The organism is Nonomuraea rubra (assembly GCF_014207985.1).
Classification (GTDB): Bacteria; Actinomycetota; Actinomycetes; order Streptosporangiales; family Streptosporangiaceae; genus Nonomuraea; species Nonomuraea rubra.
In genome coordinates this window covers 2,739,431-2,797,101 of the sequence record NZ_JACHMI010000001.1, presented here as the reverse complement: position 1 = coordinate 2,797,101, position 57,671 = coordinate 2,739,431, and the positions used below count along the sequence as shown (strand labels likewise).

Here is a 57,671-nt window from a genome sequence, read left to right as displayed (position 1 = left end):
CGGCACCGGCCGCTTCCTGGACGAGCACACGATCGGGATCACCGGCGAGGAGGAGAAGAAGGTCACCGCCGACAGGATCGTGATCGCCACGGGCACCTCGCCCGCCCGCCCGTCCAGCGTCGAGTTCGACGACAGGACGGTGATCGACTCTGACGCCATCCTGCATCTCGACAAGGTGCCCGAGACGCTGGTCGTGGTGGGCGCCGGGGTGATCGGCATCGAGTACGCCTCCATGTTCGCCGCGCTCGGCACCAAGGTGACGGTGGTGGAGCGGCGCGAGCGCATGCTGGAGTTCTGCGACCTGGAGATCGTCGAGGCGCTCAAGTACCACCTGCGCGACCTGGCGGTGACGTTCAGGTTCGGCGAGAACGTGGCGGCCGTCGAGCGCCGCCCGCGCGGCGCGCTGACCCTGCTGGAGAGCGGCAAGAAGATCCCGGCCGACTGCGTCATGTACTCGGCGGGCCGCCAGGGCAAGACGGCCGAGCTGAACCTGGAGGCCGCCGGGCTGGCCGCCGACGACCGGGGCCGGATCAAGGTGGACGAGAACTACGCCACCGAGGTGCCGCACATCTACGCCGTGGGCGACGTGATCGGCTTCCCCGCGCTGGCGGCCACGTCCATGGAGCAGGGGCGGCTGGCCGCGCAGCACGCCTGCGGCGAGCCGGCCGGCGACCTGCACGACCTGCCGCCGATCGGGATCTACACCATCCCCGAGATCAGCTTCGTCGGGAAGTCGGAGGACGAGCTGACCCGCGACAAGGTGCCGTTCGAGGTGGGCGTCTCGCGGTACAGGGAGCTCGCCAGGGGGCAGATCATCGGCGACTCGTACGGGATGCTCAAGCTGCTGGTGTCCTCGGAGGACCGGCGGCTGCTGGGCGTGCACGTGTTCGGCACGCAGGCGACGGAGCTGGTGCACATCGGGCAGACGGTCATGGGCTGCGGCGGGACCGTGGACTACCTGGTCAACGCGGTGTTCAACTATCCGACGCTGGCGGAGTCGTACAAGGTGGCGGCGCTGGACGCGATGAACAAGATGCGGACGGTGGCCCGGCTCACCGCGGAGATGTGAGCCGGGCTCCGGCGTCTTACGACAGGGTCCACTTCTGGTTGGCCGCGCCGGTGCAGGTCCACAGCTGCAGCGGGGTGCCGTCGGCGCTGGTGTTGCCGGTGACGTCGGCGCACTTGTCCGCCGCCGGGTTCACCAGGTCGCGGGCCGGGGTGTGGGTCCACTGCTGGTTGGCGGCGCCCGTACAGGACCAGAGCTGGAGGCGGCTGCCGTCGGCGGTGCCGTGGTCGCGGACGTCGAGGCACTTGCCGAGGGCGCGCAGCGTGCCGTCGCCCGGCCTCGTCCACTGCTGGGCGGCGGTGCCGTTGCAGGTGTAGAGCTGGACGGCGGTGCCGTCGGCGCTGCTGCCGCCCGCCACGTCCACGCACTTGCCCGCCAGCCCGGTGATCTGCCCGCCTGAGGACGTCGTTCCCGACCAGGTGAACGTGGCCGTGGTCCGCGCGGGCAGCGAGTAGACGAAGGACTGGCCGCCCCAGTTGACCCTGACGGACTGGGCGGAGGTGCCGCCGTTGTGCGCGATCAGGGCCTTGGAGCCGTCGGGGTTGCGGTAGGCCACGTTCTGGATCGTCGCGTTGGCGGTGGAGTCGATGCGGTACGCGCCGGGCCTGACGAACTTGGTCAGGTGGCCGGTCGTGTAGTACTCGATCGTGTAGTCCACCTGGCCGGCGCGGGAGCCGCCCTCCTGGACGGTGATCAGGCCGGTGCAGGTGCCGCAGCCGCCGTTGTGCGGGCCCATGTGCTGGTTGAGCGCCAGGCTCCACTTGACCAGGCTGCCGCTCCAGTTGCGGGCGTAGGTCACGATGTCGGCCATGTCCTCGTTGTGCTGGTTGGCGATCCAGGTGCCGCCCGAGTGCTCGGTGCTGAACTGCCGTACCGACGGGTACTGGTTGTGCACCTGGGTGCCGACGGCCGGGTCACCCCAGTAGCCGTGCCAGGCGATGCCGCCGAACAGCGGGTCGTTGCGCAGCGCGGCGTCGGCCAGGATGGGCTGGCCGATCTGGGCGTAGTCGCCGTAGTTCCAGTCGTGGACGAGGATCTTGGTGTTGATGCCGGCGGCCCGGAAGGCGGGGTAGACGAAGTTCTTGGTCAGCTCGATGAGGCCGGAGGCGTTCCAGGACATGCCGGGGTAGTTCATGGCGGTAGGGTTGCCCGCCTGGCAGCAGTTGGGCTCGTTCTGGACGGAGAGGTAGTCCACGGGCACGCCGGCGGCCTGGTAGCTCTGGATGTACTTGACCAGGTACTGGGCGTACATGCCGTAGTACTCCCACTTGAGCCAGCCCATCTGGTCCATCCGGCCGTTGTCCTTCATCCAGCCGGGCGCGCTCCACAGCACGCCCTTGACGCGCAGGGCCGGGTTGAGCTGCTTGGCCTGGACGGTGAGCAGGCGCACGTTCGTGTCGTAGCCGTTGGCGCCGAAGTCGTTCAGGTCGCAGCAGGTGTCGTCGAGCGAGACCATGCCGGGGCGCGACAGGTCGGAGGCGCCGATCGGGTTGCGGACGAACGACAGGCCGATCCCGTCGGTGGGGTGGAACAGCTTGCGCATGACCGCGTCGCGCGTGGCCGCGCTGACCGGGCCGCCGCGCAGCAGGTACGCGGTGGTGTCGGTGATCGACGCGCCGCCGCCCTCGAACTGCTGGTACGTGGTGCCCTCGTTGACGTTGATGGTGTGGTTCGCGGTGCCGCCGGCGGGGCCGAAGGCGATGGAGGCCTGCTGGGCGAGGCCGCGGGTGACGGTGCGGCCGCCGGAGTCGGAGGTGGTGGTGAGCCAGACGTTCACCGGCTCGTTCGCGGCGGCGGCCGGCAGGGGCGCGGCGCCCACCAGGGCGAGCGCGCAGGCGAGCGCCAGAAGGATTCTGGACACGGCAGAGGTCCTCTCAGGGCTGGGGGGTGATGCCCTTGAAACAAATGAAACAACGATGAAACACCGCCTTGCTTTGAGCAGCAGAGCATGAGTCAACAGGGCGAGTCAACCGATGTAACAAATGAAACAGTCAGCGCGGAGCCGGGCCCGTGGAGCCGCGGACGATCAGCTCGGTGCCCAGCGAGACGTGCAGCGCCTCCAGCGTGTGCCTGCTGAGCAGCCGCATCAGCAGGGTGACCGCCATCCGGCCCATCTCCTCCAGCGGCTGGCGCACGGTGGTCAGGGCGGGCGAGGCGGCCCGGCTGATGTCGATGTCGTCGAAGCCCGCCACCGACAGGTCGCCGGGCACGCTCAGCCCGCGTTCGGCCGCCGCGCGCAGCGCGCCGACCGCCATCTTGTCGTTGAACGCCACCAGCGCCGTCGGCCGGTCCGGCAGGCCGAGCAGCTCGCGGGCCGCCAGGTAGCCGTGCTCGATGTTCGGCTCCGGCACGTGGCGCAGCAGCTCCGGAGCGGGCAGCACGCCGGCGTCGGCCAGCGAGGCGGTGTAGCCGGCCAGCCTGGCCTCGCTGGGCAGCCACTTCACCGGGCCGCCGATGATCCCGACCCGCCGGTGGCCCAGCTCCACCACGTGCGCCATCATCTTGCGGCCGCCCGCGAAGTGCGCGGCCGACACGGCCACGATGTCCTTCGGCGGCGGCGTGCGCGGGTCGATCACCACGAACGGGAAGCCGCGGTCGCGCAGGCGTACCAGCTCCTCGCCCGGCTCGGGCGGCAGGATGAGGATCGCGCCCGCGACACCCGGCCGCTCCGGCAGGCCCGGCAGCACCGCGGTGCGCTGCGCCGACTCCCCCGGCCCGAGGATCATCTGCCTGCCGTGCAGCTCGATCGTCTCGCCCACCGAGGAGACGATCAGCCCGAAGTAGTCGGTCAGCACGTACGGGCAGCGCACGTACACCGCCCCGCCCTGGGCCCCGCCCTGGGCGCCGGGCGCGGCGCGCGGCCGTGGCGCCTGGTCGCCGAGCCGGCCGACCGCCTCCAGCACCAGCTCGCGGGTGTGCGGGGCGACGTTCGACTGGCCGTTGAGCACCCGGGAGACGGTGGCGATGGACAGGCCCGTCTCGGCCGCGACGTCCCTGACCGTCGCCCGCGCCCTGCCCGTCATCGCTGCCCCCTGCCCGGCTGTGCCGCCAGGATATTCACCGGGTGAAGCTGATCTCCACCCTGCGGTTCTTGGCCCGGCCCTTGGGGTTGTCGCCGCCGTCCGGCAGGGCGTTGGGGGCCACCGGATCGGCCTCGCCGTGCCCGGCGACGGTGAACGTGACGCCGGGGACGAGCTCGCCGAGCGCGTCGCGCACCGCCTGCGCCCGCCGCTGCGACAGCTCCAGGTTGTAGGAGCCGGAGCCCTTGGCGTCGGTGTACCCGTCGATCTTGACCTCCTTCCCCGCCGCCTCCTTCCGGAGCGACTCGGCCGCCTGCCGCAGGCGGCTCCTGGCCTTGCCGGTCAGCGTGGCCTTGTCGAAGGCGAACAGCACGTCGGCGGCGAAGATGATCCTGCGCTGGGTGCCCCTCGTCTCGTCGGTCACCGACTCGTCGAGGTTGGAGATCCGCTCGCCGATGTCCAGGACCTTGCCGTTGGCGTCCAGGACCTTGCCGCTGAGGTCGATGACCGGCGCGGTGACCGGCTCCCCGCCCTCCGGCGGCGGCTGCGTGGGACTGAGGAGACCGAGCAGCGCGGCCGCGGCACTAAGAGATCGGTACATTCGCCAGCGTCCCCACGTTCGGGATGTGCACGTCCACGGAGCCCACGTCGGCGGGCGGGGCGGCGAAGGTGGCCGAGAACACCGCCTTCTGGTCCTGCTTGAGGAACAGCGCCTCGATCCGGCTGCACACGCACCTGCCCTCGCTGTCCAGGGCCACGAGGTGCTTCTTGGCGTTCTTGACGTCCACCAGGAAGACGCCGTCCACGGTCGGGTTCTGCGAGGGGACGGCGGCGAAGGCGTTGTGCACCTGCCAGCCGAGACCGCCGCCGTCCTTGGTCACCGTGGCGGTGAAGGTGAGGTTGACGAAGCGCTCCCTGCGCAGGAGCTGGACGATCTCGACGTTGAACGTGTGCCCCCCGAGCGTGCCCTCCCTGGCGGCGAGGACCTTGTCCGGCGGCACGGTGGCCGGGGGCGCCGTGGTCGTCCCGGCGACCGGCTCGGACCGGGACGGCGCGTCCCTGGCGGCCGGGGCCGGCCCGGCGAACTGGCACCCCGCGGCCAACGCGGCGAGGGTCACGACGGTCAGGGCCTTCGTCAGCGTCATGGGTCGTGAAGTGTAGCGACGGATCGGGGGAAGATCCGGGCATTCGCCCCGATCCGTGCCGGTCTCCTTAGGAGCCTGGTCCGTGCCGGTCTCCTTAGGAGTCGGTCGAGGTGCGGCGCGTGCGGGCCGGCGGCTTCTTGCGGCCCGCCACCAGCGTGTCGCCGGGTGCGGGGCTCGGCGCGGGGTCCTCGTTGCGTTTCTGCTCCGCCTGCCCGCGGGGCCGGGGATGCGGCGCCGTGTCCTCGATGGGCGAGACCTCCTGCTCGGACGCCGCCGGCGGGGGCTGGTCCGGCTCCCTGAGCGAGGCGATGACCCGGTCGGCCTCGGTGTCGGCGGCGAACTCGCTCGCCGCCTCCGATTCCCTCCGCCGGATCACCACCATGTGGTCCACCGAGATGCGGCCCGCGCCGACCACGGCGAGCAGGAGGGAGGCGGCGCCGAGCAGGATGAGCTCGTTCGTGGTGATGGGGTTGAGCGGCGTGGCGACCAGGAAGACCGCCAGGGCCTCGGCGAAGAGGATCAGCCCCGTCGTGGAGACCGCGAGGCCGGCGATGAGCAGCGCGCCGCCGATGAGCTCGGCGAGCATGGTGACGGTGGCCCAGGCGCCGGGCGCGGGGGCGCCCTGCTCCAGGAACTTCGCCCCGGTGATCTTCAGCCCGTCTTCCAGCTTGGTCCACCCGTTGGCGAAGAAGATACCGCCCACAGCGATGCGGGCGACTAATGCGGCAAGGTCACGGAGGGCCTGTTTCACGGTAGTTGTCTGCCCTAATCGGGACATGGCACACCTCAATCACGGCTGAGCAGCATGGCCACCACGACGGCGGTCAGGCTGAGCAGGACGACGCTCACGACCACGGTCGTGTGCAGGGCGTTGACGAAGGCCCACCGGGCGGCGTCGAGCAGCGCGCCGCCCGCGGAGCCGCCGACCTCGTCCGCGACGTGCGCGGCGGCGGCCAGCGACTGCCTGGCCTTGTCCATGCCGCCCTCCGGCACTCCGGGCACGGACGGCAGGCCGGGGGCGTACACGATCGTGGTGATCGTGCCGAGCACGGCCACGCCCAGGCCGGCCCCCAGCTCGTACGCGGTCTCCTCGATGGCCGCGGCCCCGCCCGCCTGGGACTCGGGGGCGGCGGCCATGATCGTGTCGGAGGCGGCGAGCAGCGCCACCTGCACGCCGAACCCGATGCCCACGAAGCACACCGCCAGCATCACCGGATGGCCCTCGACGCCCCAGGTCAGGGTGGGGGTCAGGGCGAGCGCGACGAGGGCCAGGCCGCCGCTCATGGTGGCCCGCATGCCGACCCTGGGCAGGATGTGGGCGGCGGCGAGCCCGCCGGTGATGGCCGACAGGACCAGGGGCAGCATCCGCAGCGCCGCCCGCACGGGGCTGTCGCCGAGGACGAGCTGCAGGTACTGGGCGAGCATGAGCTGCAGGCCCACCAGGGCGAACACGCCGAGCAGCACGCCCGCGACGCCGGTCGTGAACTCCCGCCGCCTGAACAGGCCGATCTCCAGGAACGGCGCGGGCAGCCGGGTCTGCCGCCGTACGAACGCCACCAGCAGCCCGAGCCCGGCCAGGAACACCACGACCGACGCCCAGAACGGCATCAGGCTCCCTGAGCCCGCCTCCTTCAGCCCGAACGCCAGCGCCAGGATGCCGACCACCGACAGGACGGCGCTGGGCGCGTCCCACGGCCGGTGGCGGCGCTCGCGCGACTCGGGCAGCAGGCGCTTCGCGGCGGGCAGCAGCACCAGCAGGATCGGCACGTTGATGAGGAAGACCGCGCCCCACCAGACGCCGACGAGCACGCCGCCGATGAGCGGCCCGACGGCGGCGCCCGCCGCCGCGACGGCGCTCCAGACGCCCAGGGCGATGGCGCGCTCGCGCCGGTCGGTGAAGACCTGGCGGATCAGCGACAGCGTGGCCGGCATGATCATCGCGCCGCCGACGCCGAGCAGGGCCCTGGCCAGGATCAGCGTGAGCGGGGTGGGAGCGAACGCGGCTCCGGCCGAGGCGAGGCCGAACAGCACCATGCCCCAAAGGACCAGCCGCTTGCGGCCGTACTTGTCGCCGAGCGTGCCGAACATGATCAGCAGCGGCGCGACCACCAGCGAGTAGATGTCGATGATCCACAGCAGTTGCACCGCGGACGGTTCGAGCGCGGCCGTGAGCGCGGGCACCGCGATGTGCAGAACGGTGGCGTCGACCGTGATCAGCAGCAGGCTCAGGCAGAGCAGCACCAGAATGGACCAGCGGCGGTCCTGGGGGTCCCGGTCGGCAGCGCGTACGAAGGATGCGGCCTGTGTGACGGTCATGGGCCTCCTCGCAGGCCGATCCGCTTCACAGGGCCCGCACGTGCTGGTGGTCGGCGGCGGCGGAACCGCGGCTCGTCACTCGCTCCTCCCGAGCTCTGCGGCCTGATCCCGGCGCTCCCGGCTTGCGTGGCAGCTTAGGCCATGCCGGGGGGTTGTGATAGCGGTATCGGCCGATCCACGGCCACCGCACACCTCTCTAGAGAGATACAGCCATATGTCGGGATCTATCCAACAATCGCCCGCCAGCCGATCATGGGACGCGTGGGGACCGACGAAAGCGGCAAAACAGGCAACCTTCCCGACCGGTCCTCACGCGAATGGTGCGAGGAGGCCCTGACCAGGCTGAACGCCGGCCGCCCCGAATCCGCGCTGGACGCCGCCCGCCGCGCCGCCGACCTCGATCCCGGCTCCGAGTGGGCGCACCGGCTGATCAGCCTGGCCCACGAGCGGCTGGGCCGCGAGGCCGAGGCCGTGCCCGCCGCCGAGCGGGCCGTGGAGCTGGCCCGCGGCTCGTGGCAGGCCCGGCTGCGCCTGGCCGCGGTGCTGCGCCGCGTGCCGGGACGCTGGGCGGAGGCGGTGGAGCAGGCCGGGCTGGCCAGGAAGTTCGCGCCGGAGGAGCCGGCCCCCGAGGTCATGCTCGGCGACCTCGCCCTGCTGCGCGGCGAGCACGCGCGGGCCGAGCGCTCCTACCGGGCCGCGCTCGCCATCGACCCCGCCGACCCGCAGGCCCGCGTGAACCTGGGGCTGGCGCTGCTGCGCTGGGACCGGCCCCGGCCGCACCACGACCCTGCCTGGCCGGTCGACCCGCGCGAGACGGGCCGGGCCAGGCGCGCGCTGGAGGTCTGGTCCCGCCAGGTGCGCCTGCTGCTCGCCGTGGCCACGCTGGGGATCGCCGCGTGCGCGCTGCTGCTCGACCGGGGCGCCGAGGCCAGGCTCGCCGGTTGCGCGGTGCTCCTGCTGCTGGTCCCGCTCACGGTGCGGCAGGCGCGGCGGGTCGGCGTCTGGCCGTACGCGCGGGCGATGCTCGGGCGGGACCCCTGGCTGGGGGTGTCGGTGGTGTCGGCCGCCCTGTCGGTGGCGGCGTTCGCCGCGTGGCTGCTGCTCGGCGCGGTACGGGTGCTGCCGCCCTCGTTCGATCCCGTCTGGGCGGGGCTGGCGGGCATCGTCGTGCTGGGCTGGCCGGCGCTGGCCGCGGTGCGGGCGCTGGCGGAGTCGTGGCGGGGGCGGCCGCTGCGGGCGCTCGCCGTGACGGAGCCGGCGCGGGAGGGCGAGCGGACCGCCAGGCGCAACGCCGGGGTGGCCCTGTGGATCGTGCTCGGCAGGACCTGGTCGGTGCTGGTGACGCTGGTGGCGGGGGCGCTGGTGGTGGAGCCGCGGGCGGCGGTTGCCGCGGTGGCGGTGCCGTACCCGATGGTGCGGGGTTACCTGCGCGCCCGGCGGCGCGCGCATCACCGGGGGGATCCGTGGCTGGCCACGGCGACCTGGCTGGTGGTGGCGGCGGCCGTGGCCTGCGCGGCGGGCGGGCTGCTGGGGGCGGCTGGATGGGTGGCGGGGTCTACAGCGGGATGGGTGCCGGGGTGGGCGGCGTGGGCGTGGCGGGCCGGGCTCGGGGCGGTGGGCGCGGCGGCGCTGGTGTTCGCGCTGCGAGGGCTGCAGGCGTGGTGGCGTGGCGGGCCTGGGCCGTGGCGCTCGTCGCTGCTCATGTGCGACCTGCCCGTGGGGGCCGGGCCGTCGGTGGCGCTGAATCCCGAGGTGCGCCAGACGTTCTCCTACGCTCGCAGCATCGTGCTGTCGTACGGGGACGCGCTCGGGCCGCGGGTGGCCGGGGCGGTGGCGTCCGTCACCTCCTCGGGCGAGCTGCGGCTGATCGCCGAGACGGCGGCGTGGGCGGCGATCGAGGAGGACCCGAGGGTGGCGGTGTTCGCCACCGATCCGCTGCAGCGGCGGTTCTGGGTCGAGGTGCGCGGCGTCGCCAGGGCCGACTCCGACGTGCTGCGGGTGACGCCCAAGCAGGTGCTGTTCGGCGAGTTCCCCGGACGGCACCAGCGCCGCTGAACATGGCGCGGCGCCTCTGGCGCGGGGCGGCGGCAGCGGGTAGAACTTTGTTCTATGCGAATCCTGCGCACCCCGGACGATCGCTTCGCCGACCTGCCCGGCTTCCCCTACGAGCTCCGTTACGCCGAGGTCGGCGACGGCCTGCGCATGGCCTACGTCGAGGCCGGCCCCGCCGGCGGCGAGCCCGTCGTGCTGCTGCACGGCGAGCCGAGCTGGTCCTTCCTCTACCGGCACGTCATGCCCGAGCTGGCTGCGGCCGGGCTGCGCGCGATCGCGCCGGACCTGATCGGGTTCGGCCGCTCCGACAAGCCCGCCGACCTGGCCGACCACACCTATGCCCGGCACGTCGAGTGGACCCGCGCGCTGCTGCTCGACGCGCTCGGCCTGGACGGCATGACCGTGGTCGGCCAGGACTGGGGCGGGCTGATCGGGCTGCGGGTGGCCGCCGAGCACCCTGAGCGCGTGGCGCGGATCGTGGCCGCCAACACGGGCTTGCCGACGGGTGACATTCCCATGCCCGAGGTGTGGCACCGGTTCAGGAACGCGGTGCTCAAGGCCCCGGTGCTGGACGTCGGCAGGCTCGTCCAGGCCGGGTGCGCGAGCGAGCTGCCGAAGGAGGTGCGGGCGGCCTACGACGCGCCGTTCCCGGATGAGTCGTACAAGGCGGGGCCGCGGGCGATGCCCGGGCTGGTGCCGATCGCGCCCGGCGATCCCGCCGCGCCCGCCAACCGCGCTGCCTGGCAGGTTCTCACCACGCTCGACAGGCCGGTCCTGGTGGCCTTCTCCGACGGGGACCCCATCACGGGGGGCATGGCTCCCATATTGCGCAAATCGCTGCAAGGCGCGGCCGGCCTGCGACATCCTGTGATCAAGGGCGCCGGGCACTTCCTCCAGGAGGACGCGGGGCCGGAACTCGGCCGTCAGATAGCCCTTTTCGTGACCTCCACCTAGCGTGTCAGGACCGCCCAATAGTCGGTCCGGTGCGGTATAACCGGGGGCGGACCGGGGAGGCGTGATGCGTGAGTCCGGCAGGGCCCAGATCGCGGGGCGGGCCGCGGCGCGGGATCTGTTCGAGAAGGTTCGGCTGCGGTATTTCCAGATTCCCCCGGCCGTGCGCCGGGTGATCTACGTGGTCGTGCTCGTGGTCACCATGGGCGTGGGCGCCGCGCTCGGGTGGGACCTGCTCAAGACCTTCCCCCTCGTGCTCCTGCTGCTCGCGTTCGTCGCGCTGACCATGCGCTATCCCAGGGCCGCCGCCACCGCGCTGGTCGTGGCGGGCTGGATGGCTCTGGCGCTGCAGGTGTTCGGGCGGCTGTTCCCCGAGGGCGCCGCCACCGTGCACGTGATGGTCTTCCTCGCCCTGCCCGTCGCCGGAGCGGCGCACCTCATCCGCTGGGTGACGCCGTGGGTGAGCACGCTGATGGCGCTCGCCCCCGCCGGAGTGCTCGCCGCCGCGATCTCCCCCGTCTCCGACGGCACGGCCGTCTGGGTGGCCTGCGCCGCCGCCATGGCCGTGCTCGGCTACCGGTTCGTGCTGGCCAGGAAGGTCCGCGCGGAGAGCGTGGCCGCCGAGGAGCAGCAGGTGCGCGTCAGGGGCCGCGAGGGCAGGCCCGAGGCCCCCCACGACCGGTCGGGCGCGCCGCCGCAGATCTCCGTCGAGGACGCGCTCGCCGAGCTGGAGAGCATGATCGGGCTGGTCCCGGTCAAGGAGCAGGTGCGCTCGATCGCCGCCTCCATCGAGGCGTCACGCCTGCGGGCCGAGGCGGGTTACACCGCCGAGCGGCCCACCAGGCACTTCGTGTTCGTCGGCCCGCCCGGCACCGGCAAGACCAGCGTGGCCCGCGCGCTGGCCAAGATCTTCTACGCGTTCGGCCTGCTGGAGACGCCGTACGTGGTGGAGGCGCAGCGGGCCGACCTGGTGGGCGAGTTCCTGGGCGCGACCGCCATCAAGACCAACGAGCTGGTCGACAGGGCGCTGGGCGGCGTGCTGTTCATCGACGAGGCGTACGGGCTGGTCAACTCCTCCGACGGGCAGCCCGACCGGTTCGGCGCCGAGGCGGTGCAGACGCTGCTCAAGCGGGCCGAGGACGACCGCGACCGGCTGATCATCATCCTGGCCGGCTACGAGCAGGAGATGGGCTCGTTCCTGTCCAGCAACCCCGGGCTGGCCAGCAGGTTCGCCACGCGGGTGCGCTTTCCCGGCTACTCCCCCGCCGAGCTGGTCGAGGTCACCGGGCTGCTGCAGCGGCGCAGGGGCGACCAGATGGACGACGCCACCAAGCGGGTGCTGCTCGGCCTCTACGACGACGTGCACCGCCGCGGCCTGGTCGACGAGCTGGGCAACGCCCGGTTCGCGCGCAGCCTGGTGGAGGCCGCCGCGCAGGCCCGCGACGTACGCGTGGTGGGCGCCGGCGGCACGCCGAGCACGCAGGACCTCGTCACCACGACCACGCCCGACGTGACCAAGGCGTTCGAGGAGCTGACCGCCCGCTTCCGCGGCTACGTGGCCACGCCCACGCTGGAGGAGGCGCTGGCCGACCTCGACAGGATGGCCGGGCTGGCCCCGGTCAAGCGGCAGGTGCACGCGATCGCGGCGCAGCTCCAGGTGTCCAGGATGCGGCAGGAGCGCGGGCTGCCCACGCCGCAGCAGATGCGGCACTTCGTGTTCGTCGGCCCGCCGGGCACCGGCAAGACCACGGTCGCCCGCGTACTGGGCCGCATCTTCGCCGCGCTCGGCCTGCTGGCCAGGCCCGACGTGGTCGAGGCGCACCGGGCCGACCTGGTCGGCCAGCATCTCGGGGCGACCGCGATCAAGACCAACGAGCTGGTCGACAGGGCGCTGGGCGGCGTGCTGTTCATCGACGAGGCCTACAGCCTGGTCAACCCCGGCTACCAGGGCGGCGACGCGTTCGGCGCCGAGGCCGTGCAGACGCTGCTCAAGCGGGCCGAGGACGACCGCGACCGGCTGGTCGTCGTGCTGGCCGGCTACGAGCGCGAGATGGACGCGTTCCTGGCCACCAACCCCGGCCTGGCCAGCCGCTTCAACCAGCGCGTGGCCTTCCCCAGCTACTCCCCGCGCGAGCTGTCGCAGATCGCGGTGCTGCTGGCGGAGAAGTCGGGCGACTCCTTCGACGACGAGGCGCTGCAGCGGCTGGACGAGGTGTTCACCTGGGTGTGCGACGACCGGCTGATCGACGGCCTGGGCAACGGCCGCTTCGCCAGGTCCCTGTTCGAGCGGGCGGCCATGCGGCGCGACGTACGGCTGGCCGCCCACGCCTCGCGCGGCGGCTCGGCCAGCTCGGCCGACCTGACCACGATCACCAGCGAGGACGTGCGCACCGCGGTGGACGAACTCTCCGGACGCTGACCTTCTTCGCATGTTCCGTGCGCCGCGATGCTCACATGGTGTAGCAATGTGACTACGATGAGTCCGGTGGCTCGGTCGTGCGTGCGGGGCGTGCAGGAGGGGGAGCGATGGCGGGGTTCCTGGCCCGCAGGCTGCTCAACTACGCCGTGCTCGTGGTCGTGGCCGCCAGCCTGGCCTACCTTCTGGCGGCGACGGCCCTCGATCCCCGCTCCAACTACGCCGACCGCACCCCCAAGCCGCCGCCCGCCGTGGTCGACGCCCAGCTCACCGCGCTCAACCTCAACGACAGGACACCGCTGCTGCAGCGCTACGCCGTCTGGGCGGGCGGCGTGCTGCGCGGCGACTTCGGCCGCACGGTGGCCGGCGCGCCGGTCAACGAGGACCTCAAGCGCCGCATGGGCGTGACGTTCCGGCTGGTCATCCTGGGGCTGGTGTGCGGCAGCCTGCTCGGCGTGCTCGTGGGCGCGCTGGCGGCGGTCCGGCAGTACGGCTGGTTCGACCGGCTGTCCACCGGGCTGTCGTTCCTGGTGCTGGCGGTGCCGGTGGTGGTGCTGGCCAACATGCTGATCCTGATCGCGGCGTGGGCCAACCAGCACCTGTTCGGCCGCCAGGTGCTGCTGGTCAGCGGCGAGTACAGCGCCGACGTCGAGGGCCTGTGGAACCAGGTGGTGGACCGGCTGCAGCACCTGATCCTGCCGACGGTCTCGCTGTCGGTCGGCCTGATCGCGGTGTTCAGCCGCTACCAGCGCAACATGATGCTCGACGTGCTCGGCGCCGACTTCGTCCGTACGGCCAGGGCCAAGGGGCTGAGCAGGCGCAGGGCGCTGACCCGGCACGCGCTGCGCACCGCGATGATCCCGGTGGCGACCTACTTCGCGTTCACGTTCGGGGCGCTGCTGACGGGCGCCACGTTCACGGAGAAGATCTTCGGCTGGCACGGGCTGGGCGAGCAGCTCATCAACTCGATCTTCAGCAACGACGTCAACACCGTCGCCGCCATCTCGCTGCTGGCGGCCGTCTCCATCCTGTGCGCCTCGCTGGCCTCCGACCTGCTGCACGCCGCGCTCGACCCGAGGGTGCGGGCCTGATGACGCTGTCGCAGGAGGAGCAGGCCGAGGAGCTCGCCGGCGGCGTGCCGACCAGGGCGCCGTCCAGGGCGCGGATGGTCGCCGGGCGGTTCTTCCGCTCCGCGCAGGGGCTGATCGGGTTCGCGGTGCTGGCGCTGATGTTCCTGCTGGCCTTCGTGGGGCCGCTGTTCAGCCCGTGGACCTACACCGACAAGGACTTCACCGCGTTCATGCAGCCGCCGTCGGCACGGCACTGGTTCGGAACGCTCCAAACGGGCTCCGACGTGTTCGCCGTGACGCTGCGCGGCATGCAGAAGTCGCTGGTCGTCGGGCTGCTGGCGGCCCTGGTCTCCACGGCGCTGGCGGCGGTCGTGGGCGCGTTCGCGGGCTACTTCCTGGGCTGGACCGACCGGGTGCTGAGCTGGGTGACCGACCTGCTGCTCGTGCTGCCCGCGTTCCTGATCCTGGCGATCCTGTCGCCGCTGTTCGGGCCGGGGCAGTGGCCGCTGTTCGTGGTCATGCTGGCGCTGTTCCTGTGGATGGTGACCTCGAAGATCGTGCGGGGGATGGCGATCTCGGTGAAGGAGCGCGAGTTCGTCCAGGCGGCCCGCTACATGGGCGTGCCACCGGTGCGGATCATCTTCCGCCACGTGATCCCCAACCTGTCGTCGCTGCTCATCGTGGACGCCACGCTCAACGTCAGCAGCGCGATCCTCACCGAGACGTCGCTGTCGTACTTCGGGTTCGGCATCCAGCCGCCCGACGTGTCGTTCGGCACGCTCATCGCCGACGGCTCCAAGACCGCGGTGTACGCGCCGTGGACGTTCTGGTTCGTGGCCGGGCTGCTGGTGGTCACCGTGCTGGCGGTCAACCTCGTCGGCGACGCGCTGCGTGACGCGTTCGACCCCTCCTCCGGGAGGGCGTGATGGACAAGCCGGTGCTGGAGGTCACCGATCTCAACGTGTCGTTCGGCGACGTGCGGGCCGTGCGCGGGGTGAGCTATGCCGTACGCCCTGGCGAGGTGCTCGGCATCGTGGGCGAGTCGGGCTCGGGCAAGTCGGTCACCTCGGCCGCGGTGATGGGCCTGCTGCCCCCGGGGGCGCGCGTCACCGGCTCGGTACGCCTGCGCGGCAGGGAGCTGATCGGCGCGCCCGAGCGGGCCCTGAACTCCTTGCGCGGCAAATCCATGTCGATGGTCTTCCAGGACCCGCTGTCCGCGCTCACCCCGGTCTACCGGGTGGGCGACCAGATCGCCGAGGCCGTGCGCGTGCACCAGCGGGTCGGCAAGGAGACGGCCCTGGTCAAGGCGATCGAGCTGCTGGAGCTGGTGGGCATCCCGCGGCCGGCCGAGCGGGCGCTGGCCTTCCCGCACGAGTTCTCCGGCGGCATGCGGCAGCGCGTGGTGATCGCGATGGCCATCGCCAACGACCCCGACGTGATCATCTGCGACGAGCCGACCACCGCGCTCGACGTGACCATCCAGGCGCAGGTGCTGGAAGTGCTCAAGCGGGCGCAGGCCAAGACCGGCGCGGCCATCATCATGATCACGCACGATCTGGGGGTGGTGGCCGGGTTCGCCGACCGGGTGCTCGTCATGTACGCCGGGAGGCCCGTCGAGGTGGGCGGCGTGGACGACATCTACTACCGCTCGCGGATGCCGTACACCGCGGGGCTGCTCGGCTCCGTCCCGCGGGTCGACCGGGGCGGGCGGCAGCCGCTGACGCCCATCGAGGGCAATCCGCCCTCGCCGGCCGCGCTGCCGCCAGGCTGCCCGTTCGCGCCGCGCTGCCCGATGCGGATCGCCGCGTGCGACGAGGCGGAGCCGCCGCTGTTCGAGGTGGGCCCGGCGCACCGGGCGGCGTGCATCCGGTGGGAGGAGGCGCATCCGCGCGGCCCGGGCCGGCACGAGGCGCCGGCCGAGGGCCCCCGGCTACGCGTGCGCGGCGAGCGCCCCGTGCTGGAGGTGCACCACCTGGTCAAGGACTACCCCCTGCTCAAGGGCGCGGTGTTCAAGCGCCGGGTGGGCACCGTGCACGCGGTGGCCGGGGTCAGCTTCGACCTCCGGCAGGGCGAGACGCTGGGGCTGGTCGGCGAGTCGGGCAGCGGCAAGACGACCACGCTGACGCAGATCCTGGAGCTCGCCCCGCCCCAGGAGGGCGGCATCACCGTGCTCGGGCACGACATCGCCAGGCTGGGCAGGGCCGAGCGCAGGGAGATCCGGCGCGACATGCAGGTCGTCTTCCAGGACCCGCTGGCCTCGCTCGACCCGCGCATGACCGTGCACGACATCCTGGCCGAGCCGCTGCGTACGCACGGGCGGGGCGACTCTGGGCGGCGGGTGCGCGAGTTGCTCGCCCTGGTCGGCCTCGACCCCTCCCACGCCGCCCGCTACCCGCAGGACTTCTCCGGCGGGCAGCGGCAGCGCATCGGCATCGCCAGGGCGCTGGCGCTGGAGCCCCGGCTGCTGGTGCTCGACGAGCCGGTCTCCGCGCTCGACGTGTCGATCCAGGCCGGCGTGATCAACCTGCTCGGCTCGCTCAGGGCCAGGCTCGGGCTGTCCTACCTGTTCGTGGCGCACGACCTGGCGGTGGTGCGGTACATCGCCGACCGGGTGGCCGTGATGTACCTCGGCAGGATCGCCGAGATCGGCCAGGTGGACGCGGTCTACGACAGTCCGGCCCATCCGTACACCCAGGCGCTGCTCTCGGCGATCCCGCTGCCCGATCCGGCTCGCGAGCGTGCCCGCGAGCGGATCCTGCTCGAAGGCGACCTGCCCAGCCCGGCCAACCCTCCGACGGGCTGTCGATTCCGCACCAGGTGCCCCAAGTTCCGCACGGAGCTCACCGACCAGGAGCGCGAGCTCTGCGTCGGCGTCGAGCCCGAGGTGCGGCCCGTGGGCGAGGACCAGGGTGCGGCCTGCCATTACGCAGAGAGACGCGAAGTCGTCTAGACCTCGCTCGATCCAGGAGGAATTTCCCGCGATGAAAGCATCACGTCTGGTCGTGGCCGTCGCCGTGGCGGTTTCGCTGCTGCCCGCGGGCTGCGGCGGAGGCCAGGGAAGCGGCCCGGGAGGCCAGGACAGCGCCGGGGACGAGCGGACGATCAAGGCTTCCGACCTCAACCCGCAGCCACGCGAGAAGGTCAAGGACGGCGGGACACTGCGCTGGGGCATCAACGAGTTCCCCACCCAGTGGAACCGCAACCACGTCGACGGCAACCTGGCGATGGCGGCCGTGATCAGCAACGCGCTGCTGCCGTCGCCGTTCACGTCCAACGAGAAGGCCGAGATCTCGGTGGACCCCGACTACGTGCTCGACGCCAAGGTGACCGAGCAGCGGCCGAAGCAGGTCGTGACGTACACGCTGAACCCGAAGGCCAGGTGGTCCGACGGGAAGCCGATCACGTGGGCCGACTACCAGGCGCAGTGGCAGGCGCTCAGCGGGCGTGACCCTGCCTTCCACATCGTCTCCTCGACCGGCTACCAGGACATCGAGAAGGTGGCCAGGGGCAAGGACGACCACGAGGTGGTGGTGACGTTCCGCAAGCCGTTCGGTGACTGGCAGGCGCTGTTCGGGCCGCTGCTGCCGGCCGCCACCAACAGCAGCGCGCAGGCGTTCAACAACGCGTGGGTGAACAGGATCCCGGTGACGGCGGGGCCGTTCAAGTTCGGCGGGTTCGACCAGACGGCCAAGACGATCACGATCGTGCGGGACGCCGCGTGGTGGGGCGAGCGGGCCAAGCTGGACAAGATCATCTATCGGGCGTCGGAGCAGGACTCGCTGATCGGGGCGTTCAACAACGGCGAGCTCGACGTCATCGACGTCGGCACGTCCGCGCCGGACTACGCGCGCGCCAAGACCACGGCGGGCGCGCAGGTCCGCCAGGCGGCCGGCCCCGACTTCCGGCATATCACCTTCAACGGCTCCAGCGAGCTGCTCAAGGACCGCAACGTCCGGCAGGCCATCCAGCTCGGCATCAACCGCCAGGCCATCGCCCAGTCGGACCTCCAGGGGCTGGACTGGCCGATCGCGCTGCTCAACAACCACTTCTTCATGAACACCCAGGAGGGTTACCAGGACAACGCGGGAGCGCTGGGCGTCTACAACCCGGCCAGGGCCAAGCAGCTGCTCGACGCGGCCGGATGGAAGCTGAACGGCGCGGTCAGGCAGAAGGACGGCAAGCCCCTCGACCTGCGGTTCGTGGTGCCGTCCGGGGTGCAGATCAGCAAGGCGGAGGGCGAGCTGGTGCAGAGCATGCTCGGCCAGATCGGCGTCAAGATCACGATCAAGGCCGTGCCCAGCGACGACTTCTTCACCAAGTACGTGATCCCGGGGAACTTCGACCTCACCCCGTTCGCCTACATCGGCACCCCGTTCCCCGTCTCCAGCAGCTACGGCATCTACGCCAACGCCACCAACGGGCAGAACTGGAACGCCAACTTCGGCCGCACCGGGTCGCCGGCCATCGACGAGGCCATGAACAGGGCCGCGCAGAGCCTCGACCCCGTACGCGCCCGGGCAGCCACGCAGGCGGCCGACCGCCTCATCTGGCAGGAGGTGAACGTGCTGCCGCTCTACCAGCGACCCCAGATGGTGGCCGTACGGCAGGAGCTGGCGAACATCGGGGCCCGCGGCTTCGACGACCTGCGCTACCAGGACATCGGCTTCACGGACTGAACCTGTCCGCGATCGGGTGTAGAACTTGCCGGGTGAAAGTGACGTGGTCCCAGATCCTGGCCTGGCGGCTGAGCCGGCAGTTCGTGAGCGCGGCCGACGGCGCCGGCGCGGTGGCGGTCGCGCGGCGGCTGTGCGGGGTGCAGGCGCAGGTCGCCTCCTCGGCCCGGCTCGCGGTGGCGGTCAGGAGCGCCCGGCCCGATCCCGGGGAGATCGACCGGGCGCTGTGGAGCGAGCGCACGCTCGTCAAGACGTGGCTCATGCGGGGCGGCACCCTGCACCTGGTGCCGTCGGACCAGCTCGCCGACTACTGCTCGGCGCTGAGCACGCTGCGTTTCTGGGAGAAGGGCGCGTGGCTGCGCGGCCAGGGCGTCACCGCCGGGGAGATCGCGGCCGTCATCGACGCCGTGCCGGCCGCGCTCGGCGAGCGGTGCCTGACCAGGGAGGAGCTGGTCGACGCCGTGGTGGCGCGGACGGGCGACACGCACCTGCGGGAGGCCCTGGCCTCCGGCTGGGGCGCGCTGCTCAAGCCGCTGAGCCGGCTGGGCGAGCTGTGCTACGGGCCGCCGCGCGCGGGCAAGGTGACGTTCACCACGCCCCGGTCCTGGATCGCGGGCTGGCCCGCCTCGCTGCCGCCGCAGGAGGAGGCGGGGGTGCGCCTGGTGCGGGCGTTCCTGGGCGCGCACGGGCCGGCCACGCCGCGGATGTTCGACACGTGGCTGTTCGGGGGGACGGCGCCCAAGGCCGTGCTGAAGGGGTGGTTCCGGGAGCTGGCACCCGAGCTGACGGAGGTGGAGGCCGACGACGGCACCACGCTGCTCGCCCTGACCGAGCACCTAGGCTCGCTCGCCGCCACCGCGCCCTCGTCCGAGGTGCACCTGCTGCCCGGCTTCGACCAGTACATCCTGGGCGCGCCGCGTGACCTCGCGCCGCTGCTGCCGCCGGAGCTCAAGGCCAGGGTGAGCAGGCAGGCCGGCTGGATCTCGCCCGTCGTCGTCCACGAGGGGCGGGTGGCCGGGGTGTGGGAGGCCAAGGGCGGGGACCTCGCTGTCGAGCTCGCCGCCCCTGTGCCCCGGGCGCCGCTGGACGCGGCGGTTTCGCGCATGCGCGAACTGCTCGGCGCGTTCAGCGCCTAGCTTCGTGGTGCAAGGACCGCTCTCAGGCCCCGTCGTCAGGCCGTGGTACCGGCCATGACGCGGTCGACGATGCCCTTGGTGCCCTCCTCACGCGCGCAGTGGGCGCAGCAGTACCAGTGCTCGCCCGACTGCACGCCGTGCCCGATGACCTTGGTGCCGCAGTGCTCGCAGATGGGCGCCATCGCCTCGATCGCGCACTGGAAGCAGTCGAAGGTGTGCACCGATCCCTGCGCGTGCACCTCGAAGGCCATGTCGTAGTCGTTACCACAGGTCTCGCAGACAGCCATGGTGATCCCCTTCGCAGTCGATCCGCCCGGGGGGATACCCGGATCCGTGGTCTCTTTTCCCCAAGAAAGCACCATATTCAGGCTCGTGCACGCTCGAACGCGGCCCGGGCGACGAGGGGCAGGCCCAGCAGGCCCAGCGCGGCCAGGGCGGCGGGCAGCCCGAGCCACCCGCTCAGCCCCGCCACCAGCAGCGGGCTCACCACGAACCCCGTGTACGAGATCGTGGACACCCCCCACACCATCGTCCCGCTGGGGTCGTCGGCCGCGGCCCGGCTGAGCAGGGCGGGCACCACCGGCCCGAGCGCCAGCCCGGTGAGCCCGAACCCGGCCAGCGAGACCAGCGCTCCCCCGCCGAGCCCGGCCAGCGCGATCCCGGCGCCGCCGCCCGCGCCCGCCACCAGGAACAACACGTTCAGCGGCGTCCTGGGCAGCGCCTGGGCGACCAGCCGCCCGGCCGTCAGCGCCGCCATGTAGACCGCGGGCGCGGCGCTGGCGACCAGCGGCGTCGCTCCCCGGTGCTCCTCCAGCAGCAGGACCGACCACTGCTCCACCGAGTTCTCGATGATCAGGACGCAGGCGGCCAGCACCCCCAGGACGACCGCCGCGCCCCACAACCGCCGCCCGTCGCCCCTGCCCGGCTCCGGCAGCCCGCGCCCCAGGGGCAGGGCCAGGAGGGTGAGCGAGGTGGCGGCCACGATCACGGCGATGATCAGGAGCACGGTGGCGACGCCGAGCCCGTACGAGCGGGCCAGGCCGGTGAGCGGGGCCGCGGCGATGACCGCCACCGGGAAGGCGGCGTGCACCGGCTGGAAGAGGCGGCGGCCGGTCTCACGCTCGGCACGTCCCGTGGCCAGGTTCAGCGCGATGTCGAGGGCGCCGCTGGTGGCGCCGACGAGCAGCAGGGCCAGCGCGAGCTGCCAGGCGTCCTGGGCCAGCCCGATGGCGGCCACGGCGAGCGCGAACAGGATCATGGTCGCCGCCAGCGCGCCGCGTTCGCGTCCCCTGGCAAGCCGTCCGGCCAGCGTCATCGCCGGCAGGGCGCCCACCGGTACGGCACTGAGCGCCAGGCCGAGGTCGCCGGCCGTGAGGCCGAGCTCCAGCTTGATGGCGGGCAGCAGGGCCGACCACGACCCCCAGAACACGGCCCACGCCGCGCAGATCGCGATCAACGGCATCTACCAGCACTCCTTGAAATTCCGGTCAAGACACAGTAAAGATCAGCCTTGCCCACATACCCCTTCGAAAGGAAGCTCGTGCTCCTCCGCTCGGTCCTCGCGGCCACCCTCGTCGCCGCCGGCATCGCCGCCGTCCCGTCCTCCGCGTACGCCGCCTCGGCCGCGTACAGCCCCGAGCGCGTCTGCGGCAAGGGCTTCCACCGGGTCAAGGACGGGCACCGCGCGATGCGGACGCGCGACGGGGCCGTGTTCGGCCACGTGTACCTGATGTATAGCAAGCGCAGCGGCAAGAACTGCGTCGCCGCGATCAAGACGGCCTACGCCGGCAGGCGCACGGTCACCGGCGCCTACCTGGAGGTCCGGGGCGGCGGCCGCAGCGAGGACGTGCAGCGCTACAAGTACTACGCCGAGACCGGGCACCTCGAGGGCGCCTGGAAGTGCGTCAGGTACGAGGGCTGGACCCGCGACCCCGGCAACCGCGTCACGGCCTGGGGCGGGCGCAAGAGCTGGGGCAACTGCGACGGCTGATCGGGGGTAGGGGATCCTCTGACGGTCCAGCCGAACCTTTTTCGCCGTAACTGTCACAACGGGACGGGCTGTCCCGTCCTGCTCGTGCGTACGACGAAACCTAGGAGGTTCACATGACCCAGCGGATCAATGTCGCCCAGCATGTCCCCGAGCTCTACCACCACTTCCTGGCGGTCGAGAAGCTGCTGCACGACAGCGAGCTGCCGACCACCACGATCGAGCTGGTCAAGCTGCGTGCCAGCCAGATCAACGGCTGCGGCTACTGCGTGGACATGCACAGCCGTGACATGAAGAAGGCCGGTGAGAGCGACGAGCGGCTGTGGTCGGTGGTGACGTGGCGTGAGGCCACGGTGTTCACCCCGGCGGAGCGGGCCGCGCTGGCGCTGACGGAGGAGGCGACCAGGCTGCCCGACCGGGAGGCCGTGCCGGACGAGGTGTGGCGGCAGGCCGCCGAGCACTACAGCGACAAGCAGCTCGCGCTGCTCATCGCGGCCATCGCGATGATCAACGCCTGGAACCGGATCGGCGTCACCGCGCGCCTGACCCCCGGCCACTGACCGGGAGCCCCCGCTCGTCCGTAGAAATGCATTGAGCGGGCGCGCCTGCCCGGATTAGGTTGGCGCGCATGGCGGGCGTCCAGCGCCCGTCATGCCGCCTCCAAGCGGCGCGGACGCGCTTCGGAAGGGGGAGACCATGAAACGCGTCAGGATCGCCAGGCCCGCGGCCAAGCGGCGCACCTGGCCGGCCGAGCTGGATCTACGCTCGCCGGCGGGTCGCAGGCTTCCCTATTGACGTGCTCCTTACACAGAGCTTACGGGGGTATCGATAGATAACAGAGATAACAGGAACATCACGGGGGGCTCACGATGAAGAGGCTTGTGGTGGTGCCGCCACCCGTCGCGCGGCACAAGATCCGCGACATCCGTTCGGCCGGCCGCCGCAAGCCCCCCGCCGATCCCAAGGTGATCGATCTGCACGCCTACACCGGCAGGAACGTCATCCGCTTCCCCGGGGGGCCCACTCCGGCCGCCTGAGGGCCGGAGCGGGGGTGCGGGCGTCAGCCGTACAGGCGCTTGGCGTAGCTCTCGCCGTAGTAGCTCTCCAGCTGTTCGAGGCTCTCCTCGACCGGCTGCACCTCCTTGACCAGCCTGGCGTGCGACGGCAGCGTGTCGGGGGCCCAGGAGTCGGGCTTCCACAGGGCCGAGCGCAGGAACGCCTTGGCGCAGTGGAAGAAGATCTGCTCGATCTCGACCACGAGCGCGAGGTGCGGGCGGTGGCCCTTCACGATCAGCTCGTCGAAGAACGGGGCCTCGCGGACGAGCCGGGCCCGGCCGTTGATGCGCAGGGTCTCGTTCCTGCGGGGAATCATGAAGATCAACCCCACGTGCGGATTTTTCAGGATGTTGAGAAATCCGTCCGCCCTGCGGTTTCCCGGGCGGTCCGGGATCGCGATCGTGGTGTCGTCGATGACGTGCACGAAACCGGCCGGGTCACCCTTGGGCGAGACGTCGCAGTTGCCCGCCTCGTCCGAGGTGGCGATGAGGCAGAACGGCGAGGCCGCCAGCCACTCGCGGTCGCGCTCGTGCAGGCGCTGCCGTTCCTTGGTCGCGGCCCTCGGCATGACCTCGCCGAGCAGCTCGCGCAGCTCGGCCTCCGACCCGATCTCGGCCCAGCTCATGTGATCTCCCTTCGGGGGTAACACCCCATTTTGTCAGGGAATCGGGTCGAGCATCCGGTGTGGCGTCCGAAGGGCGAGACTGACCTGATCCTTGCGCGTGTCGGCGGCCAGGCCGGGGCCGGGCCGCATCTCGACGTCCTCCAGCTTGACGGTGCCGCCGCAGGTCGGGCAGTACGACGTGGGCTCCAGCCGGCCCCCGCAGATCACGTGGTGGAACACGCGGAGGGGGCCCCGCGTGGCGAGGTTCCGCTCGCCCCACTGGGCCAGCGCCAGCACGGGCAGCCAGAGCTCGTGGCCGACGGGGGTCAGGACGTACTCGTCTCGGGGTGGCGTCTCCTGGTAGCGGCGGCGTTCGAGCACGCCGGCCTCGACGAGTGCGGCCAGCCGCTGCGACAGCACCGCCTTCGGGATGTCGAGGTGGGCCTGGAAGTCGCCGAAGCGGCGCACGCCGTACATGGCGTCGCGGACGATGAGCAGCGTCCAGCGCTCGCCGATCACCTCCAGGGCGCTGGCCAGCGCGCAGCGCTGACCTTCGTAGTTCTTGCCGAGTGCCATGCGGTCCATGCTAGTTCATTCACCGAACCGTGCTAGTCTGCGCGCCATGAGTTCAATCACTGAACCGACTGTGCGCCCGTGGACGCTCGCCGTGGCCTCGTCGGTGCCGCTGCTCGTGCTGACCAACTTCACGCTGCCGATGGCGACGCTGCCGCAGACCGCCGCGTCGCTGGGAGCGGGGCCGACGGGGCCGGTGTGGATCCTGGGCTCGATCGCGCTCGGGCTGGCCTCCCTGTTGCTGGTGGCCGGCGGGCTGGCCGACGACCACGGGCGCAGGCGGGTGCTCGTGGCGGGGACCTCCGTGATGGGCGCCGCCGAGGTCGTGGCCGCGCTCAGCGCGAACGTGCCGGTGTTCGTGCTGGCCAGGCTGGTGCAGGGCGGGGCGGGGGCGGCCATGCTGGCCGCGAGCCTGGGCATCGTGGGGCACACCTACCCGACTGGCGCGCGGCGGGTGCGGGCGACCGCGCGGTACGGGGCCATGATCGGGCTGGGCACGGCCGTGGGGCCGCTGCTGTCCGGGGTCCTGGCCACGGTGGCGAGCTGGCGGTCGGCGTACTGGGTGATGGCGGCCGGCGCGCTGGTGCTGGCGGCCGCGTCGGCGCGGACCCTGGAGGAGTCTCGCTCGGCGGTGCCGCGCAGGTTCGACGTGCCCGGGGTGGTGCTGCTCAGCCTGGGCGTGGCGGCGCTGGTCGCCGGGGTGACCGAGGGGCGGGCCGGGTGGACGCGGCCGGTCGTGCTCGTGGCGTTCGTGCTGGCCGTGGTGCTGGTGGGGGCGTTCGTGGCGGTCGAGCGGCGGCGGGCCGAGCCGCTGCTGGACCTGGAGTTGTTCCGGCGGCCGGTGTTCCTGGTGGCGACCGGCGGGGCGGTGGTCGTGGGGGCGGCGGTGGTCGGGCTGCTCAGCTACCTGCCGACCGTGCTGCAGACGGTCCACGGGCTGACGCCGCTCGACACGGCGCTGCTGTTCTGCGTGTGGTCCGGGCTGTCGGTCGTGGCCTCGCTGATGGGCGGGCTCGTGCCGCTGCGGGCCGCCGGGCGGCTGGCCCTCGGGCTCGGGCTGAGCGCGGCCGGGTTCACCGGGCTGCTGGGGGTGGGCTTCTCGCTCTCGCTGCCGCTGGTCGTCGGCGGGCTGGCGGTGAGCGGGATCGGATCCGGGCTGATCAACTCCTCGATCACGCACCTGGCGATCGAGAGCGTGCCCGCGCATCGGGTGAGCATGGGCTCCGGGGCGAACAACACCGCCAGGTACATCGGGTCGTCGCTGGGGGCCGCCGGGGTCGCGGCGGTCGTCGGGGGCCTCGGGCCCGGGCAGGGGGCCGTGGTCGCGGTGGCCGGGTGCGTGGTGCTGACGGGCGTCACGGCGCTCGCCGCGCTGCTCGTCCGGGCTTGAGTCCCGCTTCTACCGGCCTTCTACCAGCGGCGGGCGCGGGCCATCGCGCCGAGGAGGGCGTCGCGTTCCATGGCGAACCTGCGCGGCTCCACGCCCTGCCGTTCGGCCCGCAGGTGCAGCATGGTCAGCTCGGTGGCCGCCTGCTGGTAATCGCTCATGGCCTGGCCGAGCCCCGCTCCCCTGGCCCACTTGCGGGCCGCCTTGCGCGCGGACAGCGTGGTGAGCATCCGTACGTCGGCGTCGCTGACCAGCCCCGTCTGGCCGTACGCGGGCAGGTAGAAGGCCATCCTGGCGATGAGGTGCCGGCGCTCGACGACCGTCACGACGATGAGCAGCACCAGGGCCGCCATGATGACCAGGTAGGCCACGCCCACCCACTCGAGCGAGCCGGTGGTGGCCGCGCCGTTCCAGAGGCCGTGCAGGAAGACCGCGCCCACGTAGCCGAACGGGATCGCGGCGTACCTGGCGGGGTTGCGGCGGGTCAGCGCGTACGCGACGCCGAGGCCGATCATGGAGGTGTAGATGGGATGGCCGAGCGGGTCGATCAGCCCGCGCAGCACGAAGAGCTGGACGGCCGCCCCCGCGCCGTCCTCGCCGAACGCCAGCAGGTAGTAGCCGACGTTCTCCACGGCGGCGAATCCGAGGCCGGCCATGGAGGCGTACACGATGCCGTCGGTCAGCCCGTCGATCTCGGCCCGCCGGCGCAGGAGCAGCAACAGGGCCGAGCCCTTGAGCGCCTCCTCCACGATCGGGGCGAGCACGACGGCGCCGATGTTCTCCACGGCGGTGGAGGTGTAGCCCGCCCTGACGAAGAACTCCTGGCCGACCAGCGTCAGCGCGATGCCCGCCACGATGGCCACCCCCGCGCCCCAGGCGAAGGCGAAGGCGAGGTGCAGCTTCGGCTCGGGTTCGAGCCTGTCGAGCGAGAGCACGGCCGCGAGCAGCACCGGCAGGGGCGCCACGGCCAGCAGCGCCGACAGGCCGAACCCGACGGGCCCGCCGGAGAACAGCATGATGGCCAGCACGGCCAGCGCGAGGACTCCGGAGACGACCAGGCCGATCAGCAGGGCCTTGCTGGGGCGCTGGGCGAGCGGGGGAGCAGTCATGGTGATGCCTCTCTTCCCGTTGGGTTCGCCCACTATGCGCGCCACGCATCTACAAGCGCTTAACGGTTGCTTGAATCGCGGTAGTAGGGATCCGCCACCACGGGCTCACCATCGGTGTACGCGTACACCTCCCGGCCGTTGATGAACACCTTCAGCGCCCGGCTCATGACGTCCAGCGGGTCACCGGACCAGATGACCACGTCACCGTCGAGCCCGGGCCGCAGCGCACCCACCCGGTCGTCCAGGCCCATGATCCGGGCGGGGTTGACGGTGATCGCGCGCAGCGCCGCCGCCGGGTCGAGCCCCTCCCTGACCGCGAACGTGGCCGAGTGCACCAGGAAGTGGATGGGCACCACGGGGTGGTCGGTGGTGATCGCCACCTCGACGCCCGCCCGGTCGAGGATGCCGGGGTTGCGCAGCGAGCGCTGCCGCAGCTCGACCTTCGACCGGCTGCCGAGCAGCGGGCCGATGATGACCGGCACGTTCCGCTCGGCCAGCGTGTCGGCCAGCAGGTGCCCCTCGGTGCCGTGGTTGATCACCAGGCGGTAGCCGAACTCGTCGGCCAGCCGCAGCGCGGTGGCGATGTCGTCGGCCCGGTGGGTGTGCTGGCACCAGGGCAGCTCGCCGTCCAGCACGCGGGCCAGGATCTCCAGCGTGCCGTCGCGGTCGAACGGCTTGCCCTCCTGCTCGGCGGCGGCCCTCCTGGCCCGGTAGTCCTGCGCCCTCATGAACGCGTCACGGATCACCGCGGCCACGCCCTGCCTGGTGGCGGGCAGCTTCTTCTGGTCGCCGTACACCCTCTTGGGGTTCTCACCGAGCGCGCTCTTGACGCTCACCGGCTCCTTGAGCAGCATCTCGTCCACCGACCTGCCCCAGCACTTGAGCGCCACGGTCTGGCCGCCGATCGGGTTGGCCGAGCCCGGCTTGATCACCGCGGTGGTGACCCCGCCGGCCAGCGCGTCGCCGAAGGCCAGGTCGGCCGGGTTGATGGCGTCGAGCGCGCGCAGCCGGGCGCCGTTGGGGTCGGTCATCTCGTTGGTGTCCTGACCGGCCCAGCCCTCGGCCTCCTCGTGCACGCCGAGATGGCCGTGGGCCTCCACGAAGCCGGGCAGCACCCAGGCGCCGGCGGCGTCCACGACCGGGGTGCCGTCCGGCACGGCCACGTCCAGGCCGACCGCGGCGATCTTCCCGTTCTGGATGAGCACGGTTCCGCCGTCGATGGGGTCGCCGTCGACGGGCACAACATATCCGCTGGTAATAGCAAGATTCATGACTCGTAACCTACCGGTGGATGGGTAGGGGGCCGAGATGATCTCGGATCTGTACAGACGATGGTTGCTCGAGCTCTGGAACGGTGAGTTCGAGCTGGCGTACGAGCTCGTCACCTCCGACTTCACCGGCCACTGGCCGGGCATGACGGTGTCGGGCCCCGACGGTCTGGTCGAGGCGCTGCGGCAGGGGCACGCGCCGTTCGACGACGTCAAGGTCACGCTGGACGTGGGGCCGATCGTGGACGGGGATCTGGTGTCGGCCAGGTGGACGTTCGCGGGCGCGTACCGGGGCGGGCTGCCCGGCGCGACGGCGGCGGAGGGCACCAGGATCGCGTTCAGCGGGCACGACATCCTGCGGGCCAGGGACGGGCGGTTCGCCGAGTACTGGGTGATCTCGGACGCGCAGACGTTCACTCGCCAGCTCGGTATAGGGTGATATTTCGCGATTTACAGGGGGATTCACGGGGGCAGGTGGATGGCGGAGAACCACGGTCCGGGCGCGGCCCCGGGCCCCGGGTCGCTGAGCGACGAGGAGCTGTCGAACCTGGTGGCCGAGCAGCGCTTCGGCGCGCTGGCCACGGTCAAGGCCGACGGGCGGCCGCAGTTGTCCACCGTGGCGTACACCTGGGAGCCGCGGCAGCGCGTGGTGCGGATCCCCACCATCGCCGACCGGCTCAAGGTGCGGCAGCTGCAGAAGGATCCGCGCTGCTCGCTCTACGTGGCCAGCGACGACTTCCGGTCGTTCGCGGTGGCCGAGGGCGAGGCGGAGCTGTCGCCCGTGAGCCTCGAACCGGGCGATGAGGTGGGGCTGGAGCTGCTGGGCATGCAGCCGCCGCTCGCCGACCCGATGCGCGAGCCGGCCTTTCTGCGGCAGATGGTGAGCGATCGGCGGCTGGTGATCCGGCTTCGGGTGTCACGCCTGTACGGGACCGCACTGGCCGTCAGCTGAGTCACGCCACCCGGCGAGCACCTGCGGCACCACCGCGCCAGTAGCGGCGGAGCCTTGTCCCGCCACCGTGTCGGGTGCGCGGCGGGGCCTTGCCAGGCGTGCGAGGCGGGCTTACGATCCGGCTAATTGTTAGGAAACTTTCTTTAATGAAAGGTCTCCGACGTGCGCCGATTAGCCACCCCCCTGATCGCCGTCCTCGTGATCATCGCCCTGTGCACCTTCCCGGCACAGGCCGCGAGCCGCCTCGTCGCCACGTTCACGCTGTCCGGCACCACCGGCACGTTCGTGGTGAGCAACCCGGGCACGACCGCCGTGACCGGCTGGTCGATCGTCTTCGAACTGCCCTCCGGAGTCACCGCCTCCAGCCCGCAGAACGCCACCATCAGGCAGAACGGCACCAAGGTCACCCTCACCCCCGCCTTCTACATCAACACCGTGCAACCGGGCCGGAACACCGAGCCGTACAGCCCCAGAATCACGCTCAGCTCCGCCGTCCAGCCGGTGAGCTGCCTGATCGACGGGGCGAACTGCGACGGCAGCGGCGGCGACCCGCCCGCCAAGCCGCCGGTCAGCGCCACGTACGACGTGAACGGGAGCGCGGCCAGGTTCGTGGTGGCCAACAACGGCACGGCCCCGCTCAACGGCTGGACGATCGTGTTCGACCTCCCGGCCGGGGTCACCGCGAGCAACGCCCAGCACGCCTCGCTCAGTCAGAGCGGCCACACGGTGACGCTCACGCCCGCGCACTACAACACGACCGTGAACGCGGGCGCGACCACCGAGCCGTACAGCCCGTCCTTCACCGTCAGCACCGCCGGCGCCGAGCCGGTGAGCTGCCGGATCAACGACGTCAACTGCGACGGCAGCCCCGACGCGCCGCCGGGCGCGCCCGGGAACCTGCGCTCCCCCGCCAGGACCACCAAGACCGTCACGCTGGCCTGGGACGCCGCCGCACCCGGCAGCCTGCCGATCACCGGGTACGAGGTCTACAACGGCTCCTCGGTCGCCGCCTCCGTCACCGGGACCACGGCGACCGTCTCCGGCCTGACGCCCTCGACCGCGTACACGTTCACCGTCAAGGCCAAGGACCGCAAGGGCACGCTGTCACCGGCGTCCACGCCGCTGGCGGTCACCACCCGTAACCCGTCCGACGACACGCAGCCGCCGGCCGCGCCGGGCGACCTGCGCAGCACGGCGAGAACGTCGTCCAGCGTCACGCTGACCTGGGCGGCCTCCTCCGACAATTCCGGCATCGCCAGCTATGACGTCTATGTCGGCTCATCCGTGGCGACGACCGTCTCCGGCACCACGGCGGTCGTCTCCGGGCTGTCGCCCTCCACCGAGTACACGTTCTCCGTGCGGGCCCGCGACCTGTACGACAACCTCTCGCCGGGCAGCGCGACGGTGAAGGTGACGACGGCGGACCTCGTCGAGAACGGCTACGCCCGCGTCGGATACTTCGTGCAATGGGGCATCTACGGCCGCCAGTACTTCGTCCGCAACCTCGACACCACCGGCGCGGCGGCGAAGCTGACCCACATCAACTACGCCTTCGCCAACATCGACCCGCAGAACCTCACCTGCCTGCAGGGCGTCACGAAGGGAACCAGCACCGACCCGCAGGACCCGAACCAGGGCGACGGCGCGGGCGACGCCGAGGCCGACTACGGCCGGCCGTTCAGCGCCGCGCAGTCGGTGGACGGCGTGGCGGACACCGGCTGGGAGAAGCTGCGCGGCAACTTCAACCAGCTCAAGAAGCTCAAGGCCAAGCACCCGCACCTCAAGGTGCTGATCTCGCTGGGCGGCTGGACGTACTCGAAGTACTTCTCCGACGTGGCGGCCACGGACGCGGCGCGCAAGAAGTTCGTGGCGTCCTGCATCGACATCTACATCAAGGGCAACCTGCCCGCCTACAACGGCGCGGGCGGCCCCGGCACGGCGGCGGGCGTCTTCGACGGCATCGACCTCGACTGGGAGTGGCCGGGCGCCGAGGGGCATCCGGGCAACCACGTCAGCCCGGCCGACAAGGCGAACAACACGCTGCTGATCGCCGAGTTCCGCCGCCAGCTCGACGCGCTGACGGCCACGACGGGCAGGCGATACCAGCTCACGGCGTTCACTCCGGCCGACCCGGCCAAGATCGCCGCCGGCTGGGACCTCCCCGAAGTCGCGAAATCTCTGGACATCTTCAATGTGCAGGGGTACGACTTCCACGGCGCCGGCAGCGACAACTCCTGGGAGCCGAACCGTACCGGCCACCAGGGCAACCTCCACCTCGACCCCGACAGCCCGTACGACCCGGACTTCAGCGTCGAGAAGGCCGTGGACGTCTACCTCCAGGCCGGGGTCCACCCCCGCAAGATGACCATCGGCCTGGCGTACTACGGCCGCGGCTGGCAGCGGGTGGCCGACGGCGGCAGGTACGGCGAGTGGCAGCAGGCGGGCGGCGCCGCGCCCGGCCAGTTCCAGGAGGAGGCCGGCACCCGCGGCTACACCAACCTGCTGGCCATGGTGCCCGGCTGCACGGTCAGGCATGACGAGCAGGCGGTGGCCACGTACTGCTTCACCGGTGACGGCGGGCAGTGGTGGACGTTCGACGACGCCTGGTCGATCGGCAAGAAGGCGGCCTGGCTGCGGAGCAAGGGGCTGCTCGGGGCGATGATCTGGGAGATGTCCGGCGACTCGGGCACCCTGACCACCGCACTCGACGCGGGCCTGCGCTAGCTCTCCAGCCGCCGGGGCGGGGCCGCCCACCAGCGCCCCGCCCCGGCATCCCCCTCTGCCGCCGCGCCGGGCCGGACCTGGCGGGGGTCCTGAGCGCCCTGGTCGGGGCGTTCGCGTGTCGAATGCTCACCCGCGCGGCGCCACAGCGTTACTCTGCTCTCAACTCCAAGTCACGCGATCTTGTCACCGTCGAGTCGTTGTCTCTCCCCAGCCGAGGAGACCCATGTTCAGGCGACTCGCCGTCCTCATCGCGACCTCCCTCTCCCTCACCATCCTCCCCCTCGCCACCCCCGCCGGCGCCGCGACCGTCCTCGACATCGCCCACCGGGGCGCCTCCGCCTACGCCCCGGAGAACACGATCGCCGCGTTCGAGCTGGCCGCCACGCAGGGCGCCGACCTGTTCGAGCTGGACGTCCAGGAGACCAAGGACCACGAGCTGGTCCTGATGCACGACACGACGCTGTCCCGCACCACGGACGCCGAGCAGGTCTTCCCCGGCCTGTCCCCGTGGAACGTCGGCGACCTCACGCTCGACCAGATCCGCGAGCTGGACGCCGGTTCCTGGCTGTCCGGCAAGTACGACGGCGAGCGCGTGCCCACCCTCGGCGAGGCGCTGCGCGAGATGAGCGGCTCCGGCCTGGGCCTGCTGCTGGAGATCAAGGCCCCGGAGCGCTACGCGGGGATCGAGGCCCGCATCGCCGCCGAGCTGCGCCGCCACCCCGCCTGGCTGGCGCCGGGCAAGCTGGTGGTGCAGTCGTTCGACTGGGACTCGATGCGCACGTTCGACCGGCTGCTGCCCGAGGTGCCGATCGGGCTGCTCGGCACGCCCTCGACCGGGGAGCTGCCCGGGCTGGCCGAGTTCGCCGACCAGATCAACCCGCCGTACACGACGCTCACGGCCTCGTACGTCCGCCGCGTGCACGCCCTCGGCCTGGACGTCCTCACCTGGACCGTCGACAGCCCGACGGCCATGCGCCGCATGATCGCCTACAAGGTGGACGGCATCATCACCAACCGCCCCGACGTGCTACGCGACGTCCTCGACTCCTGAGCTGCCGCGACCGGGCGCGGGAACCGGGGTGATGGCGGCCCGGTCCCACGCCCCCCGCAGCGCCAGCCAGAAGATCAGCGCGTACCCCGCGAACAGTCCCAGCATCGCCGCCATCAGTGCCATCTCCGGCAGCCCGGTCGCGTCCATCAGGTAGTCGATCACCGCCACGTAGTCCCGCTCCGCCCAGTGCCACACCGCGTACACGATGAGCTGCAACAACGGGCTCACCGCGAACGCGGTGCCGGCCAGCGTCGCCAGCACCCGGGCGGAGCCGCGCCGCGCCCCCAGCAGCCCGATGGCCACCCAGGCCACCACCTGCGTGGCGAGCACTCCGGACACGGCCACCAGCACGTTGCCCCACGGGTCCGGAGTGTTCCGGTGGTAGTCGAGGCAGCAGTCCAGCCCGACGATCATGCTCTCGTTGCCGATCAGCCGCGCGACGGCCACCATGGCCAGCCTGTGCACCCCGTACAGCATCGCTCCGAACACCACGGCGAGCACCGCGATCCGCCTCATAACGGGAGCATGACCGACCGGAGCGCGCCCGATCCATGCCGCTGTCCGCTACTGGACATCCCCGCGCAGGTGCCGGGCGGTCTCGGCGTCGGCGGGAAAGTACGCCTCCAGCGCGATCTCCTCCAGCGTCACGTCGAACGCCGCCCCGAACGTCGTGATCGTGTTGAAGAAGCAGAGCTCCCGTCCCCGGTGCTCGATCCTGATGGGCAGGGCGATGTCGGTGGGCGCGTCCGCCACGGGGCCGCCGTCGTCCCCGTACTCCCGTACCTCCTCCAGCAGCGCGCTCAGCTCCGGGTCGCCGGAACGCGCCACCTGCCGGGCCAGCCTCGGCAGCAGGAACCCGCGCACCTGCGCCAGGTTCCGCAGCCGCGGCGCGAACCCGCCCGGGTGCAGGCCCAGCCGCATCAGGTTGACCGGCGGCTCCAGCAGCGCCGGGTCGACCCCGTCCAGGAAGATCTCGATCGCCGAGTTCGCGAGCAGCAGGTTCCACCGGTCGTCCACGGCCAGCGCGGGGAACGGCTCGTGCGCCCGCAGCACCTGCTCCAGCGCTCCGCGTGCCGCCGCGAGGTCGGGGTCGTCGAGCGGCCGCTGCCGGTAGGCGGGCGCGTGCCCGGCCGCGACGAGCAGCCGGTTGCGCTCGCGCAGCGGTACGCCCAGGTGCTCGGCCAGGTGGATGACCATCGAACGGCTGGGAATCGTCCGGCCCGTCTCCACGAAGCTGACGTGACGGGCCGACACGTCCGCCTGGATGGCCAGGTCCAGCTGGCTCAGCTCGCGCCGGTGCCGCCACTCGCGCAGCAGCTCACCGACCGGTCGATCGTCCCGCATGCGTGCCGTTCTAACCCATCCCGCCCGGCCCGCGCCATTACATGCCATGTAATCGACGGTCCCGGGCGGCGTCCGCGAGGGTGACGGCCATGAACAAGGACACCATCCTGAACGCCTTCGCCGAGTTCGCCTCCGGCAACCACGACATCCTCCACCCGCTCCTGCGGGAGGACTTCGTCGAGCACAGCCCCGGCAACCCGTCGGGGCGGGACGCGTGGACCGCGTTCATCAGGACCTCGCCCATCGCCGCCGCCCGCCTCGACCTCAAGCGGGTTATCGCCGAAGGCGACCTCGTCATGCTGCACTACCACCTGATCCCGGCGGGCGAGGAGCGCGGCCTCGCCGTCGTGGACATCTGGCGGCTGGAGGACGGGCAGATCGCCGAGCACTGGGATGTCGTGCAGCCGGTGCCGGAGCCTGACCGGATCCCGAACGGCATGTTCTGACCCGCAGGACGGCCGAAGGGGGGCCCGGACCTGGATCCGGACCCCCCTTCTCAGGCAGCCGTCATGGGCGGCTCAGGCCCCGTTCAGCTGCAGCCGCTGGTCGAGCCGCAGCCCTCGCACACGTAGCAGCTCCCGGCAGGACGCATCTTCGTACCGCACGTCATGCAGAGCGGCGCGTCGGCGGTGAAGCGCTGGTGGCTCTCCAGCGTCAGCTCCTGGACGGCCGGCTGCGGGTCCTCCTTGGGCTGGGCGGCCTCGATCGGCGCCGACTGGGCCAGCGCCTCCCGGTCCACCGTCTCCTGCAGGGCCGCCGGGTCCTCGCCGCGCTGCTGCGCCGCCCGCTCGGCCGCCGAGAAGATGCCCAGCGCCGCCCGCTCCTCGTACGGCAGGTGGTCCAGCGCGAGGCGGCGGAAGATGTAGTCCATCACCGAGGTGGCCATGCGGATGTCCGGGTCGTCCGTCATGCCGGCCGGCTCGAAGCGCATGTTGACGAACTTGCTCATGTACGTCTCCAGCGGCACCCCGTACTGGAGCCCGATGGAGATCGCCACCGAGAACGCGTCCATGACGCCCGCCAGCGTCGAGCCCTGCTTGGACATCTTGAGGAAGACCTCGCCGAGCCCGTCGTCAGGGTAGGACGAGGCGGTCATGTAGCCCTTGGCGCCGCCCACCGTGAAGCGGGTGGTCATGCTCGGCCGCTGGTTCGGCATGCGCCGCCGGGTCGGCCGGTTGACCTCGATGACCTTGACCTCGGGCTCCTTCGGCTGCTCCTGCTGCTTCTTGGAGCCGTCGCCGGCCGACAGCGGTTGGCCGACCTTGCAGTTGTCGCGGTAGACGGCCAGCGCCTTGAGGCCGAGCTTCCAGCCCTCCAGGTAGACCTGCTCGATGTCGTCGATGGTGGCCGACTCGGGCAGGTTGACCGTCTTGGAGATGGCGCCGGACAGGAACGGCTGCGTGGCAGCCATCATGCGGACGTGACCCATGGGCGCGATCGCCCGCTCGCCCATCGCGCAGTCGAACACCTCGTAGTGCTCGGGGCGCAGGCCGGGCGCGTCGACGACGTGGCTGTGCTCGCCGATGTACTCGACGATGGCCTCGATCTGCTCCTGCTGGTAGCCGAGCTGCTTGAGCGCCCGCGGGATCGTCTGGTTGACGATCTGCATGGAGCCGCCGCCGACGAGCTTCTTGAACTTGACCAGCGCCAGGTCCGGCTCGATGCCGGTCGTGTCGCAGTCCATCATCAGGCCGATCGTGCCGGTGGGGGCGAGGAGGCTGGCCTGGGCGTTGCGGTAGCCGTTCTTCTCGCCCAGCTTCAGGCCCTCCGACCACTGGCGCGACGCCTCGGCGTGGATCTTGGCGTCCATCGAGCCGATCGTGCGCAGGTCGTCGTTGGCCGCGGCGTGCTTGCGCATGACGCGCTTGTGCGGCTCGGCGTTCCTGGCGTAGCCGTCGTACGCGCCGACGACCCCGGCCAGCTCGGCGCTGCGCCGGTAGGACACACCCGTCATCAGGGACGTGATCGCCCCTGCCACGGCCCGGCCGCCGTCGGAGTCGTAGGCGTGGCCGGTCGCCATGAGCAGCGCGCCCAGGTTGGCGTAGCCGATGCCGAGCTGGCGGTACGCGCGCGTCGTCTCGCCGATCTTCTCCGTCGGGAAGTCGGCGAACGTGATCGAGATGTCCATCGCGGTGATGATCAGCTCGGTCAGCTTGACGAAGTCGGCCACGTTGAAGGAGTTGTCGTCCTTCAGGAACTTCAGCAGGTTGATGCTGGCCAGGTTGCAGGAGGAGTTGTCGAGGTGGACGTACTCGCTGCAGGGGTTGCTGGCCGTGATCCGGCCCGTCTCGGGCGTGGTGTGCCAGTCGTTGATCGTGTCGTCGTACTGCACGCCGGGGTCGGCGCACTCCCACGCGGCCTTGGCCATCTTGCGGAACAGGTCCCTGGCGTCGACCTTCTCGATGACCTCGCCGGTCAGGCGGGCCCGCAGGCCGAAGTCGCCGCCCTGCTCCACCGCGCGCATGAACTCGTCGGAGACGCGCACGGAGTTGTTGGCGTTCTGGTACTGGACGGAGACGATGTCCTTGCCGCCCAGGTCCATGTCGAAACCGGCGTCACGCAGCGCGCGGACCTTGTCCTCCTCGCGCGCCTTGGTCTCGATGAACTCCTCGATGTCGGGGTGGTCGACGTCGAGCACGACCATCTTGGCCGCCCTGCGCGTCGCGCCGCCCGACTTGATCGTCCCGGCGCTGGCGTCGGCGCCGCGCATGAACGACACCGGCCCGCTGGCCGTGCCGCCGCTGGACAGCAGCTCCTTGGACGAACGGATCCGCGACAGGTTCACCCCCGACCCGGAACCGCCCTTGAAGATCACGCCCTCTTCCTTGTACCAATCCAGGATCGACTCCATCGTGTCGTCCACGGAGAGGATGAAACACGCGCTCACCTGCTGCGGCGACTGCGTGCCCACGTTGAACCACACCGGCGAGTTGAACGCGAACACCTGGTGCGCCAGCGCGTGCTTCAGCTCGTGGTCGAAGATCTCGGCGTCCTCTTCGCCGGCGAAGTAGCCGTTCTCGAGCCCCGTCCTGGTGTAGACGCCGACGACCCGGTCGATCAACTGCTTCAGGCTCCACTCGCGCTGCGGGGTGCCCACGGCGCCGCGGAAGTACTTGGTCGTCACGATGTTGGCCGCGTTGACCGACCAGAACTCGGGGAACTCGACGCCCCGCTGCTCAAAGTTGATGGAACCGTCGCGCCAGTTCGTCATGACGACGTCGCGGCGCTCCCACTGGATCTCGTCATACGGGTGCACGCCGGGCTTGGTGAAGATCCGCTTCATCTTCAGTCCCTTACGCGGACGCTTTCCCCCGCGCGCCACTGAACCGCTGGCCGTCTCCGTCATGACTCCCCCTTCTCCGCCTTCAACGATTTGATCTCGGCCTCGAAGTCCGCCAGGCTCTCGAAACCGCGATACACCGATGCGAACCGCAGGTAGGCCACCTCGTCCAGCTCCCGCAGCGGGCCCAGGATGGCCAGGCCCACCTCGTTGGAGGGGATCTCGGCCGCGCCCTTCGCCCTGATGGCCTCCTCCACCCGCTGCCCGAGCTGCGCCAGCGAGTCCTCGCTGACCGGCCTGCCCTGGCACGCCCGCCGCACGCCCGCGACGACCTTGTCCCGCGAGAACGGCTCCGTCACTCCGCTGCGCTTGCTCACCATCAGCAGTACGGTCTCCTGCGTGGTGAACCTGCGCCCGCACTCGGGACAGGTACGACGGCGCCTGATGGCCGCGCCGTCATCCGTGGAGCGGCTGTCGATGACCCTGGTGTCAGGGTGGCGACAGAACGGACAGTGCACGCTTTCGCCTCCAAGAACCTGTGGCCACCACACGCGCCCTCACCCGCCATGACGGGACGCTCGCGCACACTCCACAGCTGTCCATGGAGCGGTCACAGAAACACAAGGTGTGGTGAACTACATCGGTGTAACTACTAGATGTTGTGGTCCAACCGTAGAAGCGTGCGACCATGAACGCAAGTTGAGCGCGACCATCCTGCTGAAGTCGCTGATCAGCCCACCATCATCATCCGTCCCGGGCGTGTCGTCCGGGAGATCGCGATCTTCCCGCAGGTCGGGACGTCACATCGGTTGCTTGCAGCCTCGGTCGTGAACAAACCTCACAAAGGTACCCGAGGACACAGCCCACCCTTTCCGCGCCAGGGGACCTGCCACGCAACGGCCCCACCGCGTCCGGCGCACCACCTCGCCTCACGGGGTGTCTGTGATGGTTCGAACCTGTTGGCGGACCGGCACGGCGCAGCTCAAGTGGCGACGCCGCGGGGGGACCGTCGCCGCACACGGGGCGAACACTCCGCGCTCAGGGGCGAGGTCAGGGGGCGAGGCGATACCACACACAAGGAGGCGTCACCACACAGGACGGCCGATGCAGTGCATAGAGCCCCCGCGCAGGCGCGCCACCGTACAGGACAGGCGCCGTGACGTGCGAGGAAGCACCCCAGGACCGTGGAGGCCGCTCACCCGGCCCGCAAGAGGGCTGCTCGCCCTCCACCGCTCGTCCCGGCCGATGGGAGGGCTGATCACCCACCCGTCAACACCATCGCGGCCTCGGATGCGAGCGGTCAGCGTAAGGCCGCAGTGTCCTTCGGAACGTAGATGCGGGCGCCCGGCCGGATGAGCGAGTCGGGCAGGCCGTTCAGCCGCTTGATCTCCTCCACCAGCGCCCCCGGATCATCCCCCGCGGAGAGCGCGTCGGCGATCTCCCACAATGTGTCCCCCTGGTGCACCTCAACCCACGGCAGCCCAGCCTGCCCGGCCACCACGACCCGCACTTCCGCATGCCCGGCCGCCCGCGTCCCGAGCCAGAACCCACCCAGGGACAGCAACGCCACAGCCACCACCAGCACGACCCGCCCCCGCCGGGTCAACCGCACAGGAGCGGCGCCCCTCCCCGAAACACCACGCCCCCTCGGAACGCCTGCTCCCCCGAACACCCCTCGCCACCTGGACCGGCCTCGTTGCGTGAAGGCGCGCCGCCGCGACGCGACGCCCCGCCGCCCTGAGACGCGGCCCCTGCGACCAGAGCCGAGCCCGTAACGACTGGAGCCACCCCGACGAGCGGGGCTTCCACCGACCCCACCAGGGCCTTCGCCCATCCGGGTGGAGTACCCGCCGATCCGCACCAAGCCGCGGCCCGCCCCGGCCGAGACAGCGCCCCGGCGACCAACCGGGATGTCGCCTCGCCGCTCACCGGAATCGCCGTCGCGCGCCGGAGCGGCGGCTCGCGGTGCCGTCCCTCCGGGTCCGCCCTTGCTCTTACCCCCTCCGTTCCCAGCCCCTCGTCCCCCGCCCTTCGCGCCGGACCGCCGGCCCGCCACCGTGTCATCGCCGTCACCCCGCCCTTGCCGCCTCTTGCCCCTCCCCGGGGGCGGCGGGACGATGGTGTCCGGTTCGTCGGCCGCGCGCGGTGACGGGACGAGGCGCAAATGGGATCTTCCCCCATCACTCGAACGGGGCCCCAGCCTCTTGCCGGAATTCCCGCGAACAGCGGCCCCCACCCGCGTATTGTCGGCGCGTCGATCCTTACTCTGCGTGGCATCGGCGATCAGTGTGAGCCGGTTGACGTCTTCGCTGGTCGTGTCCGTATTTGTGGGCGTTCGCATGGATGACCTCCTGCCGTGTGGCCTGAGGAAAAGGCCAAATAAAGATCAGCAAATCGAACACGATGTCGATCGAACTCCCGTACGATGTTGTACACCACGCTGGCGACAATTTCGAGGAAGACTCGAACAATTGTTTGAAGATGATCTTCAACAGCGATACGGTCGCTGTGTGCGACATCAGGACCACGGACCGGGAGGTTCGCCGGTGAGGCGGGCCTCCAGGCGAGGAGGAAGAGCATGACCGAGCGGGATGACGCAAACGGGGTCAGCGACCTCGCGGTGCGCCGGCGAGACTCCCTGGGCCTGACGCCCAGGCAGCGCAAGATCCTCGAAGTGATCCGCGACTCGGTGCAGCAGCGCGGATATCCACCGTCCATGCGCGAGATCGGCGAGGCGGTGCAGCTGACCAGCACGTCCAGCGTGTCGCACCAGCTCACCGCGCTGCAGCGCAAGGGTTACCTGCGCCGCGACCCGCACCGGCCGCGCGCACTGGAGGTCCGCCTCCCGGGCGAGCCCGTGCTCTGGGTCGACCCCGACGCCACCGACGAGGAGCCCACGGTCAACCGCCCGACGGCCGCCTACGTTCCTCTCGTGGGCCGCATCGCCGCCGGTGGGCCGATCCTCGCCGAGGAGAGCGTCGAAGACGTCTTCGCCCTGCCCAAGCAGCTCGTCGGCGAGGGCACGCTGTTCCTCTTGCAGGTCGCCGGTGACTCGATGATCGAGGCCGCCATCGCCGACGGCGACTGGGTGGTCGTACGCCAGCAGCCCGTGGCGGAGAGCGGCGACATCGTGGCCGCGATGATCGAGGGCGAAGCCACGGTCAAGACCTTCAAGCGCAAGGACGGGCACGTGTGGCTCGTCCCCCACAACCCGAACTACGAGCCCATCCCCGGCGACGAGGCCAGCGTCCTGGGCAAGGTCGTAGCGGTCCTGCGCCGCCTCTAACCGCCGAGGAGGCAGGTCAGCACCTGGCCTGGTCGGCTTGGCCTGGCCCGGTTCGGCCTGAACGGTGGCACGTCTCCGCCTCCAATCGAGGGTGGGCCGCCATCTCCGCCTGAGGGGACCGCCGTCTCAAATGGAGAGGCGCTTCCGCCTCTGGGCAAGATGGACCGCCATCTCCGTCCTAGATGGGCCGCCATCCGGTCTTCGTCCAAGGTGGGCCGTCGTCCCGTCTTCGTCCGAGAGGGCTGCCGTGTCCAGGCAAGGGGGCTGCCGTCTCCGTCCGAGGCGGGTCGTCGTCTCCAACCGAGGCGGGTCGCGGTCTCTGGCCGAGGTGTCCCTGGCCGAGGCGCGATCTCCGACTCCGGCCCGGCCTAGGCGGGTGGCTGACCTCAGCCGAGACAGGTTGGGGTCCGGGCGCGCGTCCGACTGCCCGCGCCGTGAAGCGGCGCGCGCCGAATCACCCCCATGGGGATGCCGTCACCGCCATGGCCCTGGGGTGTTGAGTGCTGAGTCCGCTGGGTATCGCGTTGCGCGCCAGACGGCATTTTGGAACGTTCCCGAACGCTGGCTCGCGTGGATCGTTCTCCGTCGCTCCACGACGCGATGCGCTGGAGCGGCGTTTGTCATGCTTGTGGGGCATGATTCCAGGTCGCGTGGGTGGTGTCCGGATGTGACAGAACCGCGTCATGGCGGCCATCGGGGCATTCTGGCGACAATAGGGGCATGCCTGCTTCGCACCGTGTCGTTGTCGCCGTCTTCCCGGGCGTCGATCTTCTCGATGTCACCGGCCCCGCGGAGGTGTTCTCGGTCGCGAACCGGGAGATGGACGGCCGCACGCCCTACCAGGTGCTGCTGGCCGGGCCGGACGGCGGCCAGGTACGTACCAGTGCCGGGGTGCGGCTCGGCACCGACCTGACGTTCGACCAGGTCGGCGATCGGGTCGACACGCTGGTGGTGCCCGGTGCGGTCGACCGCCACGGCGTACCGGTGATCGATCCGGAGCTGGTCGGCTGGATCGCCGGCACCGCGCGGCATGCCCGCCGGGTCGCGTCCGTGTGCGTCGGGGCGCACCTGCTGGCCGCGGCCGGTCTGCTGGCGGGGCGGACGGCCACCACGCACTGGGCCACGGCCGACCGGCTGGCCACCGACCACCCCGACGTCACCGTCGACCCTGACCCGATCTACATCCGGTCGGGGAACGTGTGGACGGGCGCGGGCATCAGCTCCTGCATGGATCTGGCGCTCGCCCTGGTCGCCGAGGACCACGGCGAACGGCTCGCGCTGGCGGTCGCCCGGCAGCTCGTGATGTACCTCAAGCGGCAGGGCGGGCAGAGCCAGTTCAGCGTCCCGCTCTGGCAGGCGCCGACCGAGCGCCGCGACCTCGACGAACTGCGGGTGTGGATCACCGCGAACCTCACCGCCGACCTGTCGGCGGCGGCGCTCGCCGGACGGGTCTGCCTGAGCGAGCGGCACTTCGCCCGGGTCTTCCGCAAGGAGACCGGGTGCACTCCGGCCGCGTACGTCGAGTCGGCCCGGGTGGAGGCGGCGCGGCGGCTGCTGGAGGGCGGTGATGAGCCGCTCGACCGGGTCGCGGCGGCGTGCGGGCTGGGATCGGCGGAGACGTTGCACCGGGCGTTCCGGCGGCGCCTCGGCACCACCCCTGCCGCCTACCGGCGACGCTTCCGCACCGCCGCCGCCTGATCGACCACCCACAACCTCGGCAAGGGCTCCCGCCATCTGCCACGCCAGACCAGGTGGGGGCGCCCCCGCTACGCCGGACCAAACCGGGGGCATCCCCCGCTGCCCCGAACCAAACCGGGAAAACCGGGGGCGTCCCCGCTACCCCGGACCAAACCGGGGACGCCGCTACGCGAGACCTAACCGGGGACGTCCTCGCTACACCGGGTCCGATCGGGCCGAGTGCCAAGTGGAGGTGCCGGCCGCAACGCTCCCGCGGCCGGGTCAAGTGGGGCGAACCGCGTGTCACCACGGCCGTTGGTGGCTCTGCGGCCGGTGATCAGCCATGTCCAGTTTCCGTACTACTCCATAGGAGAACGAGATGACCGTTTCGACCACCCTGCGTGAAGTGAACGGCCTGAACGCCGCTCTGCCGTCGCTGTCCACCAGCACGCTGATCCTGATCGACTTCCAGAACACCTACCGCACCGGCGTCATGGCCCTCCCCGACGCCGACCGCGCCCTGAACGCCGCCGCCCGCCTCCTGGAGCGCGCTCGCGCCGCGGGAACGCCGGTGGTGCACGTCGTGCACGACGGCGGTGAAGGCACTCCGTACGACATCCGTGCCGAGATCGGCCGGGTCGACCCGCGCGTCGCCCCTCGGGACGGCGAGCCGGTGGTCGTCAAGGGCTTCCCGAACTCCTTCCACGAGACGGACCTGCTGGAGACGCTGCGCCGCCTGGAGGCCGGGCCGGATCTGGTGCTGGCGGGGTTCATGACGCACATGTGCGTGCAGTTCACCGCGCAGGGCGCGTTCAACCTCGGCTACCGCCCGACGGTCGTGGCGGAGGCGTGCGCGACCCGCCCGCTGGCGGGCCCGGACGGCACGCCGATCCCCGCGGACGTCCTGCACGCCGCCGCACTGACCACGATCGGCGACGTGTTCGGCCTCATCGCCATCCGGGTAACCGACCTGCCCGCCTGACCGAGCCACTCGCCTCCGACCGCACCGCTCGCGCCCGCCTGACCGCGTCGCTCGTGCCGACTCCACGCTCATGCCCGACCACTCCGGCCGTGCCGCCCGCCCGGCCGCGTCAGGCCGACCACCCTGGCCGCACCGCCCCGCCCGGCCGCGTCAGGCCGATCTCCCCGCCCGGCAGGTCACTCCAGGACGAAGCTCGCGCTCCCCCGGAACGCGCTCGACCCGTCATCCCGCTCCACCCACACCTCCCCCGCCCGATGCCGCAGGTAGTACCCAGGAAAGTTCACCGACTCCAACGACACGGTCCCGGCCCCGGCAAGCCCACCCCGCCGCACGAAGCTGGCGTCCGCGGCGAACAACGCGGACCCGTCCCGCCGCTCCACCCAGGCCTCGTGGTTACGATGCCGCAGGTAGTACCCGGGGAAGTTCACCGACTCCAGCGACACCGCCCCACTCCCCGACAGCCCGCCCACGAGCCGGAACTGCGAGTCCGCCAACGGCGTCACGTTGGATTCGACCCGGGCCCGGTAGTTCCAGTGCCGCACCGCCGCCCCCGGGGTGTCGTACGACATCAGGCGCACCGGCGTGACCCCGTCGGCGACCGGGATGCCGAAGTCGGGAGTGCCGTCCGCGCGCCAGTACACCTTCTGGACGCGCGTGCGCCGGTTCGGGTCGTTCAGCGGGTCGCCGGAGATGTCCCGGTAGGAGCGATCGTGGTAAACGAGGAGGTCGCTCTGCCCGTCCTCCGAGATCGTGAAGGAGTTGTGTCCTGGCCCGTACTGGCTGGTCGCGGTGTTGCTGGCGAAGACGGGGTTCTGGCTCTTGGTCCAGGACGAGGCCTGGAGGGGGTCGGCGGTGGCGGAGGCGGTGAGAAGGCCGAGGCAGTAGTTGGCGTCCGTGGCACTGGCCGAGTACGTCAGGAAGAGCCGCCCGTTGCGTTGCAGCACCGACGGCCCTTCGGCGACCTTGTACCCGCGTGTCTCCCAGGCCAGGGCCGGCACGGTCAGGCGGGTGGTGGGGCCGGTGATCGTCCACGGGTTCGCGCCCATCCGGGCGATGTACAGGTTGGAGTTCGTCGCGATCCCGGGCTCCTGCTGGGCCCAGAGCAGGTAGCGCACGCCTCCGGCGACGAAGGTGGTGGCGTCGAGGGAGAAGGTGTCCCAGGGGGTGGCGATGCGGCCGCGTTCGGTCCAGGTGCCGGTCAGGGGGTTGGCGGCGGCGTTCTCCAGGACGTACATGCGGATGCGCCAGACGTCGTCGGCGCGGCCGGCGGCGAAGTACACGTACCACTTGCCGTTGATGAAGTGGATCTCCGGTGCCCAGATGTGCGCGCCCATCTCGCCGCTGGTGTGCCTGCGCCAGATGACGCTCTCCGGCGCGCTGGCCAGGCCCTGGATGGTGGTGGCGCGGCGCAGCACGATCCGGTCGTACTCGGGGACGGTGGCGGTGAAGTAGTAGTAGCCGTCGGTGTGGCGGAAGATGTGCGGGTCGGCGCGCTGGGCGGCCAGCGGGTTGGTGTACTGCACCGCCGGCGAGGCGTGGGCGGCACCGGGCGACAGGAGATTGGCGGTCACGGTGAGCAGCGTAGCCAGAACGAGGAGGACCGCTCTCCCGCGGTGGAAGGGGCGCATGGCTGTCCTTTACGAGAGGGGGGACGTGACCGTGTAGGAGGCGTCGGCGGCGAACACCGAGCCGGACGCCCGCAGGTCCAGCCGCAGCTCGTAGTTGTAGTGCCGCAGGTACCGCCCGGGCAGGTTGTACGACTCGAACGACAGAGTTCCGCCGCCCGCCAGACCGGCCCGCCCGCAGAACGTGGCGTCGCCCTTGAACAGGGCCGAGCCGTCGTCACGCTGCAGCGCCAGCCGCAGGTTGTAGTGCCGCAGGTAGTAGCCGGGCTGGGTGGCGGACTGGAACGAGTAGCAGCCGGAGTGCGCCAGCCCGGCCGTGACGGTGAACGTGCCGGACTGCCGGTCGGCGAGCGGGCTGGCGGACGACAGCGGGTCGAGGTAGGCCAGGCCGCCTCGGTGGCGTACGTACCGGTCGGGGAAGTTGGCCGAGCGCAGCGAGCGGTTGCCGGTGGGCACGGCGGTCGGGTCGCCGGCGTCCTCGCGCAGCACGGTGAAGTGCCTGGCCGTCCCGGACAGGCCGGGCAGCTCGGTCTTGGCCCCGAACGACGACAGGTCGGCGCTGTCGGTGTAGTAGTAGCGCCCGCCGGTGTAGTTGTCGAAGTAGAGCCGCCAGCGGCCGTCCGGCAGCCGGGTCAGCGCGGGGCCCTCCAGGCCGGAGCCCCAGCCGGCCCAGTTCCCCGTGCCGGTGAACGTCCAAGGCCCGGTGAGAGCGGTGGCGGTGGCGTGCTCGATGTACTTGGTCGTCTCGTTCTTGAGGAAGTTGTGGTACGTCGAGCCGGTCTTGACCACGAAGCTGTCGATGTAGTTGGCCGGGATGCCCAGCGCGACCGGGGCGCTCCACGCGGACAGCGTGCTGTCGGTGGCGGTGATCCGGTACGGCCTGAACTGCCCTGCGGTGCCCGTCGTGGACGCGGAGTAGATCACGTGCACGCTGCCGTCGGAGTCCTTGAACCATTCGGGCGCCCAGGTGCTTCCGGTGGCGCCGTTCAGGCCGACGGTCACGTTGCGCAGGAACGTCCAGCTCACGGTGTCGGCGCTGCGGGCGAAGCCGATGGTGTCGCCGGTCCAGTTGGTGGTGTAGACGAGGTAGTAGTGGCCGTCCGTGTGCCGCATCACGCTGGGGTCGCGGATCAGCCCGGACGGCGGCCTGTAGGCGTTGGCCCTGATGAGGTGGTAGGTGCCGGCGTTGAAGGAGTCGTAGACGTACATGTTGGACTCGCTGGCGTTGGTGAACGCCGTCATCAGGTAGTGCGGCGCGGGCCCGGCGGCGTGCGCGGCCGTCACCGGCATCAGGACGGTGGCCAGCAGCACCAGGCATAACCCGACGAAACGTGTACGCATCCAGCGGCCCTCCGCTATGTTAGCGTTAACATTTCACCGCGCCGTGACGGGCGGCAGTGAGCGCATTCGTACCCCAGCAGCCAAGCGCCGTCAATATCAGCGCCGTCAGTATCAGCGCCGTCGATATCAGCGCCCGGCGTAAAGCGCGTGCCCCGCCGAGATCGCCTGGTCCGCGAAGCCGAGCACGTCCCGCCTGCGCTCGAACGGGGAGCCGTACAACGAGCGCCGCGGCGTGCCGAAGTGGTCGCCGAGCCCGGCGATCAGGCTCCCGGCCGACGGCAGCGCGCTCTCCTCCTCGCGCAGCCGCAGCGCCTCGTCCACCACGCGGTGCCAGCGCTCGGGGAAGGCCTCGCGCGCGTACCGTGCCGCCCCGGACTTGGAGGTGAGCTCGCCGGTGGCGAGCGTGTAGTGCAGCCGGGCGACGCCGGTGACGAGCCACACGGCGCCGTACCCGCCGAGGCAGATCAGCCCCCACGGGGTGAGCAGGCGCGAGGCGCGGGTCACCAGGCGGCGCCAGTAGAGGTCGAGGTTGCGATCGGTCCAGGCGGCCAGGGCGTCGGGATCGTTCCAGATCTTCAGGTCCTCCGGCTCGGGGCCGCGGCAGGTCAGCCCGTGGCGGGCCAGCGTGTGCCAGGTGACGGGGTTGACCGAGCCCCGGCGGTTGAGCCGCCCGGCGTGCGCCTGCGGGCGTTCGCCCAGCTCGGCGGGGTCGCGGCCGAGGTCGTCCCAGGTGAGGTAGACGCCGTCGAAGGGGTGGGCGCCGAGCATGGTGTGGATGCGTTCCAGCACCCTGGGCGGCGGCGGCTGCGACGTCACCGCGACGAAGTCGACGTCGCTGGTGCCGGGCCGGTAGTCGCCGAGCGCCGCGGAGCCTTCCAGGTAGAGCCCCTCCACCAGCCCCGGAGCCTCCGCGTCGGCCAGGCTGAGGTACGTCTCGACGATCGCGTCGATCTTCGGGTGGGGCGTCATGGCCGCCCAGCCTGCCATACTCCGCGCCACCGCCTCATCACAATCAAGAATCCTAGAATGGCCGAGTGAATGACGCATATACCCCTTTAACCCTTAAATCCACGCATGATGGGCTCAAGTGGGCGGCGGTCGAGCCGGGGGTGATCCCGGCCTGGGTGGCCGACATGGACCTGCCCACCGCGCCCGCGGTCGCCGAGGTCCTGCGCCGCCGGGCCGACGGCGACCTGGGCTACCCGGTGTGGCTGCTGGAGCAGAACGCGGGCCCGCTGGCCGAGGCGTTCGCCGAGCGCATGGCGGGCAGGTTCGGCTGGCAGGCCGACCCCGGGCTGGTCCGCCCGTTCAACGACCTCAACCAGGCGCTCCAGGTGCTCCTCCAGCTCTGGACGAAGCCCGGCGACGGGGTGGCGGTGCACGTCCCGGCGTACCACCCGTTCCTGGACACGCTGAACGTCATGAACCGCCCGCTGCGCCCCATCCGGATGGAGCCGGACGGCGACACGTGGCGCTTCGAGGTGCCCGACCTGTCGGGCTGCCGGGTGCTCCTGCTGGTGAACCCGCACAACCCGACCGGCCGCGCGTTCACCGAACGGGAGCTGACCGAGCTGGCCGAGCACGCCGAGCGGCAGGACCTGCTGGTCATCGCGGACGAGATCCACGCCGACCTGGTGTACGAGCCGCACCGGCACATCCCCTTCGCCACGATCCTCCCGGATCGCACGGTCACGCTGACCTCGGCCACGAAGGCGTTCAACCTGGGCGGCATCCGCTGCTCGGTGGCCCACTTCGGCCACGAGGGCGCGCGCGAGGCCCTGGAGGCGCAGCCGCCCTTCGTGTACGGCTCCCCCAGCGTGTTCGGCGTCGAGGCGACCGTGGCGGCCTGGCGGCACGGGGACGCCTGGCTGGCGGACACCGTGGCGCTGCTCGACCGCAACCGGCGCACCATCGCCTCCCGCCTGCCCGCCACGTTCGGCTACCGGGTCCCGGAGGCGACGTACCTGGCCTGGCTGGACGTGGGCAGGCCGGGCATGGCGGAGGTGTTCGAGCGCGAGGCGAGGGTACGGCTGAACGACGGCGCGGCGTTCGGCCCCGGCGGTGAGAGCTGCGTACGGCTCAACTTCGCCACCACCGAGGCCATCCTCGCGGAGATCCTCAGCCGGCTGGCTGGTTGAGCGGCGGCAGATCGGGGGGCGTGGCGGCCGGCTGCTCGTCCAGCGCGGCCAGCGCGAGCTCGATGGCCTTGTCGAGCTGCGGGTCGCGGCCCGCCACCCGGTCCTGCGGCGTGATCACCACCTCGATGTCGGGATCGACGCCGTGGTTCTCCACCCCCCACCCCGGCCCGTCGAGCCAGAACGAGTACCGGGGCTGCGTGACGCGGGTGCCGTCCACGAGCGAGTAGCGCGAGTCGATCCCGATCACCCCGCCCCACGTCCGCGTGCCCACCAGCGGCCCGATCCCGCGGGCCTTGATGCCCGCGCTCACGATGTCGCCGTCGGAGCCCGCGAACTCGTCCGTGACCGTCACCACCGGCCCGCGCGGCGAGTCGTCGGGGTAGCGCATCGGCTGGTACCAGCGGGCCCGCGCCCAGCCGGTGACCTTGCGCGACAGCTTCTCCAGCACCAGCTCCGACAGGTGCCCGCCGCTGTTCTCCCGCACGTCCACGACCAGCCCGTCATAGGCCATCTCGGTACGCAGGTCGCGGTGGAACTGCGCCCAGCCGGAGGCCACCATGTCGGGCACGTGCAGGTATCCCAGCCTGCCCTCCGACGCCTGCCTGACGTAGGCCCGGCGGTCCTCCACCCAGTCGTGGTAGCGCAGCTGCGTCTCGTCGGCGATCGGGCTGACCACGACCCGGCGCACGTCGCCGCCTGAGGAGTGCCGCACGGTCAGCTCGATGGGCTGGTTCGCGGTGCCGGCCAGCAGCGGGAGCGGCCCGCGTACGGGATCGACCGGGCGGCCGCCGACGGCGAGGATGGCGTCACCGGGGCGGACCGCGACGCCGGGCGCGAGCAGCGGCGAGCGGGCGGCGTGGTCGGACGACTCGCCGGGCAGGATGCGCTCGACCCGCCAGACCCCGTCGCCGTCCCTGGCCAGGTCGGCGCCGAGCAGCCCCTGGCGGCGCCTGGGGTCGACGCCGGAGCCGTTGGGCACGGCGTAGGCGTGGGAGGTGCCCAGCTCGCCCTGCGTCTCCCAGAGCAGGTCGATCAGCTCCGAGTGGGCGCCGATCCGCGCGACCAGCGGCTCGTAGCGGTCGAGCACGGCCTGCCAGTCGACGCCGTTCATGTCCTCGCGCCAGAAGTGGTCGCGCATGAGGCGGCCGGCCTCGCGGAAGCCCTGCCGCCACTCGGCGACCGGGTCGATCTGGACGGTGATCCGGTCGAGCTCGATGGCGACGACCTCGTCTCCCTCGCTCGCGGCGCGGGTCTGCAGGCCGTTCTTGCCGTTGGTGACGAGCCTGGAGCCGTCGCCGCTGACCTCGAACGCGCGGATCTCCTTGCCCAGCTCGGCCTTGGCGCGCTTCTTGAGGTCGTAGCGCTCCAGCACGGTCTCGGAGCTCTGCTCGCTGCCGTCGCCGAGCACGCCGCTGAGCGGGTGCCGCAGCCAGAGCAGCGCGTCCTTGGCCGTACGCAGGTTGCCGTAGCTTCCGGCGGGCACCGGCACGGGCACCACGCGGGCGGCCAGCCCGTCGGGGTCGACCTCGGTACGCGGCGGCGCGTCGTCCTTCTTGTCGTCCTTGGACGGCTTGTCGTCCTCGCCGTTGAACCCGCGCCCCTGCAGCGAGGGGTCGAACGGCGACGGCGTGGCGGCCTTCAGCGGCACGATGTACGGCTTGCACCCGTGCGGGAACGACAGGTCGAAGACGTGCGCGTCGTACACGGGGTCGAACGTGCGCACCGACAGGAACGCCAGGTGCTTGCCGTCCTTGGTGAACGCCGGGTCGTAGTCCACGAACCTCGGCGGCGTCACCTCGATCACCGACGTGCCGTCCACCCGGCCCATCCTGATCTGCGTCAGCCGCCTGTGGTGCGGGTGCTCCCAGGCCAGCCACGTGGAGTCGGGCGAGAACGCCAGCCCGCTCACGTCGCCCTCGTCGGTGCTGTCCAGCTCCCGAACGTTGTCGGTCTCGAGGTCGATGACCAGCAGCCGCCCGTCGTGCGTGGCCACGGCCACGTGCTTGCCGTCGGGCGCGGCGGCCAGCTCCAGCACCCGCCCGAGCCGCCCGGAGGCCAGGGTCCTGACCTCGCCGCCGGGGGTGCCGATCTCCAGCCCGTCCTCGCCTCCGGCGTCCGAGACCCACACGGCCCTGCCGTCGGCGTCGAGCACCCGCGGCAGGCGTACGCGCACGCCGGGCTCGGCCCGCAGCACGCCGGCGGGCCCATCGCGGTGGGTCACCCAGTGCGCGGTGCCCCTGATCTCCACCGCGCTGGCCCGCCCGGTGGCGTCCGGCGAGAACGCGCCCGCCCGCAGCGGCGCGGGCCGCCTGGCCCGCCCCGGCCGCGGCCCGCCGAGCCGCACGTCCAGCCGGTACGGCTCGGCGTCCAGGCTCTCCATCAGCCACAGGTCCCCGGCGTGGCTGTAGATCACCCGCTGCCCGTCGCTGGTGGCGTGGCGGGCGTAGAACTCCTCGTGCGAGCTGTGCCTGCGCAGGTCGGACCCGTCGGGCAGGGCGGAGTAGACGTTCCCGGTGCCGCCGGCGTCGGACAGGAACACGATCCGGTCTCCGACCCAGCTCACCGACCAGTACTGCGCCGTGCTGTCGGCGAACAGCCGGGCGAACTCGCCGTTCCCCTCGGCGTCCACCCAGATCTTGGCCGCCGTGCCGCCGCGGTACCGCTTCCACTGCGACGGCTCGCGCCACACCACCGACACGGTGGCGACCTTCTCCTCGCTGACGGCCGCCTCGCCGACCCATCCGTACGGCAGGCGCGTGGCCGGCCCGCCGTCGAGCGGCACCGCGTGGGCCCAGCGCCGGTTGTCGGACGCCTGCCCGGCGGCGGTGATCGCGAGCACGTCGCCGCCGGCGGTCCACCCGCGTACGGAGGTGGTGTGGTCGCCCCAGTGGGTCAGCCGTTCGCCTTCCGGCCCGTCGAGCTCGGCCGTGAACGCCTCGGGAGCGCCCTCCTTCGTGCTGGTCCACGCGATCCGGCCGCCGTCGGGCGAGAACCGCGGATGCGACACGGCCACGCGGTCGGCGGTGAACCGCCAGGCTCTGCCGCCGGTCAGCGGAGCGAGCCAGACGTCGTCGTCGGCGACGAAGGTGACCAGGTCACCGTGCAGGTGCGGGTATCTCAGGTATGCGCCATATGCCACCCCTGAACACTAAACCGCGGCACCAAGGGCGGCTCAAGATTTCCTCTGTCAGTGGACGGTCCGTTATGTGGGGGAAGGAGGGCGTAAGCCCGATTTCGGAATGAGGAAGCATGAAGATCTTCGCTCGCGCGCACCAGCTCCCGCCCCGCCTGGCCGCCGCCGCCGTCATCCTCAACTCCGGCGTGGACCTGGTCGACGCCGACGAGCAGCGGGCCGCCTCCACGCACGGCATGGCGGCGGGCGCCTACCCCTTCCTGCGCCGCATGGACCCGGAGCTCTTCACCCGGCTGCTGGCCAGGAGCGAGGTCGCGCTCGGCGCCGCCCTGCTGGCGCCGTTCGTGCCGTCGCTGCTGGCCGGGGCCGCGCTGACGGGCTTCGCGGCGGGACTGATCGGCCTGTACCTGCGCACGCCTGGCATGCACCACGAGGGCAGCGTGCGGCCGACGCAGCAGGGCATCGGCGTCGTGAAGGACGTCTGGCTGCTGGGCATCGGGCTCGGCCTGGTCGTCGAGGAGCTGCGCGACCGCCGCCAACATTGATCTCCGCTCCTTGGCAGCTAAGCTGGACAAAGTCGGGTAGCCGGGGCGCATGGTACAAATCGGCTACACCTTGATGTCCGAACAGACTCCGGCCCGCGAGCTGGTCGACTACGCCGCCGCCGCCGAACGGATCGGCTTCGACTACGCCGTCATCTCCGACCACTACTTCCCGTGGGTCGAGGAGATGGGGCACTCGCCCTACTGCTGGTCGGTGCTCGGCGCCGCGGCCCAGGTCACCGAGCAGTTGCCGCTGATGACGTACGTGACCTGTCCCATCATGCGTTACCACCCGGCGGTGGTGGCGCAGAAGGCGGCCACCATGGGCGTGCTGAGCCAGGGCAGGTTCACCCTCGGCCTGGGCGCGGGCGAGAACCTCAACGAGCACGTCATCGGCGAGGGCTGGCCGCCCGTGGACACCAGGCACCGCATGTTCGCCGAGGCCGTCCAGATCATCAGGAAGCTCTTCAGCGGCGAGTACGTCACCCACCAGGGCGAGTTCTTCGACGTGGACTCGGCCAAGCTGTACGACCTGCCCGAGCGGCCCGTCCCCATCGGCATCGCCGCCTCGGGCGGCCAGTCGGCCGAGCTGGCCGCGGAGTACGGCGACGTGCTGGTCATCAACGACCCGATGCCCGAGGTGGTGCAGCAGTTCAACGCCGCGGGCGGCGACGGCAAGCCGGTCTACGGCCAGCTCGCCCTCGCCTACGACACCGACGCCGAGGCCGCCAAGCAGCGCGCGCACGAGCTGTGGCGCTGGTCGAGCGTCGGCGGCTGGAAGGTCATGGCCGAGCTGCCCGGGCCGGTGAACTTCGCCGCCGCGGCCGGCACGGTGCGCCCCGACGACGTGGCGCAGAGCGTGCCGTGCGGCAGCGACGTGGACGCCGTCGTGCAGGGCGTCAAGAAGTTCGCCGACGCCGGGTACACGCACGTGGCGCTCGTCCAGATCGGGCACGACCAGCAGCAGCCGTTCTTCGACTGGGCGGAGAAGGAGCTGCTGCCGGCCCTGCGCTCCCTGTGATCAGGGGACGATGTTGACCAGCTTCGGCGCCCTGACGATCACCTTGCGGGGCATGCCCTGCACGTAGGGGGCGATCTTCTCCGAGGCCAGCGCCAGCGCGCGCAGCTCGTCCTCGCTGATGTCGGGCGAGACCTCCAGGCGGTCGCGCACCTTGCCCGCCACCTGCACCACGCACGTGACCGACTCCTGCACCAGCAGCGCGGGGTCGGCCACCGGCCAGCCGGCGAACGCGACGGACCCGGTACGGCCCAGCCGCTCCCAGCCCTCCTCGGCGGTGTACGGCGCCACCAGCGACAGCAGCACCGCCAGCGTCTCGGCGGCCTCGCGCACCGCCGGGTCGGCGGCGCCGGGGCCCGAGTCGATGGCCTTGCGCGCGGCGGAGGTCAGCTCCATCATGCGCGCCACCGCCACGTTGAAGCGCTGGGACTCGACCAGCTTGGTGGCCTCGTCGATCGTGTGGTGCGTCACCTTGCGCAGCTCGACGTCGCCGCCCTCGTACGCGGTGCCCGGCTCGCTGGTCACCTCGGACATCACGCGCAGCGCGCGGGCCAGGAACTTCTGCGAGGCGGCGGGAGAGACGTCGGCCCAGTCGATGTCGTCCTCGGGCGGGCCGGCGAACACCATGGTCAGGCGGACGGCGTCGACGCCGAAGTCGTCGATCTGCCGGCCCAGGTCCACGCCGTTGCCCAGGGACTTCGACATGGCCTTGCCGCCGTTGATCACCTGGCCCTGGTTCAGCATGCGCAGGAACGGCTCGGTGAAGTCCACCATGCCCATGTCGTGCAGGACCTTGGTGAAGAAGCGCGAGTACAGCAGGTGCAGCACCGCGTGCTCGATGCCGCCGACGTACTGGTCGATCGGGCCCCACTTGCGGACCTGCTCGGGGTCGAACGGGCCGTCGGTGTAGCCCGGCGAGCAGTAACGCAGGAAGTACCACGACGAGTCGACGAAGGTGTCCATCGTGTCGGTGTCGCGCTTGGCGGGGCCGGAGCACTTCGGGCACTCGACGTTGACCCAGTCGGTGGCGCTGGCCAGCGGCGACACGCCCTTGGGCGCCAGCGCCTCGCCGCGCAGGTCGGGCAGCGTGACCGGCAGCTGGTCGTCGGGGACGGGCACCTCGCCGCAGTCGGGGCAGTGGATGATCGGGATCGGCGTGCCCCAGTAGCGCTGGCGGGACAGCAGCCAGTCGCGCAGCCGGAAGTTGACCGCGCCGGCGCCCCTGCCCTGCGTCTCCAGGATCTCGATGATCTTGGCGATGGCCTCGGCCTTGTTCAGGCCGTCCAGCGGGCCGGAGTTGACCAGCGTGCCCTCGCCGGGCGTGGCCTCGCCGGTCTCGCCCGGGTCGGCCAGGCCGGTGTGCACGACGACCTTCACCGGCAGGTCGAACTTGCGCGCGAAGTCCAGGTCGCGCTGGTCGTGCGCGGGCACCGCCATGATGGCGCCGTGGCCGTAGTCGGACAGCACGTAGTCGGCCGCCCAGACCGGGATGCGCTCGCCGTTGACCGGGTTGATCGCGTAGCGGCCCAGGAAGACGCCGGTCTTCTCCTTGTCGGTGGCCAGCCGCTCGATGTCGCTCAGCTTGGCGACCTCGGCGCGGTAGGCCTCGAACGCCGACCGCTGCTCGTCGGTGACGATCTCCTCGGCCAGCGCGGCGTCGGCGGCGACGACGAAGAACGTGGCGCCGAACAGCGTGTCGGGGCGCGTGGTGTAGACGTGGACCGGCTCCTCGCGGCCCTCGATCTCGAACAGCACGTCGGCGCCCTCGGAGCGGCCGATCCAGTTGCGCTGCATGGTCAGCAGCCGCTCGGGCCAGCCGGTCAGCTGCTGCATGTCGTCCAGCAGGCGCTGCGCGTAGTCAGTGATCTTGAAGTACCACTGCGTCAGCTCGCGGCGGATGACGTCGGCGCCGCAGCGCTCGCACTTGCCGGCCACGACCTGCTCGTTGGCCAGCACCGTCTGGTCGTTGGGGCACCAGTTGACCAGGCCGCCCTTGCGGTAGGCCAGGCCGCGCTCGAAGAAGCGGTTGAACAGCCACTGGTTCCAGCGGAAGTAGTCGGGGTCGCTGGTGTGCAGGCGGCGCGACCAGTCGAAGGAGATGCCGTAGCGCCGGAACGAGGTGGCCTGCGTCTCGATGTTGGCGTAGGTCCACTCGGCCGGGTGCGCGTTGCGCTTGATCGCCGCGTTCTCCGCGGGCAGGCCGAAGGAGTCCCAGCCGATCGGGTGCAGGACGTTGTAACCCTTCTGCATCCAGTAGCGCGCGATGACGTCGCCCAGGGCGAACACCTCACCGTGGCCCATGTGCAGGTCGCCGGAAGGGTAGGGGAACATGTCGAGCATGTAGCGGCGCTCGCGGGGGTCCGCCGGGTCCTCACTGGCCCGGTAGGTCTCCTGCTCCTCCCATCGCTGCTGCCACTTGGCCTGCAGCGCCTGCGGATCGTACTCACTCACGGCTACTGTCCTTCTGGCTTGATTCGGACCCATAAGAAAACCCCTCGTGCACACAACGAGGGGTGGAGCCGCGACGGCGAAGATCTTCTAGGGCCGTCGCGGCCCGCTAAGAAGCAGGGTCGCGGAACGCATGTGTCAAGCCTAGCGCACCTCTTCGGCTGAATGCAGGCACTCGATCGTGGTCCGCATGCACAATGGACCCTTCGGGTCTGGCGAGACCTGATGGTGATGTATCCGTTGTGACCTCATTCGTCCCAGAAGAATAGCCTTGTCGCCGTGGTATACCCAGCTGAGCCTGATCGACCGGAGGGTGACCTGCCGATGCAGGATCCGCCCACCGATCCACATGGCTTCCCTCGTTTCGCTGCGGAACCACCTGAATCTCCTGGAAAATCCCATGAGATCATGCGTCAGACGCCAAATCCGGATATAACGGGACATCCGGACACACACTCGGGAGGGCCGGCAGCAATGGCAACGGAGAATTCCGGACCTCACCTGCCATCCTCCTGGCCGGAGGCGCCACGCCACGAGGCCGCCCGGAACGACGTCCCCTCCGAGGTTCCCACCTCCTGGCCCAGCGCGACCGCCGCCGAGGTCCCCACCTCCTGGCCGGAGACCCCGCGCCCGGCCCACCCCGAGCCGTCCTGGCCGGAGCCGCCGCGCAAGGACCCATCCTGGCCCGAACCGCCCGGCACCTCCCGCCCCGGCCCCGGTCCCGGTCCCGGTCCCCAGGCTCCCGCCGGACCGCCGCCCGGCGCCTCCTGGCCCGAGCCGCCCCGGCAGGAGCCGGGCCGGCCCGTGCCCGCGTCCTGGCCGGACAACACCTCCTCGCCGGACGTCCGCACGCCCTGGCCCGAGAACGCCTCCTCACCCGACGTCCGCACGTCGTGGTCCGAGAACGCCTCCTCACCCGACGTGCGGAACCCGTGGCCGGAGAACGCGTCGTCGCCCGACGTCCGGACCTCGTGGCCGGAGAACGCCTCCTCGCCCGACGTGCGCGCCGCCTGGCAGGACGGGCCGCCCCCGCAGAGCACGGCGGGGCCCGCCGCCTGGCCCGAGGTGTCGTCGAAGGGCGCCCCGCCCCCTTCCGCCGCGCCCCCTTCCGGGCAGGCGCCGGGCGCACCGGGACCCGGGCAGCCCGCCGACCCCGTTCCCGCGTGGGCGCAGCCGCCCGTGCCGTCCCCTGACGCGTGGTCCAACCTGTCCAGCCCCGCCCCGTGGCCGCCGGCCGACCGTCCGGCGCCCGCCGAGCAGGCGGCCGAGCGCACCACGGTCTACAACAACGCCGGCAACCCGCCGCCCGCCGCACACCCGGCGGACGAGCGTACGGTCACCTACGCCCAGCACACCCAGAACCTCCTGAACGAACACGCGGTCCCCGCCACGCCCATGGATTCAGCTCCCCGCACCGATGCCCCCCAGGGCGCGCCTCAGGGCACGCCCCCTGGCTTGCCCCCGGGCCAGCCGCCCGCCGACGACCAGCCCGGCCGCCCGGGCTCCAACCTGAGCCGCGACCCGTCCGACCCGGAGAACAGGTTCGTCACGGCCGGCCAGATCAGCGGCTCCCGCACCCCGCCGCCCGAGCGCCAGCAGGAGCTCTGGAACACCGTCTTCGGCGACAACTACCAGGCCATGGGCGACCAGGACGTCCTGGAGGACGACGAATCGGGCAAGCCCATCTGGATCTACGCGCTCGGCGGCTCGGTGGCGGTCGCGCTGGTGGCCGCGCTGCTGTGGGCGTTCCTGTGGGGCCCGCTGGCGGGCGACGACGCGCCGTCCAGCGCGAGCCTCGCCGCCCAGCAGTCCGAGTCGGCCGCGCCCAAGGCGAGCGCCACCAAGTCCTCGACCACGATCGGGCCGCTGCCGAAGTACACCGGCAAGGCCTCGCCGATCATCGGCCGGGTGCCCGACGCCGACGCCGGGATCTCGGTCCCGCGCCTGGGCGGCACCTGGCAGCTCGACGAGCGCGCCACGGTGAAGGGCACGTACGGCTTCAACACCCGCCAGTACGTGCAGGTGGCCCCCGAGCGGTACGCGACCGTCATGTCGGGCCCGCTGGCGCAGCGGTTGTCCTCCTACTACGAGGCGGACAACCTGGAGCCGGTGATCAAGCAGGTCGTGCTGAGCGCGCGGCGCAGCTTCTTCCCCGACGGCAACAAGGTCCGCAAGATCGCCCAGCAGCCGATCAAGGTGGGCGACCAGACGGGGCGGCTGATCGCGTACTCGCTGACGTCGGAGACCGAGAAGGCCACGATCGTGACGATGGCCGTGAACACCGGAGCCGAGGTCCCGGCC

At 71.3% G+C, this 57,671-nt stretch carries 47 protein-coding genes (2 of these 47 running past the window's edge); 25 read left to right on the top strand and 22 right to left on the bottom strand.

Annotated elements, in window-relative coordinates; genetic code table 11:
* A protein-coding gene (sthA, locus tag HD593_RS12745) for a Si-specific NAD(P)(+) transhydrogenase (protein ID WP_185102374.1) crosses the window boundary here: on the top strand, positions 1-1,069 show its 3' portion. The gene continues 335 nt to the left of window position 1, outside the view; the window shows 1,069 of its 1,404 coding nt (coding positions 336-1,404); its start codon lies beyond the left edge, outside the window; it ends in the stop codon at positions 1,067-1,069.
* A 16-nt stretch (positions 1,070-1,085) separates the two neighbouring features.
* On the opposite strand, the gene HD593_RS12740 is transcribed toward sthA, so the two are convergent.
* The 6 genes from HD593_RS12740 to HD593_RS12715 form a co-directional block, all read right to left on the bottom strand.
* On the bottom strand, positions 1,086-2,927 hold the full coding sequence (locus HD593_RS12740; protein WP_221524744.1) for a ricin-type beta-trefoil lectin domain protein: 1,842 nt from the start codon (positions 2,925-2,927) through the stop codon (positions 1,086-1,088).
* A 130-nt stretch (positions 2,928-3,057) separates the two neighbouring features.
* Entirely contained in the window at positions 3,058-4,089 is a 1,032-nt protein-coding gene (locus HD593_RS12735; protein WP_185102373.1) for a LacI family DNA-binding transcriptional regulator, read from the bottom strand.
* A 34-nt stretch (positions 4,090-4,123) separates the two neighbouring features.
* Positions 4,124-4,687 (bottom strand): OmpA family protein, encoded by a 564-nt coding sequence (locus HD593_RS12730; protein ID WP_185102372.1) that lies wholly within the window; start codon positions 4,685-4,687, stop codon positions 4,124-4,126.
* A complete protein-coding gene (locus HD593_RS12725; protein ID WP_185102371.1) occupies positions 4,671-5,231 on the bottom strand; it encodes a hypothetical protein in 561 nt (186 codons plus the stop codon). Before HD593_RS12725 ends, HD593_RS12730 begins: the two co-directional genes overlap by 17 nt.
* Positions 5,232-5,325: 94 nt before the next feature.
* Positions 5,326-5,982, bottom strand: a complete 657-nt coding sequence (locus HD593_RS12720; protein ID WP_185102370.1) for a DoxX family protein — start codon at positions 5,980-5,982, stop codon at positions 5,326-5,328.
* 35 nt (positions 5,983-6,017) lie between these two features.
* Complete coding sequence (locus HD593_RS12715) at positions 6,018-7,547, bottom strand: MFS transporter (RefSeq protein WP_185102369.1); 1,530 nt, start codon at positions 7,545-7,547, stop codon at positions 6,018-6,020.
* A gap of 252 nt (positions 7,548-7,799) precedes the next feature.
* Between HD593_RS12715 and HD593_RS12710 the strand changes: the two genes are divergently transcribed.
* The 8 genes from HD593_RS12710 (at position 7,800) to HD593_RS12675 (ending at position 19,845) form a co-directional block, all read left to right on the top strand.
* The gene (locus HD593_RS12710) at positions 7,800-9,602 is read left to right on the top strand and encodes a CHAT domain-containing protein (protein ID WP_221524743.1); all 1,803 of its coding nucleotides are present in this window, start codon (positions 7,800-7,802) and stop codon (positions 9,600-9,602) included.
* Positions 9,603-9,656: 54 nt separating this feature from the next.
* Positions 9,657-10,553, top strand: a complete 897-nt coding sequence (locus HD593_RS12705) for a haloalkane dehalogenase (protein ID WP_185102367.1) — start codon at positions 9,657-9,659, stop codon at positions 10,551-10,553.
* A gap of 64 nt (positions 10,554-10,617) precedes the next feature.
* The gene (locus tag HD593_RS12700; protein WP_185102366.1) at positions 10,618-12,969 is read left to right on the top strand and encodes an AAA family ATPase; all 2,352 of its coding nucleotides are present in this window, start codon (positions 10,618-10,620) and stop codon (positions 12,967-12,969) included.
* 107 nt (positions 12,970-13,076) lie between these two features.
* On the top strand, positions 13,077-14,057 hold the full coding sequence (locus HD593_RS12695) for an ABC transporter permease (protein WP_185102365.1): 981 nt from the start codon (positions 13,077-13,079) through the stop codon (positions 14,055-14,057).
* On the top strand, positions 14,057-14,962 hold the full coding sequence (locus tag HD593_RS12690) for an ABC transporter permease (RefSeq protein WP_185102364.1): 906 nt from the start codon (positions 14,057-14,059) through the stop codon (positions 14,960-14,962). Before HD593_RS12695 ends, HD593_RS12690 begins: the two co-directional genes overlap by 1 nt.
* Complete coding sequence (locus HD593_RS12685) at positions 14,962-16,986, top strand: dipeptide ABC transporter ATP-binding protein (RefSeq protein WP_185102363.1); 2,025 nt, start codon at positions 14,962-14,964, stop codon at positions 16,984-16,986. Before HD593_RS12690 ends, HD593_RS12685 begins: the two co-directional genes overlap by 1 nt.
* Positions 16,987-17,017: 31 nt before the next feature.
* The gene (locus tag HD593_RS12680) at positions 17,018-18,712 is read left to right on the top strand and encodes an ABC transporter family substrate-binding protein (protein WP_185102362.1); all 1,695 of its coding nucleotides are present in this window, start codon (positions 17,018-17,020) and stop codon (positions 18,710-18,712) included.
* A gap of 32 nt (positions 18,713-18,744) precedes the next feature.
* Positions 18,745-19,845 (top strand): winged helix DNA-binding domain-containing protein, encoded by a 1,101-nt coding sequence (locus HD593_RS12675; RefSeq protein ID WP_312903446.1) that lies wholly within the window; start codon positions 18,745-18,747, stop codon positions 19,843-19,845.
* 35 nt (positions 19,846-19,880) lie between these two features.
* Here the strand turns inward: HD593_RS12675 and HD593_RS12670 are convergent, their stop codons facing one another.
* Entirely contained in the window at positions 19,881-20,132 is a 252-nt protein-coding gene (locus tag HD593_RS12670) for a hypothetical protein (RefSeq protein WP_185102361.1), read from the bottom strand.
* A 77-nt stretch (positions 20,133-20,209) separates the two neighbouring features.
* Entirely contained in the window at positions 20,210-21,307 is a 1,098-nt protein-coding gene (locus tag HD593_RS12665; RefSeq protein WP_185102360.1) for an MFS transporter, read from the bottom strand.
* Positions 21,308-21,385: 78 nt separating this feature from the next.
* Between HD593_RS12665 and HD593_RS12660 the strand changes: the two genes are divergently transcribed.
* The 3 genes from HD593_RS12660 (at position 21,386) to HD593_RS12650 (ending at position 22,869) form a co-directional block, all read left to right on the top strand.
* A complete protein-coding gene (locus tag HD593_RS12660) occupies positions 21,386-21,835 on the top strand; it encodes a hypothetical protein (RefSeq protein ID WP_185102359.1) in 450 nt (149 codons plus the stop codon).
* Positions 21,836-21,948: 113 nt separating this feature from the next.
* Positions 21,949-22,392, top strand: coding sequence for a carboxymuconolactone decarboxylase family protein (locus HD593_RS12655; protein ID WP_185102358.1), 444 nt, complete (start codon positions 21,949-21,951; stop codon positions 22,390-22,392).
* 309 nt (positions 22,393-22,701) lie between these two features.
* Entirely contained in the window at positions 22,702-22,869 is a 168-nt protein-coding gene (locus tag HD593_RS12650; protein WP_185102357.1) for a hypothetical protein, read from the top strand.
* A 23-nt stretch (positions 22,870-22,892) separates the two neighbouring features.
* Here the strand turns inward: HD593_RS12650 and HD593_RS12645 are convergent, their stop codons facing one another.
* Together HD593_RS12645 and HD593_RS12640 are read right to left on the bottom strand one after the other, a co-directional pair.
* Positions 22,893-23,513, bottom strand: coding sequence for a pyridoxamine 5'-phosphate oxidase family protein (locus HD593_RS12645; protein WP_185102356.1), 621 nt, complete (start codon positions 23,511-23,513; stop codon positions 22,893-22,895).
* Between the two features lie 33 nt (positions 23,514-23,546).
* The gene (locus tag HD593_RS12640; RefSeq protein WP_185102355.1) at positions 23,547-24,068 is read right to left on the bottom strand and encodes a winged helix-turn-helix transcriptional regulator; all 522 of its coding nucleotides are present in this window, start codon (positions 24,066-24,068) and stop codon (positions 23,547-23,549) included.
* 46 nt (positions 24,069-24,114) lie between these two features.
* Between HD593_RS12640 and HD593_RS12635 the strand changes: the two genes are divergently transcribed.
* Positions 24,115-25,455: an MFS transporter gene (locus tag HD593_RS12635; protein ID WP_185102354.1), complete on the top strand. Its 1,341-nt coding sequence runs from the start codon at positions 24,115-24,117 to the stop codon at positions 25,453-25,455.
* 20 nt (positions 25,456-25,475) lie between these two features.
* Here the strand turns inward: HD593_RS12635 and HD593_RS12630 are convergent, their stop codons facing one another.
* Together HD593_RS12630 and HD593_RS12625 are read right to left on the bottom strand one after the other, a co-directional pair.
* Positions 25,476-26,561, bottom strand: coding sequence for a PrsW family intramembrane metalloprotease (locus HD593_RS12630; RefSeq protein WP_185102353.1), 1,086 nt, complete (start codon positions 26,559-26,561; stop codon positions 25,476-25,478).
* 59 nt (positions 26,562-26,620) lie between these two features.
* Positions 26,621-27,832, bottom strand: coding sequence for an amidohydrolase (locus HD593_RS12625; RefSeq protein ID WP_185102352.1), 1,212 nt, complete (start codon positions 27,830-27,832; stop codon positions 26,621-26,623).
* 64 nt (positions 27,833-27,896) lie between these two features.
* On the opposite strand from HD593_RS12625, the gene HD593_RS12620 reads away from it, so the two are divergent.
* The 4 genes from HD593_RS12620 to HD593_RS12605 all read left to right on the top strand — a co-directional run bounded on the left by HD593_RS12620 (position 27,897) and on the right by HD593_RS12605 (position 32,556).
* The gene (locus HD593_RS12620) at positions 27,897-28,268 is read left to right on the top strand and encodes an ester cyclase (RefSeq protein WP_246546483.1); all 372 of its coding nucleotides are present in this window, start codon (positions 27,897-27,899) and stop codon (positions 28,266-28,268) included.
* Between the two features lie 39 nt (positions 28,269-28,307).
* Positions 28,308-28,781, top strand: coding sequence for a TIGR03618 family F420-dependent PPOX class oxidoreductase (locus tag HD593_RS12615; RefSeq protein WP_185102350.1), 474 nt, complete (start codon positions 28,308-28,310; stop codon positions 28,779-28,781).
* A gap of 162 nt (positions 28,782-28,943) precedes the next feature.
* The gene (locus tag HD593_RS12610) at positions 28,944-31,505 is read left to right on the top strand and encodes a glycosyl hydrolase family 18 protein (protein WP_185102349.1); all 2,562 of its coding nucleotides are present in this window, start codon (positions 28,944-28,946) and stop codon (positions 31,503-31,505) included.
* Between the two features lie 223 nt (positions 31,506-31,728).
* Positions 31,729-32,556 (top strand): glycerophosphodiester phosphodiesterase, encoded by an 828-nt coding sequence (locus HD593_RS12605; RefSeq protein ID WP_185102348.1) that lies wholly within the window; start codon positions 31,729-31,731, stop codon positions 32,554-32,556.
* On the opposite strand, the gene HD593_RS12600 is transcribed toward HD593_RS12605, so the two are convergent.
* Both HD593_RS12600 and HD593_RS12595 read right to left on the bottom strand, forming a co-directional pair.
* Complete coding sequence (locus HD593_RS12600; RefSeq protein ID WP_185102347.1) at positions 32,533-33,072, bottom strand: hypothetical protein; 540 nt, start codon at positions 33,070-33,072, stop codon at positions 32,533-32,535. The two genes, HD593_RS12605 and HD593_RS12600, sit on opposite strands and share 24 nt — an antisense overlap.
* A gap of 48 nt (positions 33,073-33,120) precedes the next feature.
* Positions 33,121-33,900, bottom strand: a complete 780-nt coding sequence (locus HD593_RS12595) for a helix-turn-helix domain-containing protein (RefSeq protein WP_185102346.1) — start codon at positions 33,898-33,900, stop codon at positions 33,121-33,123.
* Between the two features lie 89 nt (positions 33,901-33,989).
* On the opposite strand from HD593_RS12595, the gene HD593_RS12590 reads away from it, so the two are divergent.
* On the top strand, positions 33,990-34,346 hold the full coding sequence (locus tag HD593_RS12590; protein WP_185102345.1) for a nuclear transport factor 2 family protein: 357 nt from the start codon (positions 33,990-33,992) through the stop codon (positions 34,344-34,346).
* Between the two features lie 83 nt (positions 34,347-34,429).
* On the opposite strand, the gene HD593_RS12585 is transcribed toward HD593_RS12590, so the two are convergent.
* From HD593_RS12585 to HD593_RS12575, 3 genes are all read right to left on the bottom strand, one after another.
* Positions 34,430-37,246: a vitamin B12-dependent ribonucleotide reductase gene (locus HD593_RS12585; RefSeq protein ID WP_185102344.1), complete on the bottom strand. Its 2,817-nt coding sequence runs from the start codon at positions 37,244-37,246 to the stop codon at positions 34,430-34,432.
* Complete coding sequence (gene nrdR, locus HD593_RS12580; protein WP_185102343.1) at positions 37,243-37,698, bottom strand: transcriptional regulator NrdR; 456 nt, start codon at positions 37,696-37,698, stop codon at positions 37,243-37,245. The genes HD593_RS12585 and nrdR overlap by 4 nt, the downstream gene beginning before the upstream one ends.
* A 782-nt stretch (positions 37,699-38,480) precedes the next feature.
* The gene (locus HD593_RS12575; RefSeq protein ID WP_185102342.1) at positions 38,481-38,792 is read right to left on the bottom strand and encodes a LysM peptidoglycan-binding domain-containing protein; all 312 of its coding nucleotides are present in this window, start codon (positions 38,790-38,792) and stop codon (positions 38,481-38,483) included.
* A 966-nt stretch (positions 38,793-39,758) separates the two neighbouring features.
* On the opposite strand from HD593_RS12575, the gene lexA reads away from it, so the two are divergent.
* The 3 genes from lexA (at position 39,759) to HD593_RS12560 (ending at position 43,125) form a co-directional block, all read left to right on the top strand.
* Positions 39,759-40,466 carry a transcriptional repressor LexA gene (lexA, locus tag HD593_RS12570; RefSeq protein WP_080046266.1) on the top strand — a complete coding sequence of 236 codons (708 nt, stop codon included), beginning with the start codon at positions 39,759-39,761 and terminating at the stop codon, positions 40,464-40,466.
* A gap of 720 nt (positions 40,467-41,186) precedes the next feature.
* Positions 41,187-42,164 (top strand): GlxA family transcriptional regulator, encoded by a 978-nt coding sequence (locus HD593_RS12565; protein ID WP_185102341.1) that lies wholly within the window; start codon positions 41,187-41,189, stop codon positions 42,162-42,164.
* A 358-nt stretch (positions 42,165-42,522) separates the two neighbouring features.
* On the top strand, positions 42,523-43,125 hold the full coding sequence (locus HD593_RS12560) for a cysteine hydrolase family protein (RefSeq protein WP_185102340.1): 603 nt from the start codon (positions 42,523-42,525) through the stop codon (positions 43,123-43,125).
* Positions 43,126-43,301: 176 nt separating this feature from the next.
* Here the strand turns inward: HD593_RS12560 and HD593_RS12555 are convergent, their stop codons facing one another.
* From HD593_RS12555 to HD593_RS12545, 3 genes are all read right to left on the bottom strand, one after another.
* A complete protein-coding gene (locus HD593_RS12555; RefSeq protein ID WP_221524741.1) occupies positions 43,302-44,696 on the bottom strand; it encodes a family 43 glycosylhydrolase in 1,395 nt (464 codons plus the stop codon).
* Between the two features lie 66 nt (positions 44,697-44,762).
* Entirely contained in the window at positions 44,763-46,091 is a 1,329-nt protein-coding gene (locus tag HD593_RS12550) for a glycoside hydrolase family 43 protein (protein WP_185102338.1), read from the bottom strand.
* A 126-nt stretch (positions 46,092-46,217) separates the two neighbouring features.
* Positions 46,218-47,060, bottom strand: a complete 843-nt coding sequence (locus HD593_RS12545) for a nucleotidyltransferase domain-containing protein (protein ID WP_185102337.1) — start codon at positions 47,058-47,060, stop codon at positions 46,218-46,220.
* Between the two features lie 65 nt (positions 47,061-47,125).
* On the opposite strand from HD593_RS12545, the gene HD593_RS12540 reads away from it, so the two are divergent.
* On the top strand, positions 47,126-48,229 hold the full coding sequence (locus HD593_RS12540) for a MalY/PatB family protein (RefSeq protein WP_312903445.1): 1,104 nt from the start codon (positions 47,126-47,128) through the stop codon (positions 48,227-48,229).
* On the opposite strand, the gene HD593_RS12535 is transcribed toward HD593_RS12540, so the two are convergent.
* Positions 48,210-51,368: a S41 family peptidase gene (locus tag HD593_RS12535; RefSeq protein WP_185102336.1), complete on the bottom strand. Its 3,159-nt coding sequence runs from the start codon at positions 51,366-51,368 to the stop codon at positions 48,210-48,212. The genes HD593_RS12540 and HD593_RS12535 overlap by 20 nt on opposite strands.
* A 110-nt stretch (positions 51,369-51,478) precedes the next feature.
* On the opposite strand from HD593_RS12535, the gene HD593_RS12530 reads away from it, so the two are divergent.
* Both HD593_RS12530 and HD593_RS12525 read left to right on the top strand, forming a co-directional pair.
* Positions 51,479-51,907, top strand: a complete 429-nt coding sequence (locus HD593_RS12530; protein WP_185102335.1) for a hypothetical protein — start codon at positions 51,479-51,481, stop codon at positions 51,905-51,907.
* 49 nt (positions 51,908-51,956) lie between these two features.
* Entirely contained in the window at positions 51,957-52,925 is a 969-nt protein-coding gene (locus HD593_RS12525) for a TIGR03557 family F420-dependent LLM class oxidoreductase (protein WP_185102334.1), read from the top strand.
* Here HD593_RS12525 and leuS read toward each other — a convergent pair whose 3' ends face one another.
* Positions 52,926-55,406 carry a leucine--tRNA ligase gene (gene leuS / locus HD593_RS12520; RefSeq protein ID WP_185102333.1) on the bottom strand — a complete coding sequence of 827 codons (2,481 nt, stop codon included), beginning with the start codon at positions 55,404-55,406 and terminating at the stop codon, positions 52,926-52,928.
* 438 nt (positions 55,407-55,844) lie between these two features.
* Here leuS and HD593_RS12515 point away from each other — a divergent pair, with 438 nt between their 5' ends.
* Positions 55,845-57,671, top strand: the 5' portion of a protein-coding gene (locus HD593_RS12515) for a hypothetical protein (RefSeq protein WP_185102332.1). The gene runs 90 nt beyond the window's last position; 1,827 of the gene's 1,917 nt are visible here — the first part of the coding sequence; its start codon is at positions 55,845-55,847; its stop codon lies off the right edge, out of view.

Bases quoted from the DNA above. Each gene is read 5' to 3' on its own strand.
- HD593_RS12735 (WP_185102373.1), bottom strand. From the start codon at position 4,089: ATGACGGGCAGGGCGCGGGCGACGGTCAGGGACGTCGCGGCCGAGACG.
- HD593_RS12730 (WP_185102372.1), bottom strand. From the start codon at position 4,687: ATGTACCGATCTCTTAGTGCCGCGGCCGCGCTGCTCGGTCTCCTCAGT.
- HD593_RS12725 (WP_185102371.1), bottom strand. From the start codon at position 5,231: ATGACGCTGACGAAGGCCCTGACCGTCGTGACCCTCGCCGCGTTGGCC.
- HD593_RS12715 (WP_185102369.1), bottom strand. From the start codon at position 7,547: ATGACCGTCACACAGGCCGCATCCTTCGTACGCGCTGCCGACCGGGAC.
- HD593_RS12710 (WP_221524743.1), top strand. From the start codon at position 7,800: ATGGGACGCGTGGGGACCGACGAAAGCGGCAAAACAGGCAACCTTCCC.
- HD593_RS12705 (WP_185102367.1), top strand. From the start codon at position 9,657: ATGCGAATCCTGCGCACCCCGGACGATCGCTTCGCCGACCTGCCCGGC.
- HD593_RS12700 (WP_185102366.1), top strand. From the start codon at position 10,618: ATGCGTGAGTCCGGCAGGGCCCAGATCGCGGGGCGGGCCGCGGCGCGG.
- HD593_RS12695 (WP_185102365.1), top strand. From the start codon at position 13,077: ATGGCGGGGTTCCTGGCCCGCAGGCTGCTCAACTACGCCGTGCTCGTG.
- HD593_RS12690 (WP_185102364.1), top strand. From the start codon at position 14,057: ATGACGCTGTCGCAGGAGGAGCAGGCCGAGGAGCTCGCCGGCGGCGTG.
- HD593_RS12685 (WP_185102363.1), top strand. From the start codon at position 14,962: ATGGACAAGCCGGTGCTGGAGGTCACCGATCTCAACGTGTCGTTCGGC.
- HD593_RS12680 (WP_185102362.1), top strand. From the start codon at position 17,018: ATGAAAGCATCACGTCTGGTCGTGGCCGTCGCCGTGGCGGTTTCGCTG.
- HD593_RS12670 (WP_185102361.1), bottom strand. From the start codon at position 20,132: ATGGCTGTCTGCGAGACCTGTGGTAACGACTACGACATGGCCTTCGAG.
- HD593_RS12665 (WP_185102360.1), bottom strand. From the start codon at position 21,307: ATGCCGTTGATCGCGATCTGCGCGGCGTGGGCCGTGTTCTGGGGGTCG.
- HD593_RS12655 (WP_185102358.1), top strand. From the start codon at position 21,949: ATGACCCAGCGGATCAATGTCGCCCAGCATGTCCCCGAGCTCTACCAC.
- HD593_RS12650 (WP_185102357.1), top strand. From the start codon at position 22,702: ATGAAGAGGCTTGTGGTGGTGCCGCCACCCGTCGCGCGGCACAAGATC.
- HD593_RS12645 (WP_185102356.1), bottom strand. From the start codon at position 23,513: ATGAGCTGGGCCGAGATCGGGTCGGAGGCCGAGCTGCGCGAGCTGCTC.
- HD593_RS12640 (WP_185102355.1), bottom strand. From the start codon at position 24,068: ATGGCACTCGGCAAGAACTACGAAGGTCAGCGCTGCGCGCTGGCCAGC.
- HD593_RS12635 (WP_185102354.1), top strand. From the start codon at position 24,115: ATGAGTTCAATCACTGAACCGACTGTGCGCCCGTGGACGCTCGCCGTG.
- HD593_RS12630 (WP_185102353.1), bottom strand. From the start codon at position 26,561: ATGACTGCTCCCCCGCTCGCCCAGCGCCCCAGCAAGGCCCTGCTGATC.
- HD593_RS12625 (WP_185102352.1), bottom strand. From the start codon at position 27,832: ATGAATCTTGCTATTACCAGCGGATATGTTGTGCCCGTCGACGGCGAC.
- HD593_RS12615 (WP_185102350.1), top strand. From the start codon at position 28,308: ATGGCGGAGAACCACGGTCCGGGCGCGGCCCCGGGCCCCGGGTCGCTG.
- HD593_RS12605 (WP_185102348.1), top strand. From the start codon at position 31,729: ATGTTCAGGCGACTCGCCGTCCTCATCGCGACCTCCCTCTCCCTCACC.
- HD593_RS12600 (WP_185102347.1), bottom strand. From the start codon at position 33,072: ATGAGGCGGATCGCGGTGCTCGCCGTGGTGTTCGGAGCGATGCTGTAC.
- HD593_RS12595 (WP_185102346.1), bottom strand. From the start codon at position 33,900: ATGCGGGACGATCGACCGGTCGGTGAGCTGCTGCGCGAGTGGCGGCAC.
- HD593_RS12590 (WP_185102345.1), top strand. From the start codon at position 33,990: ATGAACAAGGACACCATCCTGAACGCCTTCGCCGAGTTCGCCTCCGGC.
- HD593_RS12585 (WP_185102344.1), bottom strand. From the start codon at position 37,246: ATGACGGAGACGGCCAGCGGTTCAGTGGCGCGCGGGGGAAAGCGTCCG.
- lexA (WP_080046266.1), top strand. From the start codon at position 39,759: ATGACCGAGCGGGATGACGCAAACGGGGTCAGCGACCTCGCGGTGCGC.
- HD593_RS12565 (WP_185102341.1), top strand. From the start codon at position 41,187: ATGCCTGCTTCGCACCGTGTCGTTGTCGCCGTCTTCCCGGGCGTCGAT.
- HD593_RS12560 (WP_185102340.1), top strand. From the start codon at position 42,523: ATGACCGTTTCGACCACCCTGCGTGAAGTGAACGGCCTGAACGCCGCT.
- HD593_RS12550 (WP_185102338.1), bottom strand. From the start codon at position 46,091: ATGCGTACACGTTTCGTCGGGTTATGCCTGGTGCTGCTGGCCACCGTC.
- HD593_RS12545 (WP_185102337.1), bottom strand. From the start codon at position 47,060: ATGACGCCCCACCCGAAGATCGACGCGATCGTCGAGACGTACCTCAGC.
- HD593_RS12530 (WP_185102335.1), top strand. From the start codon at position 51,479: ATGAAGATCTTCGCTCGCGCGCACCAGCTCCCGCCCCGCCTGGCCGCC.
- HD593_RS12525 (WP_185102334.1), top strand. From the start codon at position 51,957: ATGGTACAAATCGGCTACACCTTGATGTCCGAACAGACTCCGGCCCGC.
- leuS (WP_185102333.1), bottom strand. From the start codon at position 55,406: ATGGGTCCGAATCAAGCCAGAAGGACAGTAGCCGTGAGTGAGTACGAT.